48 protein-coding genes and 2 pseudogenes (1 of these 50 only partly in view) are annotated in these 57,671 nt (G+C 40.5%); 32 read left to right on the forward strand and 18 right to left on the reverse strand.

Going from position 1 to position 57,671, the window contains the following annotated elements:
• Positions 1-129: 129 nt before the first annotated feature.
• Both RMY63_RS04460 and RMY63_RS04465 read left to right on the forward strand, forming a co-directional pair.
• Positions 130-1,227, forward strand: a complete 1,098-nt coding sequence (locus RMY63_RS04460; RefSeq protein ID WP_322727624.1) for an iron-containing redox enzyme family protein — start codon at positions 130-132, stop codon at positions 1,225-1,227.
• Positions 1,228-1,444: 217 nt separating this feature from the next.
• Positions 1,445-2,140, forward strand: coding sequence for an SAM-dependent methyltransferase (locus tag RMY63_RS04465; protein ID WP_322727539.1), 696 nt, complete (start codon positions 1,445-1,447; stop codon positions 2,138-2,140).
• 220 nt (positions 2,141-2,360) lie between these two features.
• On the opposite strand, the gene RMY63_RS04470 is transcribed toward RMY63_RS04465, so the two are convergent.
• Positions 2,361-2,546 (reverse strand): DUF6887 family protein, encoded by a 186-nt coding sequence (locus RMY63_RS04470; protein WP_322727540.1) that lies wholly within the window; start codon positions 2,544-2,546, stop codon positions 2,361-2,363.
• 218 nt (positions 2,547-2,764) lie between these two features.
• Here RMY63_RS04470 and RMY63_RS04475 point away from each other — a divergent pair, with 218 nt between their 5' ends.
• The gene (locus RMY63_RS04475) at positions 2,765-4,483 is read left to right on the forward strand and encodes an NFACT family protein (RefSeq protein WP_322727541.1); all 1,719 of its coding nucleotides are present in this window, start codon (positions 2,765-2,767) and stop codon (positions 4,481-4,483) included.
• Positions 4,484-4,591: 108 nt separating this feature from the next.
• Here RMY63_RS04475 and RMY63_RS04480 read toward each other — a convergent pair whose 3' ends face one another.
• The 3 genes from RMY63_RS04480 to RMY63_RS04490 all read right to left on the reverse strand — a co-directional run bounded on the left by RMY63_RS04480 (position 4,592) and on the right by RMY63_RS04490 (position 8,004).
• On the reverse strand, positions 4,592-4,918 hold the full coding sequence (locus RMY63_RS04480) for a helix-turn-helix domain-containing protein (RefSeq protein WP_322727542.1): 327 nt from the start codon (positions 4,916-4,918) through the stop codon (positions 4,592-4,594).
• Entirely contained in the window at positions 4,915-5,289 is a 375-nt protein-coding gene (locus tag RMY63_RS04485; protein WP_322727543.1) for a type II toxin-antitoxin system RelE/ParE family toxin, read from the reverse strand. The genes RMY63_RS04480 and RMY63_RS04485 overlap by 4 nt, the downstream gene beginning before the upstream one ends.
• An 84-nt stretch (positions 5,290-5,373) precedes the next feature.
• Positions 5,374-8,004 carry a DNA polymerase III subunit alpha gene (locus tag RMY63_RS04490; RefSeq protein WP_322727544.1) on the reverse strand — a complete coding sequence of 877 codons (2,631 nt, stop codon included), beginning with the start codon at positions 8,002-8,004 and terminating at the stop codon, positions 5,374-5,376.
• A 193-nt stretch (positions 8,005-8,197) separates the two neighbouring features.
• Here RMY63_RS04490 and RMY63_RS04495 point away from each other — a divergent pair, with 193 nt between their 5' ends.
• Positions 8,198-9,490 (forward strand): dicarboxylate/amino acid:cation symporter, encoded by a 1,293-nt coding sequence (locus RMY63_RS04495; RefSeq protein ID WP_322727545.1) that lies wholly within the window; start codon positions 8,198-8,200, stop codon positions 9,488-9,490.
• A gap of 20 nt (positions 9,491-9,510) precedes the next feature.
• Here the strand turns inward: RMY63_RS04495 and RMY63_RS04500 are convergent, their stop codons facing one another.
• Complete coding sequence (locus tag RMY63_RS04500) at positions 9,511-9,690, reverse strand: hypothetical protein (RefSeq protein WP_292785777.1); 180 nt, start codon at positions 9,688-9,690, stop codon at positions 9,511-9,513.
• Positions 9,691-10,340: 650 nt separating this feature from the next.
• Here RMY63_RS04500 and RMY63_RS04505 point away from each other — a divergent pair.
• The 6 genes and pseudogenes from RMY63_RS04505 to RMY63_RS04530 form a co-directional block, all read left to right on the forward strand.
• Positions 10,341-10,853 (forward strand): annotated as a pseudogene (locus tag RMY63_RS04505) (heme oxygenase (biliverdin-producing)); the annotation flags it as partial.
• Positions 10,854-10,970: 117 nt separating this feature from the next.
• Positions 10,971-12,353, forward strand: coding sequence for an oxygen-independent coproporphyrinogen III oxidase (hemN, locus tag RMY63_RS04510; protein WP_322727546.1), 1,383 nt, complete (start codon positions 10,971-10,973; stop codon positions 12,351-12,353).
• A gap of 841 nt (positions 12,354-13,194) precedes the next feature.
• Complete coding sequence (locus RMY63_RS04515) at positions 13,195-13,473, forward strand: GlsB/YeaQ/YmgE family stress response membrane protein (protein WP_322727547.1); 279 nt, start codon at positions 13,195-13,197, stop codon at positions 13,471-13,473.
• 172 nt (positions 13,474-13,645) lie between these two features.
• Entirely contained in the window at positions 13,646-14,338 is a 693-nt protein-coding gene (locus tag RMY63_RS04520) for a manganese catalase family protein (RefSeq protein WP_322727548.1), read from the forward strand.
• Positions 14,339-14,811: 473 nt separating this feature from the next.
• A complete protein-coding gene (locus RMY63_RS04525) occupies positions 14,812-15,552 on the forward strand; it encodes a DUF3891 family protein (RefSeq protein WP_322727549.1) in 741 nt (246 codons plus the stop codon).
• 390 nt (positions 15,553-15,942) lie between these two features.
• The gene (locus tag RMY63_RS04530) at positions 15,943-16,182 is read left to right on the forward strand and encodes a hypothetical protein (RefSeq protein WP_322727550.1); all 240 of its coding nucleotides are present in this window, start codon (positions 15,943-15,945) and stop codon (positions 16,180-16,182) included.
• 325 nt (positions 16,183-16,507) lie between these two features.
• On the opposite strand, the gene RMY63_RS04535 is transcribed toward RMY63_RS04530, so the two are convergent.
• The 3 genes from RMY63_RS04535 to era form a co-directional block, all read right to left on the reverse strand.
• Complete coding sequence (locus tag RMY63_RS04535) at positions 16,508-16,798, reverse strand: hypothetical protein (RefSeq protein ID WP_322727551.1); 291 nt, start codon at positions 16,796-16,798, stop codon at positions 16,508-16,510.
• Between the two features lie 265 nt (positions 16,799-17,063).
• Positions 17,064-17,741, reverse strand: coding sequence for a response regulator transcription factor (locus RMY63_RS04540; RefSeq protein ID WP_322727552.1), 678 nt, complete (start codon positions 17,739-17,741; stop codon positions 17,064-17,066).
• A gap of 244 nt (positions 17,742-17,985) precedes the next feature.
• Complete coding sequence (gene era / locus RMY63_RS04545; RefSeq protein ID WP_322727553.1) at positions 17,986-18,960, reverse strand: GTPase Era; 975 nt, start codon at positions 18,958-18,960, stop codon at positions 17,986-17,988.
• 415 nt (positions 18,961-19,375) lie between these two features.
• Between era and RMY63_RS04550 the strand changes: the two genes are divergently transcribed.
• Positions 19,376-20,458: an ATP-dependent 6-phosphofructokinase gene (locus tag RMY63_RS04550; protein ID WP_322727625.1), complete on the forward strand. Its 1,083-nt coding sequence runs from the start codon at positions 19,376-19,378 to the stop codon at positions 20,456-20,458.
• 369 nt (positions 20,459-20,827) lie between these two features.
• Here RMY63_RS04550 and RMY63_RS04555 read toward each other — a convergent pair whose 3' ends face one another.
• The 3 genes from RMY63_RS04555 to RMY63_RS04565 form a co-directional block, all read right to left on the reverse strand.
• Positions 20,828-22,234 carry an NAD(P)(+) transhydrogenase (Re/Si-specific) subunit beta gene (locus RMY63_RS04555; RefSeq protein ID WP_322727554.1) on the reverse strand — a complete coding sequence of 469 codons (1,407 nt, stop codon included), beginning with the start codon at positions 22,232-22,234 and terminating at the stop codon, positions 20,828-20,830.
• Positions 22,231-22,524, reverse strand: a complete 294-nt coding sequence (locus RMY63_RS04560) for an NAD(P) transhydrogenase subunit alpha (RefSeq protein ID WP_109009004.1) — start codon at positions 22,522-22,524, stop codon at positions 22,231-22,233. Before RMY63_RS04560 ends, RMY63_RS04555 begins: the two co-directional genes overlap by 4 nt.
• 156 nt (positions 22,525-22,680) lie before the next feature.
• The gene (locus RMY63_RS04565; RefSeq protein WP_322727555.1) at positions 22,681-23,853 is read right to left on the reverse strand and encodes a Re/Si-specific NAD(P)(+) transhydrogenase subunit alpha; all 1,173 of its coding nucleotides are present in this window, start codon (positions 23,851-23,853) and stop codon (positions 22,681-22,683) included.
• An 815-nt stretch (positions 23,854-24,668) separates the two neighbouring features.
• Between RMY63_RS04565 and RMY63_RS04570 the strand changes: the two genes are divergently transcribed.
• The 8 genes from RMY63_RS04570 to RMY63_RS04605 all read left to right on the forward strand — a co-directional run bounded on the left by RMY63_RS04570 (position 24,669) and on the right by RMY63_RS04605 (position 29,447).
• Positions 24,669-25,181, forward strand: coding sequence for a DUF2808 domain-containing protein (locus RMY63_RS04570; RefSeq protein ID WP_322727556.1), 513 nt, complete (start codon positions 24,669-24,671; stop codon positions 25,179-25,181).
• Between the two features lie 178 nt (positions 25,182-25,359).
• A complete protein-coding gene (gene rpmH / locus RMY63_RS04575) occupies positions 25,360-25,494 on the forward strand; it encodes a 50S ribosomal protein L34 (RefSeq protein ID WP_322727557.1) in 135 nt (44 codons plus the stop codon).
• A 26-nt stretch (positions 25,495-25,520) separates the two neighbouring features.
• The gene (rnpA, locus tag RMY63_RS04580) at positions 25,521-25,943 is read left to right on the forward strand and encodes a ribonuclease P protein component (protein WP_322727558.1); all 423 of its coding nucleotides are present in this window, start codon (positions 25,521-25,523) and stop codon (positions 25,941-25,943) included.
• The gene (locus tag RMY63_RS04585) at positions 25,930-26,322 is read left to right on the forward strand and encodes a PH domain-containing protein (protein ID WP_322727559.1); all 393 of its coding nucleotides are present in this window, start codon (positions 25,930-25,932) and stop codon (positions 26,320-26,322) included. Before rnpA ends, RMY63_RS04585 begins: the two co-directional genes overlap by 14 nt.
• A 245-nt stretch (positions 26,323-26,567) precedes the next feature.
• Entirely contained in the window at positions 26,568-27,719 is a 1,152-nt protein-coding gene (yidC, locus tag RMY63_RS04590; RefSeq protein WP_322727560.1) for a membrane protein insertase YidC, read from the forward strand.
• On the forward strand, positions 27,716-28,243 hold the full coding sequence (locus tag RMY63_RS04595) for a protein jag (RefSeq protein WP_322727561.1): 528 nt from the start codon (positions 27,716-27,718) through the stop codon (positions 28,241-28,243). Before yidC ends, RMY63_RS04595 begins: the two co-directional genes overlap by 4 nt.
• Positions 28,244-28,415: 172 nt before the next feature.
• A complete protein-coding gene (locus RMY63_RS04600; protein ID WP_322727562.1) occupies positions 28,416-28,946 on the forward strand; it encodes a DUF177 domain-containing protein in 531 nt (176 codons plus the stop codon).
• 246 nt (positions 28,947-29,192) lie between these two features.
• Positions 29,193-29,447, forward strand: coding sequence for a hypothetical protein (locus tag RMY63_RS04605; RefSeq protein WP_322727563.1), 255 nt, complete (start codon positions 29,193-29,195; stop codon positions 29,445-29,447).
• A 126-nt stretch (positions 29,448-29,573) separates the two neighbouring features.
• Here the strand turns inward: RMY63_RS04605 and RMY63_RS04610 are convergent, their stop codons facing one another.
• Complete coding sequence (locus RMY63_RS04610; protein WP_322727564.1) at positions 29,574-30,239, reverse strand: HEAT repeat domain-containing protein; 666 nt, start codon at positions 30,237-30,239, stop codon at positions 29,574-29,576.
• 64 nt (positions 30,240-30,303) lie between these two features.
• Here RMY63_RS04610 and RMY63_RS04615 point away from each other — a divergent pair, with 64 nt between their 5' ends.
• Positions 30,304-31,815, forward strand: a complete 1,512-nt coding sequence (locus RMY63_RS04615) for an AAA family ATPase (protein ID WP_322727565.1) — start codon at positions 30,304-30,306, stop codon at positions 31,813-31,815.
• 37 nt (positions 31,816-31,852) lie between these two features.
• On the opposite strand, the gene RMY63_RS04620 is transcribed toward RMY63_RS04615, so the two are convergent.
• The gene (locus RMY63_RS04620) at positions 31,853-32,068 is read right to left on the reverse strand and encodes a hypothetical protein (RefSeq protein ID WP_322727566.1); all 216 of its coding nucleotides are present in this window, start codon (positions 32,066-32,068) and stop codon (positions 31,853-31,855) included.
• A gap of 78 nt (positions 32,069-32,146) precedes the next feature.
• Here RMY63_RS04620 and RMY63_RS04625 point away from each other — a divergent pair, with 78 nt between their 5' ends.
• Positions 32,147-32,884, forward strand: coding sequence for a CHAT domain-containing protein (locus RMY63_RS04625; RefSeq protein WP_322727567.1), 738 nt, complete (start codon positions 32,147-32,149; stop codon positions 32,882-32,884).
• 35 nt (positions 32,885-32,919) lie between these two features.
• Here the strand turns inward: RMY63_RS04625 and RMY63_RS04630 are convergent, their stop codons facing one another.
• Positions 32,920-36,336 (reverse strand): LamG-like jellyroll fold domain-containing protein, encoded by a 3,417-nt coding sequence (locus RMY63_RS04630; RefSeq protein WP_322727568.1) that lies wholly within the window; start codon positions 36,334-36,336, stop codon positions 32,920-32,922.
• 646 nt (positions 36,337-36,982) lie between these two features.
• Between RMY63_RS04630 and RMY63_RS04635 the strand changes: the two genes are divergently transcribed.
• From RMY63_RS04635 to RMY63_RS04650, 4 genes are all read left to right on the forward strand, one after another.
• Positions 36,983-38,422, forward strand: coding sequence for a pentapeptide repeat-containing protein (locus RMY63_RS04635; RefSeq protein ID WP_322727569.1), 1,440 nt, complete (start codon positions 36,983-36,985; stop codon positions 38,420-38,422).
• Between the two features lie 39 nt (positions 38,423-38,461).
• Positions 38,462-38,602, forward strand: coding sequence for a hypothetical protein (locus RMY63_RS04640; RefSeq protein ID WP_322727570.1), 141 nt, complete (start codon positions 38,462-38,464; stop codon positions 38,600-38,602).
• A gap of 345 nt (positions 38,603-38,947) precedes the next feature.
• Positions 38,948-39,457 (forward strand): SH3 domain-containing protein, encoded by a 510-nt coding sequence (locus tag RMY63_RS04645; protein WP_322727626.1) that lies wholly within the window; start codon positions 38,948-38,950, stop codon positions 39,455-39,457.
• Between the two features lie 300 nt (positions 39,458-39,757).
• Positions 39,758-41,179, forward strand: a complete 1,422-nt coding sequence (locus tag RMY63_RS04650; protein WP_322727571.1) for a peptidoglycan-binding protein — start codon at positions 39,758-39,760, stop codon at positions 41,177-41,179.
• A gap of 55 nt (positions 41,180-41,234) precedes the next feature.
• Here the strand turns inward: RMY63_RS04650 and RMY63_RS04655 are convergent, their stop codons facing one another.
• A complete protein-coding gene (locus RMY63_RS04655) occupies positions 41,235-41,417 on the reverse strand; it encodes a type II toxin-antitoxin system VapC family toxin (RefSeq protein ID WP_322727572.1) in 183 nt (60 codons plus the stop codon).
• Between the two features lie 51 nt (positions 41,418-41,468).
• Positions 41,469-41,681, reverse strand: coding sequence for a hypothetical protein (locus RMY63_RS04660; RefSeq protein ID WP_322727573.1), 213 nt, complete (start codon positions 41,679-41,681; stop codon positions 41,469-41,471).
• Positions 41,682-42,046: 365 nt separating this feature from the next.
• On the opposite strand from RMY63_RS04660, the gene RMY63_RS04665 reads away from it, so the two are divergent.
• Together RMY63_RS04665 and RMY63_RS04670 are read left to right on the forward strand one after the other, a co-directional pair.
• Entirely contained in the window at positions 42,047-42,259 is a 213-nt protein-coding gene (locus tag RMY63_RS04665) for a linear amide C-N hydrolase (protein ID WP_322727574.1), read from the forward strand.
• A gap of 186 nt (positions 42,260-42,445) precedes the next feature.
• On the forward strand, positions 42,446-45,076 hold the full coding sequence (locus RMY63_RS04670) for a DUF4114 domain-containing protein (RefSeq protein ID WP_322727575.1): 2,631 nt from the start codon (positions 42,446-42,448) through the stop codon (positions 45,074-45,076).
• Positions 45,077-45,467: 391 nt separating this feature from the next.
• Here the strand turns inward: RMY63_RS04670 and RMY63_RS04675 are convergent, their stop codons facing one another.
• A complete protein-coding gene (locus RMY63_RS04675) occupies positions 45,468-48,494 on the reverse strand; it encodes an SMC family ATPase (protein WP_322727576.1) in 3,027 nt (1,008 codons plus the stop codon).
• Between the two features lie 330 nt (positions 48,495-48,824).
• Positions 48,825-49,022 (reverse strand): hypothetical protein, encoded by a 198-nt coding sequence (locus RMY63_RS04680; protein ID WP_322727577.1) that lies wholly within the window; start codon positions 49,020-49,022, stop codon positions 48,825-48,827.
• Between the two features lie 162 nt (positions 49,023-49,184).
• Between RMY63_RS04680 and RMY63_RS04685 the strand changes: the two genes are divergently transcribed.
• The 5 genes and pseudogenes from RMY63_RS04685 to RMY63_RS04705 all read left to right on the forward strand — a co-directional run.
• Positions 49,185-51,443 carry an NACHT domain-containing NTPase gene (locus tag RMY63_RS04685; RefSeq protein WP_322727578.1) on the forward strand — a complete coding sequence of 753 codons (2,259 nt, stop codon included), beginning with the start codon at positions 49,185-49,187 and terminating at the stop codon, positions 51,441-51,443.
• A 402-nt stretch (positions 51,444-51,845) separates the two neighbouring features.
• Positions 51,846-52,559: a conjugal transfer protein TrbI gene (locus RMY63_RS04690; protein ID WP_322727579.1), complete on the forward strand. Its 714-nt coding sequence runs from the start codon at positions 51,846-51,848 to the stop codon at positions 52,557-52,559.
• A 1,661-nt stretch (positions 52,560-54,220) separates the two neighbouring features.
• Positions 54,221-54,835 (forward strand): annotated as a pseudogene (locus RMY63_RS04695) (S-layer homology domain-containing protein); the annotation flags it as partial.
• Positions 54,836-55,254: 419 nt separating this feature from the next.
• Entirely contained in the window at positions 55,255-56,496 is a 1,242-nt protein-coding gene (locus RMY63_RS04700) for an S-layer homology domain-containing protein (RefSeq protein ID WP_322727580.1), read from the forward strand.
• A 541-nt stretch (positions 56,497-57,037) separates the two neighbouring features.
• Positions 57,038-57,671, forward strand: partial view of a hypothetical protein gene (locus RMY63_RS04705; protein ID WP_322727581.1) — the 5' portion only. Its footprint extends 113 nt past the window's final position; only the first 634 of its 747 coding nucleotides appear in the window; its start codon is at positions 57,038-57,040; its stop codon lies off the right edge, out of view.

Below are 57,671 nucleotides of genomic sequence, written 5' to 3' on the forward strand. Positions count from 1 at the left end.
CCCTTTCCTTAGAAACTTAATTTTTCTTTATAACCAGGGAAAGATGTACAGAAAGCTACTGGTGTGAAAACTTAAGTATTAGAGGTGAAAGTAATTTCTCACTTTTCTTCCAAAGCTACCAAAGATTCCATGCAAAGCAATTTAGTTATATTTCCTAAAGCTGAGGCTGCGAAAAATAGCACGCAAACTAAAGAAAGAACAATTACCCAGTACGACCGTGCCCAGGAGCAATTTATAGAACTGCTAGCAATGGAGGATTTGGACAATCAACTGGATGTAAAACCTGCAATAGCCAGTGAGTTTGAACAGGCGCTCTCTATGGCAATTGACGCTGCTTATGGAAACGATCGCTCTGATGAACAGGCTCACCGTTTTCTTCAACGGATACTTTATCGAATTAATCGGCTAAAGCTGTTTTGGTACGACGATTTGCGGCATTACACTAATGAGCGATCGCTGTATTTGTACTCCTGTCGTGACCAAATTGAAGCTGCTTGGCAACAGTGGGAAATAGCACAAATCGATGTGGCTGCACTGCAACAATTGGATGTAAAACAAGCTTTAATGGAGCGTGCATCTGCCGATTTAAATCCGCCTTTGTCGGAGAATAGCCGCTACATTCGTGAGGAAATGACTGAAGCTGGCTATCGTCACTTGCTAGCGATCGGCTCCTTTGATGGTTTGGTTGAAGGTAGCCGTCTTTGCTACGTATTAGGTGGTGCTGCTAATGAAGTGCAGTGTACGCTGGTGCGAGTACTATTAGAAGAATACGGCAATGGTCGTTTATCCCGCAAGCACTCGACATTTTTTGCTCAAATGCTGGCTGAGTTTGGGATGAACACCGAACCAGAAGGATACTTCGATTTAGTTCCTTGGGAAGTTTTAGCTTGTGGTAATCATAACTTTCTGACTACCGATCGCAAACGCTATTTCTTACGTTACAGTGGCGCGTTGACATATTTTGAGGTGGCTGGGCCTGCGGCTTACAAAAACTATTTGGCGGCGGCGCAACGACTGGAACTATCAGAGGCGGCGATGGGTTATTGGGAACTGCATATCAAGGAAGATGAACGCCACGGTCGTTGGATGTTAGATGATGTAGCTTTGTCTTTGGCAGAACGGTATCCCAATGATGGGTGGGAACTGCTGCTTGGCTATGACCAAGAGAAACGAATGGGCGATCGCGCTGCTGATGCTGTTGTGCGAGCGATACGCGAAGCCGAATAAGCCGCTTTACTCGGATGAGCAATCCCAAAAATTATCAATAGCAGGTTATTCTTAGCATTTTAATTTGACATTCTAAGTCATTTTATTGCTAATTTTCCTACAAACAAATTTCTTTAGCAAAGGGTTGCTAAAGGAACAGTTTTTTATTGCCTGAATACAAGGTAATAAATAACCTCTCATTAGATTGATTATACCATACACTTTGAAGTGCAGTCAAATGAAAGATATCTTTTTTTGCCCTGAAGAATCTAATTTCTACTCAAATTGCTTAGAAAGTTTTGTGATCAGAAATTGCCAAAATTCTGAATCTATTGTGGAGTTTGGTTCAGGAGATGGCAGCCCTGTAATTAATTCATTATTGAGAAACAAGTTTGATGGAGTCATCCAGGGATTTGAATTAAATACTTCTGCATGGAAAGTCGCAAATTCAACTATCGATGAATACAATCTCACTAATAAATACATCATTCACAATTCATCTTTATTTAATTCTTCTCAACCCGATGCCGAGTATCTTGTAGCCAATCCACCCTATCTCCCTGCACCAGATAACGATATTTATATGCCACTCTTATTTGGTGGTATAGATGGAGCCACTGTTACCAACGAGCTTTTATCGTTAGATTATGAAAATGTATTGGTTTTAATATCTAGCTTTTCTAATCCAATCAATACGTTGAACGTAGCAAAACAAAATGGTTATTATGTTCAAAACTTCATGATATTACCTTTGCAATTCGGCTACTATAGCTCTGACCCCAAGGTAAAAAAACATATCGAAGAACTCCAAAAAAATCAGATGGCATTTTATTCTGGCAATTATTATTTTTTAGCTGGAGTTTTATTTAAGAAATGCCAGGAGTCTGTAATTGATTTATCTAATCAATTAGCTCAGGTGATAACTAGTTTGTGAAAATCGAGAACAACTTAGTACAGCCCACCATAAAAGAGGTACGGAATTCGTTTTTTGAATCAAACGTGTCTAGTGGGATCACAATTTTTATTTCCGACCCCTTTTTGCGGTGACGTGTACTTAGTCAACCTCCGTGGACTAATACAAAATGAAGGGTTTTTAACCCACGGAGGTATCACCAGCTTTTATACTTGTGGTTTTTCGCTAATTTTAATTTACTTCAACTAGCTTGGCTAATACGCCGTTGTAACTCGGTTTCAAATTCCTCTTCAGTCCGAGTGATAACCTTTGGTCGCTGGTCTAACCTGTCTATTAAAATATGGAATGCCTCTGTGTCATGTGGGTGATATCTGACCCAATCTCTTAATTCGTCATCTGACATGGCTTGATAATTAAGTTTAGTCATGGAAATGTCACCTCACCGTATCTCGTATTTACTGTATAAAAAAGTAACTTGTCACTTAAGCACAAAAGTCTATCTTAATGATAGACTTGTGCATTTTTTTATTCGCAGCTATCACCAAACCAAGTAACCGCTATGATAGTTGAGGTCTCTTATGCTTTGACTAAAGGAAGATAAAAGCATAGCGATCGCTACCATTTGAATGTTAACAACTAATCGCTTTGCAACCAGTTGACTTTACCACACTCACAGCTGCTTGTAGCGAAATCCGCGCTAACTGGCTACCATCACGCTTAGAACAAGTTTACCAGCGCGATCGCTACACGATTGCGATGGCATTACGCACCCTGAAACAGCGAGATTGGTTACAGATTTCATGGCATCCCCAAGCTGCACATATTTGTATCGGCGATCCGCCACCGCGATCGCCAGATACCTTTACCTTTAGCCAACAACTGATACACCAATTGGGTGGTTTAGCACTGGTGGCGATTGAAGCGATCGCTCCTTGGGAGCGTGTTATTGATTTGCAATTTGCCCGTCGTCCTGGAGAAAGCGCCCTATATCATGTCTATGCAGAAATTATGGGCAAGTATAGCAACGTCATTCTCACCGACGCTAACAATATAATTATCACTGCCGCTCATCAAGTCAGTCAGCAACAATCTAGTGTCCGTCCCATCCAAACCGGACAACTTTATGAAACACCACCAAAACTCACTGGAACTGTCCCCAGTTTGAGCGAATCCCAAGAACGTTGGCAAGAACGGGTAAGTTTAGTACCAGGAGCAATCAAGCGGCAATTACTCAAAAGTTATAGTGGTTTGAGTGCAGCGCTGTTGGAGTTAATGCTGCTAGAAGCAAATATCGCACCAGAAACATCCACCGATACTCTCAACCCCGACGACTGGCGACGGCTATTTGAGCGTTGGCAAGAATGGCTGCAAGCCTTGGATTCCAATAAATTTCAACCTGCTTGGACAAAAGATGGTTACACCGTAATGGGTTGGGGTGCAGTTGAAAAGGTCAAAAATATCCAGGAGTTGCTCAACCGCTACTACAGTAACCAGATCAACCAACAGTTATTTTCCCAATTGCGCCATCAGTTGAGTCAGAAATTGAATAATATTCTGGCGAAATTACACAATAAAGCTCAAACCTTTCAGACGCGCTTGCAGCAATCAGATCGAGCCGATGAGTATCGGCAAAAAGCTGATTTATTGATGGCTCACCTGCAAAACTGGGAACCGGGGATGAAAGAAATTATCATTGCTGATTTTGAGACAAATTTGCCAGTAGCGATCGCTCTCCAACTAGATAAAAACGCCGTCCAAAATGCTCAAAGTCTTTACAAACAGCACCAAAAGCTGAAACGCGCTCGTGCTGCTGTCGAACCGCTACTATTGGAAGTACAGACAGAAATTGAGTATTTAGAACAAGTAGAAGCTGCGATCGCTCAGATAGATAACTACCAAACAGCAGAAGATTTACGAGCTTTAGAAGAAATCCGCGAAGAGTTGATTGGGCAAAAGTATCTAGAAGATCCAGAATACCGCAGCCGCAGTGCCAATGAACCCCCCAGCACTAACTTTCATCGTTACCTTACCCCCAGTGGCTTTGAAGTATTAATCGGTCGTAACAATCGCCAAAATGACCAATTGACCTTTCGTGTAGCTGGGGATTATGACTTATGGTTCCACGCTCAAGAAATTCCCGGAAGTCATGTATTACTACGTCTAGAACCGGGTGCTGTTGCAGAAGAAGCTGATTTGCAATTTGTAGCTAATCTTGCCGCTTACTACAGTCGCGCCCGTCAGAGCGAGCAAGTGCCAGTAGTTTACACTCAGTTAAAACACGTCTACAAACCCAAAGGAGCAAAACCAGGAATTGCCATTTACAAGCAAGAGAGTATACTTTGGGGAAAACCGCAAATAGTCTAGTCATTGGTGGGCATTGGGCATTTCTCTCTGCTCCTCTCCTCCCTCATGCCCCTTATGCCTACTCCCCACTACTACTTTGTCAAGACCCGACATCGCTTCTATCCTGCCCTATAGCGATATCACAGTTTCAGCAGATTGTCCTGGCGCATGACGAGGGCGAAGATGCAAGCTGATTTCCATATCGAGGCGCTTGAGAAAAATGAGGAGTTTGCCCTCGCTAAACCTTTGAAACTCTCCTTTCATCAAATGAGATACTTCTAGCTGGGGAATGCCAAGAAGTTCGCTGATTTCGCACTGTTTCAGGTTGTGTTGAGAGAGGAGGCGCAATACCTGAATCCCTATCTTGCCTCGCGTAAAAAGTTCCGAAGCATCCGACAAACCGAGGTCAGCAAACACATTCCCACTGCTTTGTTCAAAAACGGGTTCCGGTGTCATTGTTGTTTCTCCCTTGCCACTGCGTCCTTATAGCGTTGTTTAATCAGATCAACATCAGCTTGTGGGGTTTTAATCCGCTGCTTTGATTTCTTCTGAAAAGCGTGCAGGACATAGATTTTCTCTGCAATCTTTACTGCATAGACTGCTCTGTAAGTATCGGTATCGTAGCGTTTGATAATTTCATACACGCCGCTTCCAACCCCTTTAAAAGGCTTGGCATCCATTGGTGTTTCCCCTGCTTGCACCAATTGCAGCGCATAGCCTACTGATGCACGCACCTCTTCAGGAAATAAGCGAATATTTTTGAGAGAGTCTCCCATCCAAACCAGAGGTCGTAAAGGAATTTCTGTAATATCCTCATCATCGTCCATTTTATATGAAAAGTCCTATAAAAAAAGTCAGACATCTCATTCATATAACAAGCCGAGAATGCATAATTCCCACTGCCCATCCTCTCAATTCGGTAAACTCTCAATCCGCATTAAATCCAATTCGCGTTCAAATATTTCATCAATTGGCAACATTTGACCATCAATAGTCATAAATTTATGGTCTTTTGTTGCCCGAATCAATGAACCATCTTCCAAGCAATACTCAAATACCTCTTGTTGTCCGCGATCGTGCCACTGTGCTACAGGTTGCGTGTAAATATTTCCATGATCATCAACGCTGTAGACAGTACATTCAATGCCTTTTTCGACAATTTTCCCAATCGGCATTAATCCATATTCTACTGTCAATATTTCCGTGTCATAGCTTAAACAATATTCAGCAAACTTCAACATTTGCTCAAATAACTCATCCGCAACTTTTTTCTGAACGCCATTTTTTGCAGCACCATCCACAAATTTTTCTCGCTGCTTTTGCATCTCAGAAACTTTCTTTTTACCCATCGCCCGACGCAGCAAGTCAGCTTGTCCTAAAGAATATCCCGCCATATCCTGAGCAATTTTCATGATTTGCTCTTGATAGACCATAATTCCATAAGTTTCGTCTAATACTGATTCTAGAATTTGGTGTTGATAATCAATCTGTTCTCGACCATGTTTGCGGTTAATAAATTTAGGAATCAGTCCCGCATCTAATGGCCCCGGTCGATAAAGTGCCAAAATTGAAGAAATATCTTCTATATTAGAAGGCTTCAAATCTCGCACGATCTGACGCATCCCAGAAGATTCTAATTGAAATATCCCTTCTAACTCACCTGCTTCTAATAACTCATAAGTTTTTTGGACATCTTTAGGTAGAGTACTATGTTCACCTTTCGCTAATATCCTCTGGGCTTTTCTTTCCTGGCGGGGAATTTCATCAGGATCAACCCGATATCCTCTCGTTTCTTGAATTAAATCAAGGGTTTTTTGAATCAGTGTTAGGTTCCGCAAACCCAAAAAATCCATTTTCAATAAACCCATTGATTCCAGGTCTTCCATGAAATACTGGGTAATTACAGAACCGTCATTATTTTTTTGTAGTGGGACAATTTCATCAAGGGGATCGGCAGAAATTACCACACCGGCTGCATGAACACCAAACGTTTTATTAGTTCCTTCAATTCGCATTGCCATATCAAGCCAATGGCGAATATGGGGTTCTCTATCATATTTCTCTTTAAACTCTGGTTCTGGAGTTTTATCAGAAACCATCACCTTGAGTTTAGTTGGTTTACCCCGCACCACAGGAATCAATTTCGCCATTTTGTCAGCTTCCCCGTAGGGAATATTTAATACTCTGGCGACATCTTTCAAAACTGCTTTAGAAGTTAGACGGTTAAAAGTAATAATTTGGGCAACTCTATCTGCACCATATTTCTCTGTTACATAATCAATCACTTTATCCCGTTGTTCAATACAGAAATCCGTATCAATATCAGGCATGGATTTCCGTTCTGGATTCAAGAAACGCTCGAATAGTAACCCATGATGCACGGGGTCAATATTAGTAATTCGCATTGCATAAGCAACTAATGAACCAGCCGCCGAACCCCGACCTGGGCCTACAGGAATGTTATTATCTCTAGCAAATTTGATGTAATCCCATACAACTAAAAAGTATTTGGAAAAACCCATCTGCTGAATCATTTTTAGTTCGTATTCCAATCTTTCTTTATAGACGGAATCGACTTCTTGGCGAGATTTGCGATTTAAGCGTTCTAAAAGTCCACTCCATGCAACATCTTCGGCGTAAGTGTCAGCAGTATGACCAGAGGGAATCGGAGGTGTAGGAATCTGAGGCTCACCCATAATATGGTAAGGCTCGACTTTATCGGCGACTTCTTCAGTAGTAGCAATCGCTTCTGCAATTAAATTATCCGGCAAATGGTCACGAAATAGCTGCTGCATCTCTTCACCAGATTTGAGATACTCTGTGCCGCTATAACGCATCCGCTTATCTTCAATAATTAGCTTGCCAGTTTGAATACATAGCAAAGCGTCGTGGGCTTCAACATCAAAACAAGAAATAAAATGTGAATCATTAGTAGCAACAAATTTAATCCCTAGCTCTCTCGCAATCTTGACAATCTCAACATTCACAATTCGGTCTTCTTGGGAGCCGTGATCTTGAATTTCTAAATAATAATCATCACCAAATACATCTTTATACCATTGAGCAACTTTCCGGGCTGCATCTGGTCTATGGCTGAGAATTGCTTGGGGAATTTCTCCACCTAAACAAGCACTGGTAACAATCAAGCCTTCATGATATTCTTTTAATAAATCTTTATTAATACAAGGACGAGAAAAAATTCCTTTTCCTTGAACACCCTTAAGGTGAGAAATTGTGGTTAATTTAACTAAATTTTTGTAACCTTTGGTATTTTTAGCTAAAACAACTTGATGATATTTAGGACGGCGTTCTTGTTTCTCAATATCGCCGTTAATTACATACATTTCATTGCCGATAATCGGCTTAATATTTTGACTACGGCAGATTTTGATCAGTTCAACGGCTCCATACATGACGCCATGATCGGTAAGGGCGATCGCTTTCATTCCCAGTGCGATCGCTCGATCCACCAACTCTGGAAGCTGACTTGCCCCATCAAGCAAACTATAGTCACTGTGAATATGTAAAGGCACAAAGGACATAAGCATCTCCAACCACAAGCCAAGACATCTCTAGGGGCCTACCTTGTGGTATACCCTTTCGAGCCAGATTTTGCAAAGCAACGGAATCTTAGATTAACAGTTTTTAACCAAAATTAAAGCTGTTCTTTTTCGGGAATTATCAATATCATTAGTGTTGTTTTAATAATTACAGCAGTTAACCAGTATCTAGCCAATGAGTCAAACAGAGAGAACTACTTCGCCTGAAACCAAAGCTAGCCCTTGGTGGCAGCGTATCCCTCTCACGTTGCAAATTCTCATCGCCTTAGTAGCGGCAGTCAGCGTCGGAATTGCCCTTGGTGCGGGGAATCCCAATCCCAGCAACGCCGCTTTAATCAACAATTTAGCAATTCCGGCAGAATTGGTGCTAAAGGCTCTCCGCGCCTTGGCTACACCCCTGATTCTGGTAGCAGTGCTACATACTTTGATGACTACCAATATCCCTGGTACAGCCGGACGGCGGCTGGCTGTGCTACTTTTAACCAACACTACCGTAGCTATTTTGGTGGGACTTTTAGTAGCAAACGTACTGCGTCCGGGGACTTGGGGCAATGTTAGCACCTCAACAAGTACGGCAATAACTGCTCAGAGTCTCGATCCTTGGGGAATACTCAAAGATGCTGTACCAGAAGCTGTTCTCAAGCCATTGGTTGATAATAACGTCATCCAGTTGATTGTGATTGCCTTGAGTTTTGGCATCGTCCTGCGGGGATTAAAATCTGAACAAATCGCCCAAGGCAAGAATGGATTCCAGCCAATTGAGGATGTCATCGGAATTTTATTTGAAGCGGTAGTCCGCATCCTCAATTGGGTAATTGCTTTAGTGCCGTTCGCAGTCTTTGGGATTGTGTCTAAAACTATTGCGATGCAGGGCTTTGCACCATTTAAATCTTTGGGTGCATTTATCGTGGCGGTGCTTTTAGCACTGGTATTGCAGGCGTGCTACTACCTCACCAGAGTAAAATTTGGTTCTTGGGTACACCCGCTAAAATTCCTAGCTGGCGGTTCTGATGCCTTTTTGACAGCTTTCTCAACTTCTTCCTCAGCGGCGGCAATGCCCGTAACCTTTGAAGTTTTGCAAACAAAAGTCGGTTTAAGGGAATCTTCTGCTGCCTTGGGGTCATTAGTCGGGGCAAATTTCAATAATGATGGCACTGCCCTCTATGAAGCAATGTCTGCGTTGTATATTTCCCAACTGATTGGGCAACATCTGAGTCTGACACAGCAGTTAATTGTCATCCTTACCTCGATTTTTGCATCTGTCGGTGCGGCAAATATTCCCAATGCTGGACTGGTAACTATGACACTGGTGTTCACTTCTGTAGGCTTACCTACCCAGTACATTGCTTTGCTAGTTACTGTAGACTGGTTTTTGGATCGTTGCCGTACCGCGATTAATGTTATGGGAGATATGACTGTCAGTGCTTTACTTGACGGCAAAAAGCCACGTTCTCTAGACGAAGCTTAGTTTGCCGACTTTTCAGATATCTAATGCTGTTGAGGCCCTTTGGCGTCACATTCTTTAGTCCAGCAACGTTCTAAAAGTTGCAGACGCCAGATCAATACAAAGCGTTGGGGATTCAATACTAATTTAGTGTCGCGACTAAATAAGGGCTGGTTCAGATACTGCCAAAGGGGAAATTTAATTTTGGTGTGTTTTGGAGTCATAAGAATAACAAATATTATAAAAGTTTAGTGGTCAGAGTTGGCATTTTGTCTAGCAATTGCCTGATAGTGTTATTTCTAGTTAAAGGCTACACTGCCTTTTTGTACTTGTCCTGGTGGCAATTGCGTAATTTCAGCAAGTGAATTTATGTTGTTTCCGCTTTAATACTGAGAATTGCACGCATCATTTTTCTGATTCCAAAAAATTTCGCATCTATAGGAAAGTTGATGCTAGGTTAATTGTTTTAGCCTAACTAAATTGAATCCCCAAAGAGTTACTGATCGTGCTTACCTTGATTTCGGATTAAATAAGCCTTGATTTCAGCCAGTTATAGCCTATTTTCACGCACCATTCCTTCAAGTTCATTGAAACCAAAGGTCATCGCCTCGGACATTTGTTTGTAATTACCCAAAAGATGATTAAAATCACGCCTCTCGTTAACTCCTTCAGTTGCAAGTGCTACAGCTGACTGGGTAGTTTTTTCTTGTTTCAGCTCTAATTTAGTAAATCACCAAGCTACCCAACCGGATAACGCGCCGACAAAAGCTAATAAAAAGCTGGCTAAACTAGCATCAAATTTCATTGGTAATTCTCAAACATTAGCTATCAACAAATTCCCATATTTTAAAAGTGCAATCTTGAAAGTATTAAAGTTTACTTCTCTGAACTTAATCACCAATCCTCACTCGAAAAAGATATGGTGTTCTATTATGGGGATAATTGGAGAGAGCAAGTTACAGCCTCACCTGCTGCCCAGAGCTACATTAACCGCATTCGGGAAATTTCTGCTAGTGAACCAGCCTTATTGCTAGGTCATGCCTACACTCGCTACATGGGCGATCATTCTGGAGGTCAAATGCTACAAAAAGTTGCTCAGTCAGCCCTGAAGCTTTCTGATTATGAAGGCACATCCTTTTACAACTTTAAGCAAATTTCTGACAAAAAGGCATTTAAGGATAAGTATCGTCAGGCATTAAATGCATTACCCGTTGATGATATAACAGCAGAACGGATTGTTGCAGAAGCCAATAATGCCTTTGGATTCAATTTAAAGATGGCTCAAGAGTTAGAAGGAAGTTTAATTAAAGCACTCGGTCAAGTTCTCTTTAATAGCCTCACTCGTTCTCAGAATTCAGGTAGCACTGAAATAGCTGCGGCTAATTAATTTTGTCATTTGTCATTTGTCATTTGTCATTGGTTATTTCCCAATCATCGCCTCACTCCCACAGACGCGATTAATCGCGTCTCTACCTACTCCCTTCATTCATTGGAAAGCAACTCAATGGTTTTTCTATTACCTAGTGTCAAGTTTGATCTGGATCTGATTCAAAAGTACGACACTCGCGCACCTAGATATACTAGTTACCCGCCCGCTACAGAGTTAAGTGAAATATTCACTGAAACTGATTTTAAGGCCGCGATCGCAGCATCTAATCAACGCAAAACCCCTCTTTCTTTATATTTCCATATCCCTTTTTGCCAAAGTGCTTGCTACTTCTGTGGCTGTAATACAGTAATTTCCAACAACAAGAATATTGCTAAACCTTATGTAGAATCGTTGGCTCAAGACATTAAAAACACCGCAGCTTTAATCGATTCAGATAGAAAAGTGCTGCAAATCCACTGGGGAGGCGGTACTCCTAATTATTTGGAGCGTCACCAAGTAGAATTTTTATGGAAAAACATCAATCGCTATTTCAACATCGATCCCCAAGCAGAAATCTCAATTGAGATTAATCCCCGCTATATCGATAAAAACTACGTTTTCTTTTTGAGACAGATTGGATTTAACCGCATTAGTTTTGGCATTCAGGATTTTAATCGCCAAGTTCAAGTAGCTGTCAATCGTGTCCAGCCAGAAGAAATGCTCTTTGATGTCATGAGTTGGATCAAAGAAGCTAAGTTTGAAAGTGTGAATGTAGACCTAATTTATGGTTTACCTTATCAAACACGTGAGACATTTCAAGAGACGCTGAAAAAAACTATTGAGTTAGATCCTGACCGAATTGTTGTCTTTAACTTTGCTTATGTCCCGTGGCTAAAACCGACGCAAAAAAATATTCCTCAAGAGGCGCTACCTCCAGCAGAGGAAAAGTTAGAGATTCTGAAAATGACCATTGAAGAATTGACGAATAACCAATATCTATTTATTGGGATGGATCATTTTGCTAAAACTAATGACGAATTAGCGATCGCTCAACGTCATGGCACCCTCAAACGCAATTTTCAGGGCTATACTACCCACGCCGAAACAGAATTATTTGGTTTTGGTGCAACATCCATCAGTATGTTAGAAGATGTTTATGCTCAAAACTACAAGGAGTTAAAGGATTATTATCAGATACTGGCAGCAGGTAGTTTACCTGTTAGTAAAGGTATCAAACTCACTGATAATGACATTATTAGACGGGATGTGATTATGGGTATTATGTCTCATTTCCAGCTTTCTAAGCAAGATATTGAAAACAAATATCATATCAATTTTGATGAATATTTCTCTGAGGAACTAGAGGCGTTAAAACCACTAGAAGCCGATGGTCTAGTCAGTTTATCAAAAAATCAGATCCAGATTACCGACATTGGTAGATTACTAGTAAGAAACATTGCCGTCATATTTGATACTCACACAAGAACGCGAGAGACAAAGTTCTCCCGCGCAATTTAATATTACTGCTGCAAATGTTTGCCACATATATATTATCTCCTCAATTTACTTTAAAAATAAAAGTTGAGGGGATATTATTAAAACTATAGTAATCCGATTTTATTTTTGAACTTATTTGCGTGGTGCGTAAAGCGCAGCACAAGCGTGATAGGCAGTCAGCCCCTTCCCTACGGGACGCTGCGCGAACGGGGAAGTCAAAAGTCAAAAGTCAAAAGGCAAAAGGCAATTGAAATAAACTTGTTAAATAAAAATGTGCAAACAGCTTGGTTAATTATTTATATAGATAATTAATGATCAATTATAACGAAAGCTCTCAATATATAGGACTCATATTTGATTGCGTGAAAAAAACTCAGTACACTTTTATTCCTTCTTCCCAGTCCCCATTACCCCTTATCCCCTTCAGGGGCCCCACCTTCTTCAGCGATGCACTGAGCTTGTCGAAGTGTCCCCAGTCTCTACGAGTAATTCACCGAATCAAATCGGATTGCTATATTTATGAAAAATTAATTTTTATACATCCTCAAAAAGTTAGATGCAAATTTTCTGCCTTAAGATAGAGATAAAATAAAATTTCTTGATTATTAAATTAACGTTTCGCTTTGCAAAAAAGAATTTTGTTTATATATAATTATATATTTTTAATGACTTCTAACTTAAATATGCAAAAAAAAGCGTTCAATATTAAGGTGTAAAAAGGTCAATTTTCCTCCAATCTAGATATAAATTATTTTGTATAACTTTTGGATTTAGCATTTACCCCACATTTACCCCATCTGGTAGAAAGAATTTGGAATTAGAGTTGATAACTTAGATATTAAGTGAGATTGTTGAGGCAATTATGAGTATTATTGCTTGGATAGTTTTAGGACTTTTGGCAGGTGCGATTGCTAAAGCTATTTATCCTGGCTATCAAGGTGGTGGAATTCTCTCCACAATGATTTTGGGTATCATTGGTGCTTTCGTCGGTGGAAGTCTGTTTACCTTGCTACGAACAGGAACTCTGCAAATTACTTCGGCTGGCGCTGGTTTAACTCTCCCTGGTATTTTAGTAGCTGTGCTTGGTGCAATTGTTGCTATTTATCTATGGGGATTAATCAGAAGAAGCAGGAATGCCTAATCGCTGATTGGCAGTTATCAACACTGACATTACTACTGTATTTTATTAGTCTTTTAGTTCAGCAATTTGAGAAGCTATTAAAGACTTAGATTAGCTTTTTCTGGGAAAAACTAAGAGACAATAAAATAGCCGATCCTTTTTGTAACATCATAATTTTGGGAAGTGTAAATCTATGTTTTTTCACAAGAAAGAGCCTATTCGTGCAGTTAACGTTAGTGAACCAAACCCTCGTTTTGCTCAGTTGCTTTTAGAGCAGTTTGGTGGAGCTACTGGAGAACTTAGTGCAGCACTGCAATATTGGGTTCAATCATTCCATGTCGAAAATGCTGGCATTAAAGACATGCTCCAAGACATTGCGATCGAGGAGTTCAGCCATTTAGAAATGGTTGGTAAACTCATTGAGGCTCATACTAAAAATGTAGATCAAACAGAGGCTTACAAGAGTACTCTTTTTGCAGTCCGAGGAATTGGGCCTCATTTTCTAGATAGCCAAGGTAATGCTTGGACTGCAAGTTACTTGAATGAGGGTGGAGATGTAGTACGCGATTTAAGAGCTAATGTTGCAGCTGAAGCTGGTGCTCGTCAGACTTACGAAGAATTGATTAAGTTGGCAACTGACAAAGGAACCCAAGAGACTTTAGTCCATCTGTTAACACGAGAAATTTCTCATACTCAGATGTTTATGAAAGCTCTAGATTCACTAGGTAAGTTGACAGATCCATTCTTTGGTAATATTAAGCCAGATGAAACTGTTGCTCTCTACTACAATCTATCTACAAACGGAAATGGTCAAGATGAACGTGGCCCTTGGAATTCAGAGCCAACATTCAAATATATTGCTAATCCGCTAGAAAGCCACTCTTAATTGCATAGGTTGCAGTTAAAGTATAGGTTGATTTTGAGCAAAGAGATTTGGGAGAATTCTGAAAAACTCCCAATCATCTTATGAGAAAACAGCCTACCTTATTTAGTAATTTTTGGGCTGTTTAGTTACATCTAGTAAGCAAAAAAATTCCCGATTTTTATAATAAGTCGGGAATTTTAGCTGAGTATTACACTCGATTGAAAATAAGCTAATGCGCCTATATATTGCACAAACTGCGTATAGACCGTCATTAGTCATTAGTCATTTGTGTTTTTAAGGACAAAGGACAAATGACAAAGGACAACCCTCACTGTTAATGTGCAATTTCAATGCGTAACAGCTTAACTATAGCTTTAAATATTCAGCCAGACTGAAAAAGTTAGAGCGATCGCCCTTCAATACGTAGATCAATATTTCTGACTTCAGAAATTAATTCAACTCAAAATCAAAACCCAGAATCAGGAGATTAACTTGTGATTGTCAACGCCACACCAAATGGTTGGGAAGTCATTTATCATCGTGCCCATGCTTTGTTAGCAGCTGAACTGGCGGGACAATGGCAACGTAAAGATGCTCCAGTAAGGTTATATGAAACGATAGCTGCAATTTCTCATCATGATGACCTAGAAAAAGAGTGGGAAGAAGATATTCTGACTGAAGCAGGTGCACCAAAGGACTTTACCCTTTCCACAAATGCCGATGTAGATGCAGGTGTCGATAAATTGGCTAATTTGGCAAAGAATGCCCTTTACCGTGGACGATGGGTGGCTCTATTAATTTCCATGCACATCAGTCGTTTAAATGAGCCAAGCCGGGGTAAGTCTTCTAAATTGGACAAACTTTTAGATGAGCAACTTCAAAACCAGCAACGTTGGCGTAAACAATTGGGTATAAAAAAGGAAGAAGTTGATGCAGCCTATGCATTTATGCAATGGTGCGATCGCCTTTCGCTTATTCTCTGTCAGCAAGAACTACCTGACGATGAACGGTTTTTAGAAATTAGCAAGGGCCCTGAAGGTGAGCGCTATGACATCATGCAGCGTAGTGATAAGTTAGTTGTTGTTAAACCCTGGCCCTTCCAAAACGATAAATTCACGGTCAACGTCGAAGCCTGCGACCTCTCCCAGGTTAAATTTGAGAGTAGCACTGAATTAACTCAAGCACTACAAGAAGCCCCGATCAAGGTACTAGAGTGGACACTCGTTAAGAGTTAGATGCATAAAGCTATTTAGCTGAAAACAGCTGTAAGAAAACTAGGTTATGCGATCGCACTTTTCTATCAGTTCCCTGCTTATTCTTGCAATGGCAATCTCAGTAACGAAGATTGCAGGGGGTCATGCTGTAGTAAGACATAAAAAGTAGCGATCGCATTTATAGCGGTTCTCAGTTGAGTGAAGTACAAGAACCCCACCCCCAACCCCCTCCCCGCTTTTCGAGAGGGGGCTATAATCTATCTCATTTGATTAGGAAAAGCTATAGTGCTAAGGGCGTTTAACTTTTATCTAAAGATGTAGCGTTAAGACAGATTATTATTACTTATGATAGTTCCTTTAAATCATTCCCATCAGTGAAAGTAAATATACTTAACAACTGAGGTTCAAAGCATGGACTCAACAGGTAAGGTTCAAACTGTGGACTTGTCCTGGTCTCTTCCACTGCCGTTGAAAGAGTATGCAATGAGCCGAGTAACTGTCTACTTTTATAGCGACAGATGGGTTCCAATTAAATATTGTTCTTTGGAAAAGGCAATTTTGCTTCACCAGAAAGCAAATTTAGAAGGCAAGGAAATTTTGTTATTTCCTACTAATACAGACCCTAATCAATTCTCAAACTCTTTTAACTAAAATGCATTGAGGTAGACTATCTTTCAAAAATCTTGGCAACAAATTAATCGGCTATAAAGGCGTACTTATGTACGCTTTTACTTGTAAATGTGAGACAATTTTGGATTTTGGATTTTGGATTTATTCTCGCATTTAAATTCGGGGCTTCAAATCAATTTAAATTCTAAATTTTGAATTTTCAATCCAAAATTTAGAATTTAGAATTTAAAATTCGGTGATTGAAATATTTAGTTATATTGTTTACCTCAAAAGACATGTTGTCAAAGAATCGTGTAGGCTGTTATCGCACCAATGGGTTTATTTTGTATTTTGCTGCATTGGTCGGTTACTGCTTAGTGCTACGATTGCTAAGTCCAAATATATACGCAATAAAAGTTGTTTGAGCTACTAAGATTCCCAGCGCTGTACCTCCAAGTGCTACTTGAGCTTGGAAACTTCCAAGCTCATCAAGCTTTTGGGTTTCAATATATACTCTGGGTTGCAGATGGTATTGCCATCTTGCTGCTTCTGAATTGGCGAGTAAACTCAGAGGTAGACTTAGAATATAGCCAAGAACCGTAAATACTAAAGCTGTAGGAATAGTAAGCTTCAAATTTTGAAATATTAATGAGCGCATGGAAAAAAATTAGCTAACTTTAAAGCTGTTACAACTATTATGACAGTTGTAAATACTATAGCAATCCGATTTGATTTGTGAAAATTCTCGGTGTCCAGATCCCCGACTTCGTAAAAGTTGTCGGGGATCTAACTTTTCACGAATGATTTAGGATTGCTATACCATAAAATTTCAATTTAGTATTTTGAAAGTTGCAGATACTGTAGGGAGCGCTACGCCCAGTGATCCAGATATTCGGTAATAAAGATTTGAATTTATTCTGACATCAAACCAAACCAGAACGCAATGCAACGACTGCTGCTTGCACGCGATCGTCCACTGCTAATTTGTTCATAATTCCCCGGACGTGAGTTTTGATCGTGTTGGGACTGAGATAGAGTTTTTCGGCAATCTCTGGGTTACTCAACCCGTCTACCATCAGCTTTAACACTTCTAACTCGCGCCCAGATAAGTTGGCGGTGTTGGTGGTGGGTGAAGGCGGTTTGAGATTATCAATTACTCGCCGTGCAATTTGGGGATCGAGATAGGCTGCACCATCGACTGCGGCTGCGATCGCACTTAACAATCGTTCCACACTTGCACCTTTGATACAATATGCATCTGCACCGCTAGACAGTGCCGCAATAATTTCTGTTTCTGTTTGATGAGATGTCAACATCACTACATGAATTGCTGGCAGCGCCGCCTTAATTTGCTGTGTTGCAGCAATACCATCCAATCGCGGCAATCCAATATCCATAACCACCAAATCAGGTTTCAGTTGCAGTGCAGCTTGAACTCCCAAATAACCATCTTCAGCTTGTCCAACAATCTCCAACTGAGGATGAGCCATTAACGATTGTTCTAATCCCAGCTGCATCATTGGATCGTCTTCGACAATTAACACGCGCAACGGCGGAGCATTGATCGGTAAATTTAAGGGATAGCCAGTATCTAAAGACATTTTTATTAATTATTTGTCATTTGTCATTTGTCATTTGTCATTTGTCATTTGTCCTTTGTCCTTTGTCATTAGTTATTAGTCTTTTGGCTTTTGTTCTTTGCTTTTTTCACCTGCCAATAACCAATGACAATACTTCTCTACGAGAGGCTGCGCCAACGGCTTACCTCAACTTCGCTCGGTACAAGTCGCTCAGTACAAGTGACCAATGACCAATGACTAATGACTAATGACTAATGACCAATTATTATTCTTCCACACGATAGCCTAACTCTGCTAAACTAATCCGCGACTGTCGCCATTTTGGCTGGACTTTCACAAACAATTCTAGATAAACTTTACCAGCGATTAATTTTTGGATTTGTTCGCGGGCTTCACTACCAATTGCTTTGAGCATTGCTCCACCTTTGCCAATGAGTATGCCTTTTTGAGAATCACGCTCGACGTTGATGGTAGCAAGTACACGGGTAATGCTGGGAGTTTCTTCTACTAGGTCAATGGCGATCGCTACTGAATGGGGTACTTCTTCACGAGTCAATAATAAAATTTGTTCTCGGATTAATTCACCCATAATAAAGCGTTCTGGCTGGTCAGTTACCAAGTCTGGAGGATAATATAATGGCCCAATTTCTAAATGTTCAATTAATAATTCTTGAAGTTGCGGTAATCCGGTACTAGTCTTAGCAGAAAACTTCACAATTTTCCATTCATGGGACTGGGCCATCTGAGCGTAGCTATTATCTAGAAACTGCGAGTCAGTGGGTTGTTGGTCGGTTTTGTTCATACCCAGAATTACTGGTGTTTTGCTGCGACTGAGCAATTCGGCAATGTAGCGATCGCCTGCTCCACAAGCTACAGATCCATCTACCACAAATAACACTACATCTACCGATTCAATGGCAATTTTAGCATTTTGCACCAATACTTCGCCCAATTGATGATGGGGCTTATGAATTCCTGGCGTATCTACAAATATTAACTGCGCTTCTGGTGTAGTTAATACACCGCGCAAACGGTTACGTGTAGTTTGTGCTACTGGTGATGTAATGGCAATTTTTTGTCCTACTAACTGATTCATCAAAGTAGATTTACCGACATTTGGACGACCAACAATGCCGATAAAACCTGATTTGAATTCAGGAGGAGCCTGGGGAATTGTTACTTCTCCTGAAAAAGAGAAAGTGTAATTTTCAATACTAGTCACCTTTGGCTCCACCCTCATATTTTATAGCTGGGATAACTTGGTTTTTTCTTAGATATAAAACAGGCATAAAATTACCCTGGCATTTTTAGGGATCGCTTTTGCCGAGGTTTAATCTACTACTGGCTCTACACTTATATTTTACAGCTGAGATAACCTTAGTTGTAGAATTCAGTAGTCAGAATATTAAAAAAATTAAACTCCAAGTTTACCTCATTTCATCAGTAATCATACCAAACCCACATAAATTCTGACTTCTGGCTCAAGAGTTGCTGAATTTTTAGACTTTGTTTTGTTTTTAGATACAAAAGAAACATAAAATTACTTTGGCATTAACAGGAAGGACTTTTGCTTAAGTTTAATCTGCTGCTAACTTTGGCTTAAGTTTCATCGACGACTTAACATATACATTTGGATCAAAATGTCAATAAAAAATGTGGGACAACCCAAACGCATAGGAATTCTTACGAGTGGAGGTGATTGTTCTGGCTTAAATGCTGTAATTAGGGCTGTAGTAAATTGTGCTGTAAATACTTACGGCTGGGAGGTTTTGGGAATTCGTCAAGCGACTCTAGGATTAATGGCGCGTCCGCCACAATTCACCAAGCTGGAAGTCGATCGAGTTGACTCATTGTTAACTGCGGGTGGCACAATGTTGGGGACAACTAATAAAGGCGACCCTTTTGCCTTTCCAATGGCGGATGGAAGTTTGTGCGATCGCTCCGAAGAAATTATTGCAGGTTATCATCAACTAGGTTTAGACGCTTTGATTGGTATCGGCGGCGATGGTAGCTTGGCAATTTTGCGTCGCCTTGCTCAACAAGGTGGGATTAATTTAGTAGGTATTCCCAAAACCATTGATAACGATATTGGCGTTACCGAACACGCCATCGGTTTTGATACAGCAGTAAATATTGCCACAGAAGCACTAGATCGGTTACATTTTACTGCTGCAAGTCATAGCCGAGTCATGATTTTGGAAGTAATGGGGCGTGATGCTGGACACATAGCAATAGCTGCGGGAATTGCGGGGGGAGCAAATGTAATTTTAATTCCCGAAATACCTTATACAGTTGAGCATATTTGCCACAAAATCAAAGAACGCCAAGATAAAGGCAAAAACTATTGTTTGATTATTGTTTCTGAAGCAGTTCGTACCCAAGGCGGCGAAAATGTGACGATTACCAATCGCTTAGGTCAATCTCGATACGGGGGAATTGGCGAATACTTAGCCGATGAAATTATTCAACACATCGGTGTAGAAACGCGAGTCACAGTTTTAGGACACATTCAACGGGGTGGGACTGCTTCACCACTAGATAGATTAGTTGCAACAGCCTTTGGCGTAGCAGCAGTTAATCTGATTGCCGAAGAGCGATACGATCGCATGGTGACATGGCAAAATCGCCAAGTATTAAGTGTACCAATTACAGAAGCGATCGCTCAATATAGCGCCGTCGATCCCAATGGTACTTTAGTTAAAACCGCTCGTGGTATGAGTATTTATTTGGGAGACTGAAGTCAGTGCTGAGTGCTGAGTGCTGAGTGCTGAGTGAGGAGTGAGGAGTTAAAAAACTCTAAACTCCCAATGACAAATGACCAATGACAAAAAACTGTATCCCTTAATGACATAAGTATTTTTTGATTAACTAAAAAAATTGCCCTGGAAATATTACACCCCCAAGGCAAGCTAACTCTCTAAATTCTTTACTTTGCGCTCTCTGCGCCTCTGCGGTTCGTTAACAAAGTGTAGGGGTTTAAATCCCCGGCTTCTATCAATCTGCAAGTGTTGTGGCTCTTTCTAAATTCCCGTTACAACACGTAATTGCGAATTGCGTTAGCGCAGCGTTAGCGAGTCCGCGAGCGTCATTGCGAATTGCGAATTGGTTTAAAGTTGCTTCACTTCCGAAACCAACTTCGCCACCATATCCTTCGCACTACCAAAAAGCATTGTAGTTTTATCCTTGTAGAATAACTCATTATCTACACCGGCAAAACCCGTACTCATCCCGCGCTTAATTACAATTGTCTGCTTCGCCCGATCTACTTCCAAAATCGGCATACCATAAATTGGGCTATTTGCATCACTCCGCGCCGCCGGATTTACCACATCATTTGCCCCAATTACCAAAGCCACATCCGCTTGTTCAAACTGGGGATTGATATCATCCATGTCGTACAACTGGGTATAAGCCACATTTGCCTCTGCTAGCAACACATTCATGTGTCCCGGCATTCTCCCAGCAACAGGGTGAATGGCATACTTGACATCAACGCCCATTTTTTCTAACTGATCTGACAATTCCCGGACGCTATGTTGCGCTTGGGCAACTGCCATCCCATAACCGGGCACAATTACCACAGAACGGGCATAACCCAACATCATCGCCCCTTCTTCGGGATCGATACTGCGGACAGTTTGATCGGTTGCACCACCACCAGCAGCAGCACCACCAGAAGTAGATCCTGTACCAAAAGCACTGAACAGCACACTGAAGAGAGAGCGGTTCATTGCCTTACACATAATTTCGGTGAGGATTAAGCCAGATGCTCCTACCAAAGCCCCAGCGATGATTAACATATTGTTCATCACCACGAAACCAGCTGCTGCCGCCGCCACACCCGACAACGAGTTCAACAGCGAGATTACCACTGGCATATCGCCGCCACCAATGGGGATGACGAACATCACACCCAGCACTAAGGAAACAGCTACCACTCCCAAGAATATAGGTAAGCTATCTGGTGTGATGATTAAATAGGCACTGCCTACCAAATAAGCACCCAGAAGCAACAGGTTAAATGGTTGCTGGAAAGGAAATGTAATCGGGGAACCGCTGATTAAACCTTGTAATTTAGCAAAGGCTAAAAAACTACCTGTGAAGGTAACGCCACCGATTAACACGTCCAATAGCATGGAAATGTTCACATCTAGGGGTACAGGTGCGCCAGAATCCAATAATCGCCAAAATTCGGCAACGGCGACTAATGCTGAAGCCGCACCACCTAAACCGTTGAGTAAACCCACCATTTGGGGCATTTCCGTCATTTGGACTTTATAAGCAACGATCGCACCAATTCCTGATCCAATCGCCAAGCCCAACAATATCATCTCGTAGTTCAACACATGCTGATCCAGCATTGTCGCCACAATTGCCAGCAGCATTCCCACAGATGCAATCACATTACCGTTTCGCGCTGTAGCTGGTGAACCCAGCTTTTTCAAACCAAAAATGAATAAGGATGCAGCGACTAAATATGTCAGCTGAATGCCAGTTGGTAAAAAGTCGCTCACGCCTTAATCTCCTTCTTTTTGAACATTTGCAGCATTCTATCTGTGACGAGAAAGCCACCTACAACGTTGACTGTAGCTAGTACTACAGCAATTAAACCGAGAATTACTGACACACTTGTTTCTCTAGCACCTGAAGCCACTATTGCCCCAAGTACCGAAATGCCAGAAATCGCATTTGAACCTGACATTAGGGGCGTGTGGAGAGTCGGTGGTATTTTGTTGATAACTTCAAAGCCGATAAAAGATGCCAAAACAAATACAAACAAAGCAGCAAGTAATGCCTCTGTCATGAAATCAAAACTCCTCTTGGGAATGGGTACTGGGTACTGGGGACTGGGTACTGGGGATTGGGTATTGGGTATTGGGTACTAAATACTGAGAAAATACTGCTAAGTACTAAGTATTTATTTCCTAGTCCCTAATCCCCAGTCCCTAGTCCCCAGTCCCTAATTAACCGCCGGTTGTTGAGTATTCAAAGCTTGTAGCTCATCCCGCACTCGTTGATTGCGAATTTCACCAGCGTGGGTAACGCAAGCTGCATCAACGATGTCGTCGCCAAAGTCTACCTGTAAAGCTTTGTCTTTAATTAGCAATTGCATCAACGATGTTACGTTCTTGGCATACAATTGGCTGGCGTGAATTGGCATCGATGACGGGAGATTGATAGGGCCGATAATTGTTACACCGTTCCACACAATATCTTTACCTGGTTCGGTACAGGCGCAGTTACCACCCTGTTCAGCAGCCAAATCTACAATTACTGAACCGGGTTTCATTTGTGCCACCATTTCTTCTGTAACCAGCCGTGGTGCTTGTCTTCCAGGTACTTGAGCTGTAGTAATCACCACATCAGAATTTTTAATGTGTTCGGCGATAACTTCTTGGGTACGTTGTTTGCTAGCCTCGGAAATTTCCTTGGCGTAACCGCCAGCAGCGACGGTTTCTTCGTCTAATTTGACTTCAACGAATTTTGCCCCTAAGCTTTGCACTTCTTCTTTGACGGCGGGACGGATATCAAAGGCTTCTACTACTGCTCCCAAACGTCTAGCGGTGGCGATCGCTTGCAATCCAGCGACACCAGCGCCCATAATAAATACTTTCGCTGGAGCGATCGTGCCTGCGGCTGTGGTTAACATCGGGAAATATTTCGGTAACGCTGCGGCGGCAATTAATACTGCTTTGTAACCAGCTAATGAAGCTTGCGACGACAAAGCATCCATACTTTGCGCCCTGGTAGTACGGGGGATCATCTCCATACTCAAAGCTGTGACTTTCCGATTTGCCAGTTGCTGCGCTACAACCGGATTTCCCAAAGGATTCAGGAAACTGACTAAAACAGCCCCTTCCTTTAACAAATCAATTTCTGAGCGTCCATCTTCTCGTTCTTGCGGTGGACTGACTTTCAGTAGAATATCTGTTTCACCCCATAATTTGGCAGTATCGCTGATTATTGTGGCTCCTGCTGCTTCATAGTCAGGATCACCAAAAAATGAGCGTTCTCCTGCACCCGCTTCTACCCACACTTCCAAACCTTGTTTTACCAATCGGGCAACGGTGTCAGGAATTAATGCCACACGACGTTCACAAACTTCAATTTCTTTAGCAACTGCTATTCTCATGAAATCTCCTGAAGATAAATACCTAATCTCTGCTAAGTAAGCGATTGTCCAGACGAGGGGTGTTCCGCGCTCATAGTAATTAGACAGGAACATCAGCCATGAATTTTACTTGTAGATTGAACCTTGAATCTTTCCTCTCCCACTTTTAGCTCTCCAGACAAAGCCTCATTTTTTTGTAAAGTTCTGAGCGAAAGGAACCTCCGCTCGGACTTTCCGCTTTGCCGCTCGCAGATGTCATATTTTCAGATAGTTGCAAACAGGGTTACGTATTGCACATCCTAAATTGATTCCCAAATTTTGCATCTTTATCTTTAGCTTGTTTTCGGGATTGAGAAATTTTGGTATTCCTTTCTTATAGAGTAATATTGACCGAATTTTGAAAGCTTTATAATTTCCCAATCAAATTTTAATAATTACGACTTCGATTCCAATTCAACTTATTTTAATCAATTTAGCCCAAGTTAACTGGCGATCGCAGATGACATGGATCAAATTTTATAACAAAATTCTCAATTTTAGATACATTTATACATATTTGTCAACACAATCCAACCCCAACTGTGTTTATCTTTAGTGCAAATTTGACCAACTTGGTAATCAAATCAGGGCTACATAAGGGTAATGAAGTAAATTTAATATATATGTTCATTTTGCTACTAAGTAATTTTGCTGTTGCCTAAACTTCAGCTATGATGGCACTTTTTTTGGAAATTAAACGTCCATTGTCAGGAAGCCAGTAGTAAAGTTTAGTAAAGAATACTAACACACAGTTATTTTAGATAACAGATTTATATTTTGGTAGAGGAAGCCCAATTATGCGACGTTTACTTTCTGCTTTAGCCGTGACTAGCTTTTTGGTTACTGGATTACCAGCCTTAACTTTGGCGCAAAGCTTACCTGGATTTACGCTGTTTAGCGGCATCAAACAAGAAAATCAGCTGCCCTTTAGGTTAGATTTTGGTGGACAAGCTAATGGTTGGGATCGATACATATTAAAGATTCCAGCCAAAAGAATGAAATTGGCAGTTGGTCAATTTGCCATTACCTACCCTGATTATTACAAAGGAACTTTTGACCAGAAAAAAATTGAAGTCCGAGTCAAAGGCAAAGCAGTTCCGCTTTCTGAGGTGAAGTGGGACAAAGAAGGTAAACTGATTAATATTTTTCCTCAAGATCCAGTGCCAGCAGGTAGTGGAGTTGAGGTAGTGTTATCTAACGTGAAAAACCCATCCTTCGGCGGAGTTTACTATTTTAACTGTCAAGTGCTCTCCCCTGGGGACGTACCATTACTGCGCTACATGGGAACATGGATTTTGAGCATTACTTAAGAGTGGGGAGTGGTGAGTAAGGGAATGAGGGGAATGAGGGGGATAAGGGGCAAAGCGGAGAATTCCTAACTTCTAACTCAGCACTCCCAATGCCCTACTCCCCACTCCCTATTTCCTGTTAAAGTGATACAATTAGAGATTGTGAGTTTTTATAAAAATCACCTAAGAGGAGAACAGTATGAAAAGAACACTGGGCGGCACTAGCCGTAAGAGAAAAAGAACCTCTGGTTTTCGCGCCAGGATGCGGACACCAGACGGCAGAAACGTGATTAACGCTAGAAGAAAAAAGGGACGTCACCGTCTGAGCGTTTAAGACAGATCGAGCTATAAAGAGCATCTGTGGTTTTGCCCAAAGCAAATCGGCTAAAATCCCGAAAGGATTTCCAGGCAGTTTTCCGAGAAGGAATTCGGCGTCATGGCTCTTATTTAACATTGAGAGCATTAAAGCCCTTATGTTCAACGAAACCTTCTTTGGACACTGCCACCCAGACTACACAAGTAACTGACTCAGCACATCTTGGTAGCACGCGGATTGGCATTTCGATTAGCACAAAAGTCAGCAAAAGGGCAGTGGTTCGCAACCGAATCAAACGGCAAATGACTGCTGTTTTACATAACTTGCTACCAAAATTATCACCAGGATGGCGACTAGTATTCATTGTCAAACCCACAGCAGCAGAATCTAAGTGCGTAAGCCCACAATTTCTGCAAGAATTAGAGCAGTTGTTGGCACAAGCTGAGGTGTTCGATGGGAATTCGTGAAGATGTTTATTATGAAGGTGGGCCCCATGTTGGGGATTTAATTGTTAACCTGCTGATTGGGCTAACCATTGTCGGGCTACCATTAACAGTCGGGGCAATTGTCAGGGCATTGTGGTTGCGTTTCCGCATCACCGATCGCCGAATTACTGTTACCGGGGGTTGGCAGGGGCGCGATCGCACTGACGTAATTTACTCAGAAATTGTCAAAATCGTCAAAGTTCCCCGTGGCATTGGCTTTTGGGGAGATATGGCGATTACCCTAAAAAACGGCAGTCGTCTCGAATTGCGTGCAATTCCCAAGTTTCGGGAAGTCTATGACTACATTAATGAAAGAATTGCTGCGAAAAATCCCGAATTTAGTGGCACTGCCAATAAGTGATGAGAGCAGGGAGTAGGGAGTAGGGAGTAGGGAATAGGGAATAGTGAATGCAAAATTTACTCACATAAAATCCAAAATTCAGAACTTCCCACTTACCAAAAACTACATACCACTCGCCACTCCCCACTCCCTACTCCCCATGTTTGTAGAATGTGCGGCTATCCGTAGCGAAAGATAGTCGCCGATAGATCGTGATTTAGATAAATTAGATTCAGTTTACAGTACCTCAGGTTGAATTCAAAATAATGGATTTTGGTATCGGCTTTCTCTCGAACAACGTGATGCTGCCAATCATAGATTTTTTCTATGGGATTTTTCCTAGCTATGGATTGGCGATCGTTGCTTTGACACTGATAGTCCGCTTTGCGCTCTATCCCCTGAGTGCTGGCTCAATTCGCAACATGCGGAAAATGCGAATTGTACAACCTTTGATGCAAAAGCGGATGGCAGAAATCAAAGAGCGCTATAAGGATGATCCGCAAAAGCAGCAGGAGGAAATGGTTAATGTCCAAAAGGAATTTGGCAACCCTTTGGCAGGCTGTTTTCCATTACTAGTGCAAATGCCAGTCTTGTTAGCGCTGTTTGCCACTTTGCGGGGTTCCCCTTTTGCAAGTGCGAACTACAGCGTTAACCTGCAAATTCTTCCCGCAGAACAAATCGAACAAATTCAACCGCAAGCCTTTGCCACTGCTCCTCAAAATATTTACATTGCAGATGGGGAACACGTTAAAGTAGCTGCCATTATTCCTAGCGGAAATAAATTAGCGGTGGGAGAACAAACCAAGATACAGTATCAGACTGTTGAAGGTAAGCCGTTTCAGGTGCTTTTAGTAGAACACCCAGAAAATAAACTGATTCCTGATTGGAAAATTACCAAGGGTGAAGATAGGATAAAAATTGATGCTCAGGGCAATGTAGAAGCCTTGCAACCAGGAGAAGTTACTATTCAAGGAACAATTCCTGGACTAGCAGCAGAAAAAGGCTTTTTATTCATTGATGCTTTAGGCAGGGTTGGCGCACAAGATGCAGATGGCACAATCCACTGGGATATCGTCGCCATGATCGTCTTCTTTGGAATCAGCCTTTATGTTAGCCAAATGCTTTCCGGGCAAAATTCTAGCGGTGGTAATCCGCAGCAGGATACGGTTAACAAAATCACCCCCGTTATCTTTTCTGGGATGTTTTTGTTCTTTCCCCTACCAGCTGGGGTACTGATGTATATGGTGATTGGTAATATTTTCCAGACTGCACAAACTTATCTTCTCTCCCGCGAACCTCTACCAGAAGAACTGCAAAAAATTGTAGAAACCCAGGAGAAAGAAGCAGCAGTCACAGAACAAAAAGCATTACCGTTTGAACCAAAAAGTCCTAAGAAAAAGGCTACAGGGGGATCATGAGCGACATTCCAATGCAGCGAGGTCAGCAGTGGTTAAAAACCCTGCTGGAACTCACTGGAATAACTGCTGAGATTCAGGGTCATTTAGAAACTGCTCAATCCCAAGACGGCGATTCTCCAGAACCAGATAACTACTGGTTGACTATTGACCAAACCAATTTGACATCAGAACAAATCCAGCTATTAATCGGTGCTGATGGTTCTGTGTTAGATGCGATTCAGTATCTAGCAAATTCGGTTCTAAACCTTAGCCAACCCCCGGAAGAACAAGCCTCTTACACCATTGAGTTAAATGGCTACCGGGTGAAAAGAGAAGCTGAAATTCGCGCATTAGCAGAAGCAGCAGCTGATGAAGTGCGCTTTTCTGGTAGAGAAGTGGAAATCAAATCTCTTAGTTCTGCTGAACGGCGTCAAGTTCATACCTTCTTGAAGGAATTTGGAGATTTAGAAACCTTCAGTCGCGGTAAAGAGCCACATCGTCATCTGGTTGTCTGTCCAGCTTCGTTGGAAGGAGTTAGGAGTTAGCAGTAGAGACGCGATTAATCGCGTCTGTACAGGAGTTTGGAGTTAATTGAAAACTCATAACCATATATAATTTCAAAACTTCTCTTGTTTTTCAGGAATAAAATAAAAATTCAATACCAGTATAATTACTGGTAATCAAGATAAATTTTAGTGAGGATGTCTCACAAATCCTATGGACGCAATTTATATTCCGCAGCTAATTAGAGCATCGGAGCGAACAGAGGAAGTTCAAGTTAAAGAATTCCTGCCTGGTCTAGAAACATTAACACCAGTTCGCGGTCATGTACGCGTGCAACATCATGGGAATTACTTAGAAGTGTCCGGTCAGGCAGAAACAATTATTACTTGTACCTGCAACCGTTGCTTGCAGCAATACAATCGCCGTTTAGGGCTTGATACGAAGGAAATCATCTGGTTAGATGAAACTGCAAATCAGGCAAATGACTTGCCCCTAGAGCGGGAAGTGACTATGGAGGATTTGCTGGAAACTCTACCGCCCGATGGTTATTTTTATCCCAACGAATGGCTGTATGAGCAGATGTGTTTGGCAATACCTCAGCGCCAGTTATGCGATCGCAATTGTCCAGGTATTCCTGTAAGTATTACTGTGGATAGTTCTGATAGTTCCGATAGTCGTGAAACTCCAGTTGATAACCGTTGGGCTTCTCTGGAAGCTTTGAAAAAGCAACTTCCAGGGCAATAATTTAGTAATTCCGTCAGACTTAAGTCTGCGGCTACACGAACTAAGCCTGTGTATACAGGCTTATTGTTTTATATTTTATTAAATACTTCCAATATGAGTTTAATGAGCAATCTTATATTCGTGTAGAACATCTACACTCGACTTTATCCATTTTTTTCGCAACGCGATCGCTTAAGCTGAAACCTTTGTGGGACAGTAGTTTTACTTTTTTAACTTCATCCATAATCTGTGAGATGGAAAAAGTATTTGCCAAAAAGCCAGGGTTTTTGCCGGATAAAGAAAACCGAGTTCTTAATTTTGGATAAAGTCGAGCTACAAACGTGTCTGGAAATTAGTACTGAGGAATATTTTATGATTTTTTTACTTAATCCTCAAGTTATTACAAGTGATGGTGAGTGTGAAGCTTGGTTCTTTGATTCTAAATATGGAGATGCACAAAGATATCCATCTTTTGGTCAAATGATGGAAGAAATATTAAACGATCCAGAATTTTTAGGATAAACGTACCTATTATTTTGACTTTTCAGATCGTATGGAATAACCACGCAAAACCCAACCTCTAACCTACAAGGGGAGAGGTTTTTCAGATACCGTGAAAAGTCAGACCTATTATTCAGGTTGGTTAATTTATTCTTTAATTTTTTCTAAAAATGGACGAAATGAAGAATACGAAGTATAGCCTCTTTTTTTTAACATCCGATTCATTTTAAAACGAGTATAAAATTCTGCTGTTTGGTTTATATGAATTAAAGCGTCAATTATATCTTTATTCCACTCACCAAGATTTGTAAAAGCGTCAACGCATAAGTTGTGAGTATATTCATTGGAACTTTTATAGATTAAATCAATTAGAGTATTAACAACCTCTCTATTACCTTTTGCAATAAATCCTAAACTATAAGCAACATACTGGCGAGTATGTTCTTCTTCAGTTATTTGTGCCAAACTTATTAGAATAGTAATTGCATATTGATTACCAACAGCAATTTTTGCCAAATTCTGAGCTGTTATCCTGCGGGTAGGTACACGAGCAGTGTTAAGTTGCTCAATCAAAGTTTGGATAACATCATTATTATCAGTACCAATTTCGCTCAAACTTTGAATTACTGTCCAGCGTGTTGGTTCATCAATTGTGGTGCGTACTACATGAATCAAGGCAGCTATGACATCCGGGTTATTAGCACCAAGAAACCCCAAATGTTTAGCAGTCTGTTTAAGAACAGCGTTATCTTGACTTGTGCGTAGTTGCTGAACGAGAAAATCAATATTGTATTGTTCTTGCTGGTTACTCATTAGCTTTCTGAACCAAGAAAGTTGTACATTGCGTTCAAGATAAACTAACCAATAACAGCTATATATGAACTTCCGTGAAGAGTTTAAACTGCTGCTACGCGCCCGCTACCCCTTGATTTATATTCCCACATACGAAGAGGAGCGGGTAGAAGCAGCTATCCGAGAAGAAGCCACTAACCAGGGTAATCGCCCAGTGTATACTTGGGATTTTGTCGATGGCTACCAGGGAAACCCCAATGATGTGGGGTTTGGGCGGCGTAACCCGTTGCAAGCTTTAGAATTTATCGAAAAATTACCAGCTTCCGCACCTGCGGTATTGATCCTACGAGATTATCATCGCTTTTTAGATGATGTTGCGATCGCTCGCAAACTCCGCAATCTGTCCAGACTCCTCAAGTCGCAACCAAAAAATATTGTCCTACTGTCGCCACGCATCGCCATCCCTGACGATTTAACGGAAGTGCTGACAGTCGTTGAATTTCCCTTACCTGCCGCTTTAGAAATTAAAACTGAGGTGGAACGCTTGCTACAAAGTACTGGTAACTCCCTTTCTGGAAAAGTTTTAGATGATTTGGTGCGCTCTTGTCAAGGACTTTCGATGGAACGGATTCGCCGGGTTTTGGCAAAAGCGATCGCTACCCACGGAGAATTACAGCCAGAAGACGTGGATCTGGTTTTGGAAGAAAAGCGCCAAACTATCCGTCAAACCCAAATCCTGGACTTCTACCCCGCCACTGAACAAATTTCTGATATTGGCGGACTGGATAACTTGAAAGACTGGCTGATTCGTCGGGGAGGTTCATTTACTGATAAGGCGCGACAGTACGGATTACCGCACCCCCGTGGTTTAATGTTGGTGGGTATTCAGGGGACTGGTAAATCGTTAACGGCAAAAGCGATCGCTCATCACTGGCATTTACCCCTGCTACGTCTGGATGTGGGCAGGTTATTTGGTGGTTTGGTAGGTGAATCAGAATCTCGGACTCGCCAAATGATCCAAGTAGCTGAAGCCCTAGCGCCCTGTATTTTGTGGATTGATGAAATAGATAAAGCCTTTGCCGGACTTGGTAGCAAAGGTGATGCAGGAACAGCCAGCCGTGTGTTTGGTACTTTTATTAACTGGCTAGCCGAAAAAACCTCACCCGTCTTTGTCGTTGCCACCGCCAACGACATCCAAGCTTTACCGCCGGAAATGCTCCGTAAGGGGCGATTTGATGAAATTTTCTTTGTGGGTTTGCCCACCCAAGAAGAGAGAAAAGCAATTTATGATGTTCATTTATCCCGATTGCGCCTCCATAACTTAAAAAGTTATGACATTGAAAGGTTAGCTTATGAAACACCCGATTTTTCTGGGGCCGAGATTGAGCAAACTTTAATTGAAGCGATGCATATTGGATTTAGCCAAAACCGCGACTTTGCTACCGACGACATTTTAGAAGCAGCTAGTCAAATCATCCCCTTGGCACGAACTGCCGTAGAGCAAATTCAGCAACTCCAAGAATGGGCTGCTGCTGGGAGAGCGCGTTTAGCATCGAAACACAGTCCTTTGAGCGAACGCCTCCGGCGGACTACGTGAACCAAAAAAAATGTAGAGATGTAGCACTCCTACGTCTCTACAAAGGTTTTGACACTTGTTCATTATCTTGAAGATCAAAACGTTCAACTTTAATCAGTGACATCGAACGTGTCGCCGCTTTACGGAAATGCAGATTTTTCCACAGGCTAACCCGTACCCGTTTTAGTTTCGGATCATCTACCTCGAAGACAGATGTTGCTTGCCGAATTAATGAAGCTTGCACATTGGCGGTGAAAGACGTGTTTGGCAGCAATGGTGTCAGAGGTGTGTTAGTGCTAAGTAGCGTCTAAGTATGTACCAAAATTATATTTAAAGTTATTTTCTAGTATTTATGTCTCAATCAGATCCGTCTTTAACACAGAACACTTTCAACATTTCAGGCAGTTCGATTACAAATCTAACTGGCTCTGGTTCCATTCATTACAACGAAGCAATTCTCAAACTAGAGAATCAAAATTCTCAAGCTCATGCTCACCAACTAGCCACTGAATCAGATTCAACTAAAGCGGCGGTGGTCAGAACCATCTTATTTTTAGCTGCTAATCCTCAAGGTACATCCCAACTTCGCTTACAGGAAGAGGCACGAGATATTGAGGATGGATTGCATAGAGCAAAACGTCGTGAGCAATTTCAACTACAGCAGAGATGGGCTGTACGTACCAGAGATATTCAACGAGCGATGCTAGATTTTAAACCCCAAATTGTCCATTTCTCTGGACATGGGGGAGGAGAAGAAGGTTTGGTACTAGAGGATCAAAATGGAAACATTAAGTTTGTAGACACAGAGGCGTTGGCAGGATTATTTGAATTGTTTTGTGAAAAGATGGAATGCGTGATTCTCAACGCTTGTTATAGTGAAGTTCAAGCAGAAGCGATCGCTCGTCACATCCCTTACGTAATTGGTATGAATCAAGCGATCGGCGATCGAGCCGCTATTGAGTTTGCGGTAGGATTTTATGATGCTTTAGGTGCAGGAGAGTCTGTTGAGTTTGCTTACAAGTTTGGTTGTAGCAGTATCCGCATGGCTGGAATACCCGAACATTTAACACCCGTGCTGAAGAAGAAGTGATTAGTAGGTTTGCGTATTTGCGTTTCTATCAAAACTTAATCTAGCTGGGGAACCCAGGTTGGGTCTACTGCACAGGATATATACTCGTTGTCACTTCCGTTTTCTTTAACAGGTACAAGATTTCGTACACTCTTAATGTCACCTTCATCCAGTCGCCAGTAACCAATTAGCCCATTTTTAATTTCTTCATCAACCTTCACCCGCCGAAACAGATTTGTTTTAATTTGATCTTGAGTACGAGCTACTTTCCAAAGTCGAACATCAGTTATAGAGATGTTGAATAAATTAGAATTATCTTTAGTAGAAGACGTTTTCCCACTACCAATATGTAAAGTTTCATCAGGTTTGCCAATTGGTGCTGTGAAAATACCCCAAGTTTTATGCTGCCCTCCAGCCAACATACTCTTATAATCTCCTGTGATAACTACACAATTTTGTCGTTTTCCATCTATATATATTTCTATTTCTTGTCCTCCCTGTGAGTTATCATCATCTCTTAATTTGCCCCACGTAAATGCAATATGATGCCAAGATTTATCATTAGGGGCAAGCTCTTGAGTCTCAACGCATGAATAAGGTTTAGAATTGTCATTATTGCCTAACTCTACCCGGATTCTTCCATTAAGCCATGAAAGAGAATAACCATTTTCATGTCTTTTATCATCAATTTTTCTACAGCCTCGACTCACAATTAACGCATTTCCATAAAAATGTTTAATCCATGCTTCAACTGTAATTCCATCAGTAATATCTAAACCTGAATCATTGCCACAATCAACACGGTTATCTTCACAATTGAAATTTAATGCAGAAGGCAAAGGTGGAGTAGGAAAGTTAGATTGACGTAACCATGTTGCGCCTCTAACTTCACTCTTATCTTTTTTGGATACTAGGTTACATACTTGATTGCCTTCACCTTCTTCAAATCTCCAATAACCAATCAATCCTTCTTCTTGCTGACTGCTTAAACGCCGCAATCTATCTTGTTTAATATTTTTTTCCTCACGAACTATATTCCACAAACGTACTTCAGCAATAGCTCCTTTGAAAAAACTCCCCAAGTTGCCTTCAGGCGGAAAAGACGGAATGGCAAAATTTTTATTAGAGTAAGCACCAATGAAAAGAGGACTACATTGAGTGAGATCAACATTTTTCTGAGCAGATATACTTTTTGTAAGTTGTGATGATTTTTCTGAAGACCAAGCTGAGCATAATTGGAGATTGGAATCTTTGCCATTAATATATATTTTTAATTCTTGACCTATATTGCAAGTTATAGCAATATGATTAAATTGGTCAAACTGAACCTTTTCATTTGTCATGTATTCATAGGATTGAATTTGAGCGATCATTTTTTGAGTTAACGGACCAGCAACACCATCCGGCTTGAGTCCATAATATTTTTGAAACTGTTTAACAGCTTCTCTCGTTTTTTGATCGAAATAACCATTTGAATCACCTTGATAGTAATCCAAGCTTTTTAAAATATTTTGAAGTGCTTTTACTATTTCTCCTCTACTTGGATTTTCAAGTGCAGGTATTTTAAATCTATTATCGTCACTAGATTTTTCTATCTTCTCATAATCCAGTTCATACAATCCAAAAAAAGTAATTTTTGAATTTAAAGCATCTAATATTCTCGGAGCTATTTTATGTATATCACTACTTTTATCAAAAGAAATAGTCTGTTCTTGCTTATCTTGGTTTTCATTAAAATCAGATACAAATTCTTCTAATGCTTGCTTAGTAGCATCATCATATTCGCCACTGGGTTCATACCTATAGTAAGCATGATTAGGATTCTTACTAATATACAGGCTCTTCAGAATACTTTGCAGATTACAGATAACTTCTTTCTGCTTATCTTTTTCTTCAGGTATCTCAAGAGGTAGAGTAGGAAGCATATACATTTTTCGGGAAAAAACGATTTTACCTTTTGTTGTTAGATAAATTCGTATACTGTCATAACCAAGCGTTGCAATCCCATCAACAGATGAACCTTGAAAAAATTTGCTGAATATTGTACTTTCTACTTCATTAGAATAGGGGCATATTAAAGCTTCAATGCTAAATTCATCAATAGGTTTTTCTTGTTGCCAATCTCTTAAAAGTATGTAATCATTCAATCCATCTAATTCAAGCGCAGATGGTAAGGGTGGGTAGTTAAGCTGCTCAGAAGTGATTACAAAATCTTGGATAAAGCTTCTCAGCTTAGGATTGCTCAGACTTTTTTTCTTTAAATCTTCAACAATTCGACAAATTCGGATGCCTTGTTCAGCAATTATCTGAGTTTTTTGAGGAGTAGGACTTGTTATAATTTCCTCTTGATTAAGATTATTAGGTATAGCTGCATGATTTAGTGCAACTAATTCTAATTTAGTATTCAAAACTGGACTTCCAGAAGAACCGTAATCAGAATCAGCTTCATATCTCAAAAAATATTTCTTTAAACCATTAACCTGATTATTATATAAAATAATCTGTTTGCGTCTACCTTTCGGATGTTGAATAATAATGACTGGTTCTCCAGCTATATTTGGATTTTCATAAGTCCAGCCTAAAGATGTTAAGTCTTGTTCATTAAAGCCATTGTTTATTAGAAGATTTACACCATTCCTATCTAAAGCTGGAGTTATATTATTATTATCTTCATTTAAAGTAATCCACCCAAACTGGTATCCAGTTTGTTTACCTGATGAGTAATCCTTTAGTTGGATTATTACATAATCCATTCTGAATTCATCATTGTAAACAAATAATTCTTGTGGGGCCAGTTCATATTCTATAATAGATTGTGAAATATCTGATGGTTCATCAGTGTAGTTAAACTGTGCTATACACTGACAAGCAACTTCTGGAGATGGAATTACGTGGAAGTTTGTCATTAAATGAGTACCTCCCACTAGAAAACCAGTTCCAATTGGTAAAGGATTTAGCTTTGCAAGCTGACTAACAGTAATATTTTTTAAAACTTCTAATGGTCTTACCTCTGAATTCCTAAAAATCTCCTCAGCTAATGATTGAGAAATTGAGAATATTTCTTTAACTTTATCTTGGGTATCAAAATTATTGCTATTTAGACTGAGAGCATATTCAACAATTTTGATAAAATCTTCATGCGAAAAATTTCTAACTATTCGACAAACAGACAGACTTATTTGGTTTGCTCTTGATAAAAAAGATGAAGGTAAAAAATTTGGAATTCCTATTACAGAAGTAACTAGAGCATTCTGTTGTGAATACTTAGCATATTCAACACGCTTTTTAAAAGTCTCTAGAATTTTATCCAGTTCCTCCTCTTCAGGATGAAGCAAATCTTTACGTGTCAACCAAATTGTGTCTGGTTCTTGCGTAGAAAAATTTGATGTCTTTATAGTTCCGAACCAGTTGTTTAAAATCCAAAATGAAGAATCTATAGTTATTTGACTGGTATGACTATCCTTAGCTTCCATATAATTTTTAATTTTTATTAATAAAAATTAACTTTAATCAACTGCCATTTTATGAATATACAATGTAGTCTTATTTTTAAGAGTATAAAGACTACTGTTTAATTTTATGTATGATCAAGCAACAAATGTTAGAAGTAAGCGTTTTAGCCAAAAATCTTTACAATCGAATTTAAATAATATTGTTGCTGGACAAAGTTTAATTAATTTCAGTAAAGCAATTATAATAACTATTTTATTATTTTTAATAGCAGGTTTTTTAGCAGGTTTTTTAGGTGCGCTTGCCAGTTTGCAAATAGGTATAGGAACGGATGGTAAATTACAATATCTATTAATGATATTAGTTGTATCTATTGTTTTGATAAATGCAATTTACCAAAGTTTGAATAGAATTACCTTGATAGGAATATTATCTATCATACTAGCGGTAGTAGTTCCAGTGCTAATGTACTACTTCTTCTACTATTTAGGTATTTTGCAAAATCCAAAATTATTCTCGCCTAATTTATTCTTGCCAGAAGCTTTATTTATAATTTTGTTTGGCTTATTAATTAGCATTATAAGTTTTTTAGTGTTCTGCTTTGCTCTTGCTTGCAGCGATATTTTAATTAATTGGTTTCAATCGTTAAAAATATTTGGAATTTTGATTATGATTATAATTGCAAGCGTGCTAGGTTCTCTCATAGAGATATCTTTAGAGCTTCAGTACACAAAATTTCAGGAAAATTTGTCATACTTTAATTTACAAATAGCAATTATTTCAGGAGGAATTGCATTTGGATCTTACATAGCAGGAAGTGCATGGTTAAGCAACCGCTTTAGGAATATACCTTTAAATCGCCAGAATTTATTAAGCGTATGGGCACTAGCTTTTGGTTCATGGGGTGGTACATCTTTCTACAATCTAGACCTTAGTAGAGTTAACTTTAGAAATGCTAAATTAGCTAACACTGACTTACGGGCAAGAAAACTTTACCGCACTTGCTTTCAACATGTAACTGGACTCGAAAGATCAAGAGTCGATAGTCGCTATATGGATTTAGAAATACCCAAGGTACAAAAACTTTTGACTCAGGGGTATTCTGAAGATCCAGACTTTGGTGGCTTGAATTTGCGAGGTGCTTATCTGCAAGGTGCAGACTTGCGCCGCATGAATTTCATTGACACAAATCTTACTGGTGCAGATTTGCGAAGTGCAGACATGCGTGGTAGTATCCTAGCAAATACTCAAGTTATCGACGTTGACTTTACAGATGCTAACTTAACCGGAATCTGTATTCTAAATTGGAACGTTAATAGCCAAACGTGCTTTACAAATGTCGAGTGTGACTACATCTACCGCAGATTAGATGATAAAGGAGAACCAAGCGATCGCTTTCCAGCAGATCGCAATTTTAATCCCAGAGAATTTGAATCTCTTTATCAAGAAGTTGGTAATGTCGTTGAATTAGTGTTTAGAGAAGGAGTTAATTGGCGTGCTTTTGCATTCACCATGCAAAAACTCCAGTTAGAAGACGAAGGTTTAGGGCTAGAAATCAAAGGAGTTGAGAAACGAGGGGATCTTTGGGTTGTCAAGGTAACTCATAACGAAAATGTTTCCACCCACGAGGTTGAGACACGCCTCAATAGTGCCTATGAACAGTTACAGCAACTGCTGGCGACTAAAGAACAGCAAATTAATAGGTTACTAGGAATTGTCGAAAACCAAACAGAGGCATTTAGGGAAATTAGTAACCGTTTTGGGAATAATTTCTGGATTACTGGCAGTAGCATTACTAACTTAGCTGGTTCTGGACAAATTGAGTATGATGAAGCGGCGGCTCAAGTACGCAATATTGTTGCTAGTAGTGCTGATTCTGGACAAGCCACAGCGATATTGCAGAATTTTTTAGCAAAACTTCAACGTCAGAGTGTTGCAGCCACAGAGGAAACGCAAGCAGAGTTGATGCAGCAGATGATTTTAGCCGAAGCAGAAAAAGATTTAGTTTTGAAGCAATTTTTGATCCAACAGGAACAGCAAATTATAGCTGCTTTTCCACAAGGTATATTGGCAACAGCTATTCAAAATGCGATCGCGCAACTCAGGTAGGGCTGAAATCTCAACCCAGGCAATCGCGCTTTGTTTGGCATGTGCCTTTATGCTGCCTGCCGAATCAACGAAGCCTGCACTTTGGCGCTTCTAGATGTGTTTGGCAGCAACGGTGTCAAAGGGGTGTTAGTGTTACGTAGCATCAACACCAAAGGCAAGCGGGACACCAGGGAAATTTGAGTGCATCCGAAGCTCAGGCAGTATTTATACCTTGCGTAAGTCCTAATACAAATGACTAATGACCAATGACCAATGACAACTCTCACGATTAAATATACAAATTAAATGCGTAACAGCTTATTTTCACCAGATGTCTATTCAGCATAGCTACAATAATGAGTTAGTCAAAAGTCAATAGTTAATGATGAATTATTATAGACAATTGATTCTTATAATGATGGGTTACTTGCTTCTCTACTTGTAATCCGTGAGAGCCAGTTCAACATCACTCCCTTCAATGCGGGGGAAAATACGCAGATGATTGGCTCACCTTCGCTCTTGACTCTTGATAATCAGGTTTTAATTATGTTGTCTGGCTTAACAAAGTTTATACTGGGGTTTTTCTTAGCGATCGCTGTGCTAATAGGTGGCGGTGCTGCAATTGCACTCTATTTTATGAATCGCACCGGCATACCTCCCGCCAAACCCGTTTTTTCCAATGATAGTCCTTCGGTGAAAGCCCAAGCTCCTAAAAGAACTGAGCCTGGAGGAGGTAAATCTGCCCTTACACCTGGGACATCTACTCAATCGTCTCCAAGCTCAACCTCTACTCCGACAGAATCACCAAAGGCTACCCCATCATCAAAACCATTACCAGCGGGAGCTTACCGAGGACGTGTTAGTTGGGCTGAAGGCTTGAGTTTGCGATCGCAACCAAATCAAGAAGCTGAAAAGATTGGTGGGGTTGGTTTTAATCAAAAAATTATTATTTTGTCAGAAAGCGAGGATAAAGCTTGGCAAAAGATCCGTTTGGAAGGTAGCGAACAAGAAGGTTGGGTGAAAGCAGGTAATACTGAAAAAGTTGATGAGCAATAGGTATGGGGCATTGGGCGTTAGGAGTGCTGAGTTAAGAGTTAAGAGTTAAGAGTTAGGAGTTTTGTTTATCTCCTTGTCCCCTTGTCCCCTCATCTCCCTCATCCCCCTCATCTCCCTCATCCCCCTCATCTCCCTCATCCCCCTCATCCCCCTCATCCCCCTCATCCCCCTCATCCCCCCACTCTCTGCTCCCTACTCCCTACTCCCCAGAACACTTACTTGTAAAGAATCATACGAAAAGTAATTATTACACATAGTAAGTGGTATAGTTTTTTATAGCCGTTAACTCGAAAAAAGCAAGTGAAAACAGGGGTAGCTAGCCATTTAATCAAGCTTGCCTCAGTCTACGAGGCATCCGAAAGCATCAAGGTTGTTCCTATCGTAGTTAATTTTAAATTTTTAAATTGGAAAAAGTTATCGACTGGTGCTGCAATGCGTCTTTTGTCTGTGGCTCTGATTACGGGGCTTCTGAGTATTGCTGGACAAGCTTTAGCACTTCAGAAAATAGGAAGTAATGGGCCTGGAGTTAGCAGTACCCAGAGATGTTTAAAAAAGTTAGGCTATTTTAACGGCCCGGTGACAGGTAAGTTTGCTAGCTTGACTCAAAATGCTACGATCAAATTCCAGCAAGCAAATAGAATATCGGCTGATGGAGTTGTGGGTATTAGTACTCAACGAGCCTTGCAACGAGCCTGTCAAAGTAGAAGTTCTAATAGAAATATCGGTGGTGGATCGCGTTCGCCAGTTGGTCAATATCCTACTCTTTCTCAAGGCAAAACTGGTGCAGCCGTCACAAGATTACAACAGCGTCTACGGCAGTTAGGCTACTTTAATACTAATCCGACTGGGAATTTTGGACGAATTACTAAAGATGCTGTAATTGCATTCCAGCGAAGTTATCGCATAACTGCTAACGGGATTGTGAATCGACAAACTTGGAACGCACTAATGGGTTCCTCTCCGACTCCAGGAAGATCGAGTCTTTCCACTCAACAAGTCAGAGAACTCCAAGTGCGTTTGCGGCAGTTAGGTTATTTAAATGCTGATGCTACTGGGAATGTTGGCCCAATGACTAGAGAAGCTGTAATTGCATTCCAGCGAAATAATGGACTACCTGTTGATGGCATTGCTAATGCCCAAGTTTTAGACTCAGTGCGTAGAGTCTCCACAGGTGGTATTCAACAATCAGGTAGAAATTATCTAACTGTAGGCGATCGCGGAGAAAATGTCAGATTAGTTCAACAGCGTTTGGCGCAGTTGGGTTTCTCTAATACCAATCCTGATGGACTTTTCAACGATTACACCAGACAATCTGTGATTGCATTCCAGCAATATTCTCGAATTAATTCTACTGGAAATGTAGATTGGCAAACTTGGGAAGCATTAGGGTTGAATGGTTCAACTGAAGGCAATTATACTCCAAATAATGATTATGTATTAGCTAACACTAATCCCTATGCATTACCTCCTGCCAATGACTATGTAGTACCTGTTACCAATGGCAATACATTAGTTGCTAATAATCCTTACAGAGTAATAATTCCCATTTCCAGTAATGATACTCTAAGTAAAGTGCAACAATATATACCCAATGCTATCGCGGAGCAATCCAATCTAGGGGATTATATAAATGCTGGAGCATTTAGCGATCGCGCCCAAGCAGAAACGCTAACGAAAAAGCTCCGCTCATTAGGTCTGGATGCACGGGTAAAATACAATTGAAGAAGAAGTCAGAAATCAGAATTCAGAATTCAGAATCACCTAGTTATGATGTTGACTACGGGCTACGCCTACTGCTCTCAATAATTTCCCGTTGTTTAGTACCCAGAACTATGGAAGCCTCAACATAGCTCGGAGCAGAAAGTAGGCAATCATCGCTTTCGTCAATTAGTTGAATAAATATCAATTCTTCAGGTTCAGCATAAATAATTGCGAGGATAACTGAAGTATCAATAACCATTACTCTGGTATTCCAAACTCGTTATAGCCAATAATTTCATCGGGTGTTCTGCTATCTATCAAGAGTTGGTAAATTTATAATTTTATGACAGATACTGCGAACAACATTAATATCAATCTTTTTCGCTTTTATATTTTGGAAGGAAATAGGATGAAGTTGATACAATAGGTTTCCTTTTATTTCCATACCTGCAAGACTTGGAGGCATTTTTAGGTAGAGAAAACCATTCTTATCTACACGGGCATCAACGTTGATTTCCTGCATTGTCTTATGCTCTAAATTGAATTACCTTATTTATTTTAGTCTTTCGCCTGTAGCTACATAATGTCAGTAAATCGCAAATATACGTGATTTATCGTGTTAAACAATACTAATGACTAATGACTAAGACGGCGAGCGGCAATCGTTGCCATCTCTAGAAGAAATGGGCTTTCTCGCCGTCTTTGCGTAATTTCAGAAATCAAATCGGATGGCTATAAGTAAAATTTATAGCAATTTGCCGCACCAACAGTTATTTCACCTCAGTTAACCGAACAGTTACGTATTAATACGTAATATTATTTGTTGTCATTTTAAAATAACTATGTTTAAATTGAATCGCCTTTAAAGTACCTTTACATAAATACATCATGTGCACATCACTTTCTATTTTAGATGCGCTAGGTAGCACCTATATAGGTCGGACACTGGAATTCGCCGGAGCCTTTCCTTGGCAACTGAGTTACTTTCCCAAAGGATTAAAGTTTACTTCAGCCATTACCAATAACGAAAATGGGATTTCTTACCAAACAAGTCAAACATTTATTGGCATTACTTTAACGACAGATACCTCTGCTAATTAATCTAACTATCAAGATTTAAAAGTTATTCATGGTTTGAATGAAGCGGGCTTAAACTTCGGTGCAAATGCTTTTCCTTTGACTCAAGGACTAACCATAGAAGAAGATAAAATCCCAACATCCTTGGCATCTTAATAATTTAGTCAATTATCTTCCCTTAAGTATCCCTAATTCAAGGACTTTAAAACAATGCTAACTGTCATAACCCCTGTGAGTGCTCAGGTTATTGAAGGAGAGGTATTAAGTGACGTTGTACAAGTTTATTCAGACTCACCAGAACCTATTACTATTGAGCTGATTTCTGATGATTTTACCACAGACCCAAATCCTTTGATTGCTTCGGCTCTTGAACCGGATACTCCAATTTTTGTCTCAATCACTTCCAAGGATGATTTTGTTGCTCAAGGCGATCGCAACGACCTCATAGTTCAGTTTAAAATATCATCAAGCACTGAGATTTATGTGGTGGGTGTTGAAGTTACTATCAAAGACAATGATACGGCAGGAGTAACAATCACTGAAACCCTTGGTAACACGGCTGTCACCGAAGGGGGAGCCACCGATAGTTATTCTGTGGTGTTAACGTCCCAACCCACCGCTAATGTAACGGTGAACCTGAACGGGGAAGAGCAACTCAGCTTCAACACCACCACTCTGACCTTTACTCCCCAGAACTGGAATGTGGCGCAAGCAGTGACTGTAACCGCAGTCGATGATGGTCTTATAGAAGGAAATCATACTCAAACCATTAGTCATACGGCTACGAGTGCTGATGCTAGCTATGGTGGGATTAGCATTAGTTCTGTCAATGTGAATATTACCGATAATGACAAGAACTATGCTCCCAGCTTTACAGCAGGGATAAATCAAACAGCTGCGGAGGACAGTGGCGCACAAACTGTTGCTAATTGGGCAACCAACATTTCTCCAGGTTCGGCTGATGAAGCCAGCCAGACTGTGAACTTCCAAATAACTAATGATCGAAATGAGTTGTTTAGCGTTCAGCCTGCTATCGATGCTTCTGGCAACCTGACCTATACTCCTGCGGCAAATGCCAACGGTTCAGCCGTTGTGACAGCAATTCTGCAAGATGATGGAGGAACAGTCGATGGAGGGGTGGATACTTCTGCCGCCCAGACCTTCACTATTACGATTAATCCCGTAAACGACACCGCTACTATCAGTGGTATCGCCACAGGTGCTATTACCGAAGACTTGAATGTTGTTAATGGCAACCTCAGTGCCACGGACAACCTCAGCGTCAACGATATAGATACCGACGAGAACAAATTCAACACCACCGTTACCTCAGCCAGCGATAACCTGGGTAGCCTCTCTATCACCGAAGCCGGAGTCTGGAACTACAGCGTTGCCAACAGTGCAGTGCAATTTCTGGGTGCAGGTATTACCAAAACCGAAGTTTTCGGCGTGAAATCTCTTGACAGTACAGCTTTTCAAGATATTGCCATTATCATCAACGGTAGCAACGATGCACCCACAGATTTGTTTTTAAGCAAGTCAGATATTGATGAAGACAGTGCAGCACTTAGTACTATTGGTTTATTCTCCACCATTGACACTGATGTTAATGATAGCTCTACCTACAGTTTAGTGGATGGAGATGGCGCTAATGATAATGATGCCTTCATGATTGATGGCAATCAACTCAAAATTAAAGCTTCCCCAAACTTTGAAACCAAACAGAGTTACAAAATTCGGGTAAAAACAACTGACCCTGGTGGACTATCTTACCAAAAGGCATTGGCGATCGCTGTCAATGACCTCGACATCCCCAACAGACTGACCACAAACGATGATGATATCTTTAATATTACAGGTAATGATACCAAAGCTACACTCCAAGTCACTCTTTTAGGACGCAATTCTAATCTAGGCAATGAATTGGGAGTATTTATTGTTGATGATGCTACAGGCACAATTAATGGTATTGCCCCTGGTGCAGACGGTTACGCTCAAGCTGCTTTAGAACGCGCTCAAGTAATTTTCTTTGCTATTACCAATGTTCCTAATGGGTTTAATACTAGCAATTTAACACGGTCAGTGGAACTAGATTCCGGCGCTAATTTGAGATTTTATTTAGTTAAAAATAACAGTACAACAGATGCCATTCTTGCCGGAATTAACCCGATTACAGATGTATCGTTTACCAGCACCACAACCCTAAAAGTCAGCAATTTGGGCAATGACGAGTTTCGTATAGCTTGGGAAGATGGTACTGGTAATAGCACTAATGATTTTCAAGATTTGGTGGTGAAAATTAAAAGTAGCAATCAAAGTGTACCTCTAGGTGCAAAATTGCAAGGTAACTCACAAGCAGAAATAATCGATTTAAAGGGTGTAATGACACCAGTAACAGCTAATTTTAGTGTCTACCGAGAAGCTGCTTTTAATAACTTTGTGGGATTTTATCAGATTGCTGATGAAAATGGTGGAATTGATACCAATGGTGATAGCAAAGCAGATATTTTTCCTGGACAGTCTGGTTATACTCAAGCGGCTGTACGTGGACGTGTGGCAGGTATTGATTTAACAGTTATTAACCAAAGTACAGCTACTTATACTGGTAGTTTTGTAGCTGATGGCATCTTTGCACCATTTCTGATTGTTAATGGGAAACCTGATGCTATTTTAGATAATAATTCCAATGCTCCGGCAGTTTATTTCCCCTTTATAGGAGCTAACTCCGACAAACACGATCACATTCGCTTGCTGGGTGATAATATCTTTGGTTTTGAAGATTTACTTGCTGGTGGCGATCGTGATTTCAACGATATCATTGTGCAATTTAATCCGATCTAGATGGAGATTCCTGGGTGATTAATTACCTATTGGGATAAAGTGCCGCAGCTACGCCCGTCGTAGACATCGCTCTGAAAAGAAAAACATCAGGTGCGATCGCTCCTAACAATGCTGCACCTCAAGCATTTTTATCAGAAGAATTCAGAACTCAGGAGTCATAATGAGCGTATGAATTCTGTACGAGTGGGTGATAGCGTAGCGGTAGCGAGTCTGCAAGTGTCTGAATATTGGTTAAAACCGAATGGAATGGTGGGTGAGACTAGTATTAAATATTCTCGCCTTAAAACTCTATCCCTTTATGGGTAGAGTATTCACCAATTCTGAATTCTGTATTCTGACTCTTTTTTTATTTTTCCATCTGCAAGATGTGAGAATACTTGAGAGTGAATTGTTAAATTGACAAGCTCAACTGTGAACCTTCTTGAGTTTTATTTACTTCAATCCTGGCTTGGAAAGCTTCTTTGAGGTGAGGCATGTGGGTAACGGTGAGGATGCAGGCGAAATCGGAGGCGATCGCATTAATCGCGGCAATCAAGCGATCGCATCCTTCAGCATCCTGTGTACCAAAACCTTCATCTACAATCAACAATTGCAACGCTGCCCCCGCCCGTTGCGCTAATAATTTTGCCAAAGCCAAACGGATGGCAAAGTTAATTCTAAAAGCTTCTCCACCTGAGTAAGTTTCATAAGCTCGTGTTCCTCTAGAATCAGCGATTAAAATATCTAAGGTGTCTATCAGCTTGGCATTTTTCTTGGTTGATTTAGCACTGCGCCCAGCTTTTTGAGTAATAAATTGTACATGAAACTGATTTCCACTCAACCGCGAAAGTAGTTGATTTGTTTCGGCTTCCAGTTGCGGCAACACATTCTCAATCATCAGTGTTTGGATACCATTTTTACCAAATGCTTGCGCTAATTCCTGATAAACACGATATTCCTGCTTGCAAGATCGTAGTTGCTGCTGCTGTTGTTCATACTGAATTTGCAGTGTTTCTAGTTGATGCGCCAGTTGTTCTAAACGCCCCAACTTAGCTATCTGCTCATCAAGTTGCCGTCTGCGGATTGCTAGCTGCTGCTCTAAAGCTTGAATTTGGGCAGATGGATTAGCTGTAGCTTGTAGTTGCTGAATAATACTTTCGATTTGGCTGCCGAGTTTTTGGCGCTCCGTTACTCTGGTGCTTCTGGAGTCCCCTAACTCTTGCAATCTCGTCTGGAGTTGCGGATACTGTTGTTGGGCTGACAGCAGTTGTTGATAGCGCAAATGCCAAGATTGAGCTTTCTTTGCAGCCATCCGCAGATTGTTGTGCTGCTCGGAACTGTAGCCAATTTCAGTAATGTGACGCTCAAGGGCCGCGATTTGTTTAGCACATTCAGAATCAATCCGATCCTGCTGGATTTTGGCTTGTAATTGAGCAATTTGGGATTGAAGTTCTGGTTTTCGGGCTAATAGTTGCGCTTGTCGTTTAGTTGCATCTTTAATTTGCCCTTGTTTAATTTCTGCCCATCGCCACCGTTCAACTTCGCTCCGGGCGAGGGCGTGGTCTTGTTCATTATAATTAACTTGTTGCAGATATTGGTCTAGCTGCTGGAGTTCGGCTTGTTTATCGGGAGCGTAATCACCAGCTTGGAGCGATCGCTCTAAATGCTGTTTTTCAGCAGCAATTTGTTGTAACTGTTGTTGGACATCAGTTGTCGCTTCCAACTGTGCTGCTAACTGTCCCCGCTGTTCGCGTAAACCATCATAGCCGGCCAATTGTTGGGATATATCGCGATATTCCTGCCGGAGTGTCTGAATTTCTTTGTCAGACACAGCCAATTGTTCCCGCACTACCCAAAACTGCCCTTGAGTATCCTCTAACTCACTTTGGGTTTTTTCCACTACCCGACTCCAGTGATGTTCGTCTAAAGGACGCTCACATAACGGACAAAGTGCTTCAGGATTTTGCAGCATTTGCAATTTTTGCTCTAATTCTCCCAGCAGTTTTTCATAATCCCGTTGATGAGCTTGTAGACGTTCGATAAAATGCCGCCTTTCTTGCCCTTTTTCTTGCACTCGTTGCAGATAAACCCGCTTTTTCTCCAGTTCCTCGATCTGGATTGCCACATCCATCACCGCTTGTTGCAGTTGCGGTTGACGGCGGTGCTGGTGTTGCAATTGGTTCTCAGTGCTTTGCAGTTGTTCGAGTCGCGCTACTAAACCAGCATGAGTGCGATCGAGTTGGCTTTGTAAAGTTGCTCGTTGTTGCAACAAGGGAGTCACTTGCATTTGCAATTCATCTAAACGAGTAACATGATGGCGGGCTGCGGCTAGTTGTGATAAAGCAGCTTCGACTTCACCTGATTTAGTTAAAGTTTGTTGAATATCTCGCTCTTGTTGCTGCAAAGCTTCTAGCTGCGCTTGGGCTTGTTGCAGTTGCCGTTCGATTTCGTGAATTTCTTTGGTAAGCTGTTGTTGCTTTTGTTGGCGAGTCTGCCCAGCGCGGGTGTACTCTTCAAATTTGACAGCAAAAGCTTCTTCTTGAGATTGTAGACTTTGATATTGGGCGTATCCAGCTTTAATTTCAGCTTCTTGGTATAATATTTTTTCTAAATCTGCTAGCTGAGAGCCAATAGCTGATTGTTCTTGTTGGAGGCGATCGCAATCTTGGGTAAGATTTTGGTATTGCTGCTTTATAAAATTGAGTTGTTGTTCCCAATTTTGGCGCTGGTGCTGGATAACTTGCAAATTTTGTAATTTAATATTATCAAAAGCTTGTACCTGTTGCAGTTGGTTGAGTTCGGCTTCTAACTCTACTCTTTGCGCTTGGGTGATCTCGCGTTGTTGCAGCTGAATTTTTATCGACTCCAAAGAACGCTCTAACTCTACTGCCTGGGCTTTGAATTGACGAGAAGATTCCTTTGCCCGTTCTTCCAAGTCATCATACTGATTGAGTTTCAACAACTCCGCTAAAATTTCTTTGCGTTCTGTGGGACGCTTGAGCATGAATTCATCTGCACGACCTTGACGTAAGTAGGCAGAATTAATAAATGTATCGTAATCGAGCTTGATGTGTTCTAAAATCAAATCCTGTGTTGCTCTTACCCCTTTGCCAGTCAGTGAGCGAAACCCAGATGGTATTTCTATTTGAAATTCCAGGACGCTAGTACCTCCCCGAATTCGGGTACGAATCACCCGATATTTTTGCTGGTTACTTTGGAAAGTAAAATCAACCCGAACTTCTTTTGCACCAGAATAGATGACATCATCTTCAACCGTGGCACGGCTTTCACCCCAAATTGCCCAAGTGATTGCTTCTAAAAGAGAAGATTTACCCGCACCATTGGAACCAGAAATACAAGCCGTGTGCAAACCGCGAAAATCTAAAGTTGCATCACGGTAACTAAGGAAGTTTTTGAGGATAAGTTGTACTGGGATCATTCACGCTATGGCGCCACATCTACTTTTAATCATTAAGAGTACAGATGCACTGTTTGTTAGTTTAGCTATCTAGATATCAGGTTTCTAGTCTTGAAGACATCAAATTTACAAAAAGTTACAATACTATCAGTCAATTTTTCTTATTGCATGAAAAAGTTTTACTGTCTTCGGAGAAAAATGAAACTCTCCAGGAGGCTTTTGTTATTTCTTTCTGTTATCTGAGAAGAAAACATTCTTTTTTGATTTGTGAGAATTGAAAGTTACAGATCCCTGACTTTTCAAAGAAGTCGGGGATCTTGTCTCTTACGAATTATTTAGGATTGTCATTGGCTAGTTGCGATCGCGATCGCTTGACCTTGACCGAGGTATCAACAATCCAATGTATGTACCGACAGCAAATTTTGTTAAATCGAGAAATGGAGGGCGACTTTTTTCATCTATAACTGCAAGAGTTAGAGAACCAATCACCATAATCAGCGTTACAACAGCCAGCACTTCATCTCTTGAAGGAAACTTCTTGGATAACATCGACTCCCTCCCAAATTGTTTGAATCACTACATCCATACTTTGACAGGTGAGTGTTTGTTCTAGGCTTAAATACAGGTTTGAGATATGAGTGAGTTGTGTATGCGATGAGGATAAATTGCCAAATTGGTAGTTAGAATCAGCAAAAGTGTAATGGTTAGCTTATGACGGGGCGATCGCTTTCTTGTTCTCCAGAAGGAATCCAAAAAGCAAAAAGAGCTTTAATTCGGTGTTCCTTAACTCAAAAAGCATTAGCTGAAGAGTTAGAAGTAACTCGCCAGCCGATCGGAAAATTCTTTACAGGTAAACCTGTTGACCGCAATCTCTTTGTCCAGATTTGCGACAGGCTAGACCTAGAGTGGGAAGAAATAGTTGCTGAACCAACCAGTGAACCAGAGGTAAATCAAGATAACAGCATTGATATTGATGCGATCGTACAAGGGGTACGCGAAAAGATAAAACCTCTCATTCAAGAACGCTGCGGCACAATGCGGGTGCTAGATATGACTCAGCCCATTGGGTTGAATGACATCTATACCAGCGTTAATATTTTGGATAAAATCACTGGACAGCGGCGGTTAGACATTGATGAATTATTACAACAGTGTAAAAGCCAGGATTTTGACCTCTTTGGACTCAACAGAATTACTGAAAAACGATTGCCAGGACTGGAAGCGGTTGAAAAATATTCTAAGCTGATGATTTTGGGTAAACCAGGTGCAGGCAAAACCACGTTTTTAAAGTATTTAGCAATTCAGTGTCTTGGAGGTGAGTTTCAGGCTGAACGTGTACCGATTTTTGTTACCCTCAAAAACTTTGCGGAAGCTGCAAACAAGCCTGGATTATTGCAATACATTACTGAAGAGATAATAAATCCTATCTCTTCTATCCAAGATGTACTAACCTATGGCAAGGCATTAGTTTTACTCGATGGGTTGGATGAGGTTAGAGAAGAGGATAGCGATCGCATCTTAAAGGAAATTCGGGAGTTTTCTGATCGTTTCCCAAAAAATCAGTTTGTGATCACTTGTCGTATTGCAGCACGGGAGTATATCTTTGAGAAGTTCACAGAGGTAGAAGTTGCTGATTTTGACGATAACCAAATTTCCAACTTTGCCAATAACTGGTTTAAGGATAAAGCTGTAAAATCAGAGACTTTTATCAAACATCTCAAAGAGAATAGCCGAATCAAACAACTTGCAGCAAGTCCTCTGCTGCTGACGTTGCTTTGTTTAGCATTTGAAGAGTCAGGAGATTTCCCTGCTAATCGTTCTGAGTTATATAAAGAAGGACTGGATGCGTTATTAAAAAAATGGGATGCCAAGCGGGGAATTCAACGCGATCAGATTTACAAAAAGCTATCAGTCCAACGCAAAGAAGATTTACTCAGCAAAATTGCATTGACTACTTTTGAGGGGAGTGAATATTTCTTTAAGCAGAAAGTAGCAGAACAATACATTACAGAATACATCCGCAATTTACCCGGTGCTAATATCGATGAAGAAGCATTGCAACTTGACAGTGAGCAAGTTTTGCGTTCGATTGAGCATCATCATGGGCTAGTTGTCGCAAGAGCGAAAAGGATTTATTCATTTTCTCACCTGACATTTCATGAGTATTTCACAGCGAGAGAATTTGTGGTTGTGAGACAGTCATCAGAGGAAGCACTGCAAAATCTTGTTAGCCATATTACTGAGAAACGCTGGCGGGAAGTCTTTTTACTGGCGGTTGGAATGTCTCCAAGTGCAGATCAGTTATTACTGTTGATCAAAGACAAAATTGATTTTATATTGACTGATGATCCGAAATTGCAGCAGTTTCTTCTGTGGGTAAGAGAAAAATCTTTTTCCGTTAAGTTTTCTTCCAAACCAGCAGGAGTTAGGGCCTTTTACCTCGACCTCGACCGATCCCTCGATCTCTCCCGATCCCGATTCCTCGACCTCTCTTTCTTCCTCTCTCGATCCCTCAATCTCGACCTCGACCTCTCCCTCGACCGATTGCTCTCCCAATCCCTCTCTCGATCCCTCAACCTCGACCTCAACCTCGACCTCGACCTCTACTTCAACCTCTCCCTCTCCCCCTCCTTGTCCCTCGACCCAGAATTCAAGAATTTGCAGCAAAAACTTCGAGAACAACTACCAAACAGACAAAATCGGCAAGAATCTCAGAAATGGTGGTTAGCTAATGGCAAGGCTTGGTGTGAAGAATTAAGAGAAATAATGATTAAATATCGTAATATCGGTCATGATTGGCAGTTCAGTAACGAGCAAAAGGAATTGCTTGAGCAGTATTATGATGCCAATCAATTACTGGTAGATTGCCTAAATAGCGATTGTTATATCAGCCGGGAAGTACGACAGCAAATAGAAGATACTTTGCTATTACCGATCGCAGAGATTAAACACCGTCAGCAGCAATCTTAAATATCCATATAGCAAATACTAAATTATTCGTTAAAAAAGCAAAAATATTTCTCCAGTCCTAGCAAATAAATTTATAATAAAAGTAATAGTTCGCAGTTAGCCTATTCGCCTCTATTTGATGGCTTAAGATATGTGGACATAAGTAATAAAAAGCATTCTGGAACAAAATAATACTCATTTTGCGTCCTATGAGTGTCTCACCTTTGATTTTAGTAACGCACATTAGCACGATACAAATTCTGAACAGCGATGTCTACAACGTGCTATACCTGCGCGTTCGCTCCAACTTCCCATCATAATAAGTACTTGTATACGCCTATAAACAGGTTTAAAAACAGTCAGAAACAAACTCAGTGAATCCTCGTCATTAAATACATCACATATACAAAGGATAACCCTTTTATGACTCGCCTACATCAATGGAAATCTGGTACTGCTGCACTTATGGCAATGGCGGTTACTACAACCGTCATTAGCCCCCTATTGAGCTTGGCTCCTGCTAATGCACAATATAGAATTGGGCAAGACAGAATTGGGCAATACGGAAACGTTACCATTCCTTCTGGAGTTGCTTTTCCTGTCACCTACGATAAAGAGACAATTACTATTGCTCCTGGGGAAAGTAAATCTCTAACGTTGAGAATAGCGAACGACATTATCGATAGGAATAGAAATGTCTTAATTCCTGCTGGTACTAAAATAAATGGCCGGTTAGAACCTGTTGACTTAGATGGTTATTCCAGAGATAGAGATGATAACGAAGGAAAAGGCGTAAGGTTTGTCGCTCAAGAATTAGAATTTTCTAATGGTCAGCGTCAGTCAATTAACGCAACTTCTCGGACATACACTACAACTCAAAGAGTTAAACAGGGGCCCAACACCAGTCAGGTTTTAACTGATGCAGCTATTGGTGGAGGTGCTGGTCTTTTAGGTTCACTAATTACTGGCAATAACAGAATTGACGATTTAAAACCTGTTATTGGTGCGGCTGCGGGTGCGGGTGCTAGCGTGCTGTTGCGGAAAAAAGAAAGAAACGCCTTTGTCATCAGACCTGCACAAGATTTGAGACTTACACTGAATTCTAACTTGAATTTAGTACCACAATCCCGCTACTAGATTTAACTTCATTCAAGTTGTGAATTTAATCATCCCTTATACGCGATCGCCACTTTAACTAGAGTGTGCGATCGCCTTTATTTTTAACCCTAAAAAATTCTATTGAACAGCAACTATTCCACCTCTATATCGTCTTAATCAGTATGAATATTTATTGGAATACTTATTTAAAATTTGGCTCTATTATATTCTGTATCCAAAAGAGTATTCAAAATTATGCAATATCCTGATACTTTTGTTAAGTAGTAGCGATAAAGGAGCCTTTTCTTGTGGTAATTCAAGGTTTCGGTTTAAGCACATATCTTGCAATTCCCCTGGTATTAAGTCTTTTGGCTCAGGGAGAAAGGATAAAAGTATCTTTAGTTGAAAACGTCCATCAGGCATCCACTAACAAGGAAATGAGCCTATCTAACCACAACAACCTAATCAGCCAGAATTCGACACCGAAAACATACTATGTTAGTGGTAATGGAAATGACAATAATAGCGGACTCTCTACTTCATCCGCCTTTAAGACAATTCAAAAGGCAGCAGACATTACCAACCCTGGCGATACAGTATTGATTATGAACGGAGTATACACAAATACAGGCAAAGCTGGGAGTGTAGTAAATATTAAACGTTCTGGAGCTGCAAATGCATGGATTAAGTATAAAGCATATCCTGGGCATTCCCCAAAAATTCAGCACAATACATGGAATGGGATCACGATTTCAAATAAAGCTTCATATATCGAGATCAACGGGCTAGAGGTTATAGGAAACAATGCCAATATAACCCTTGATTATGCGATGAGTCAGAAGACTAACAAACAAAACCCACTGACAAATGGAAACTGTATCAACGTTGATGGACGAACCAATGGTCATGTTCATCACATCCGTATTTTGAACAACAAAGTGCATGACTGTGGAGGAGCAGGTATTTCAGCGATTCAAACAGACTATGTGACAATAGATAATAATGTGGTATTTAATAATGCCTGGTATAGTGTTTATGGTAATAGTGGTATTTCAATGTTGAATAATTGGAATTCTGACAACAACCAGGGATACAAGATGTTTGTTACCAACAACAAGACCTACAACAATCGTATGTACATCCCTTGGATTGCAGTCGGAAGGATTACAGACGGTAATGGCATTATTATCGATAGTACAAGAAATCAAGACAGCTCCAAATTGGGTGCATATAAAGGACGTACTTTAGTTAAAAACAATCTTGCATATAAAAATGGTGGTTCGGGTATTCATGCATTTTTTAGCGACCATGTTGATATTGTAAATAACACAGCTGCTTTAAATAATCAGAGTCCAGAACTTAATGGTGGGCAAATATTTGCTCATACGTCATCCGATGTCAGAATTCTCAGGAACATTCTCTATGCTTATCCTGAAAAAAATATTAATAACAACACTAGAAACAAAAACGTTGTTTATGATTACAATATCTATCTCAACGGTTCTAAGATAAGTGTTAAGGGGCCTCATGATATTGTTGCAGACTCACAGTTTTTAAGTAAGCATCCCACTATTGAAAAAATATCTGACGATTGGAAATCACAGACAGAGAAACAAAATCCGTCAACGCGGACTTCTATACAGGCTAAGTCGGCAGGTTTTGTTTGCGATCCAGTGAATTATCCTTCGCAAGGCAAACCCATCACAGTGGGATGCTCGCCGCTATCTTCAACTCAAACTGCTTTTTCTGATGTTTCATCTAACTATTGGGCGGCACAATTTATTCAACAATTGTCTCAGCAAGGTGTAATTGCCGGATTTCCCGATGGTAGCTTCCGCCCAGAAGAACCGGTGACACGCGCTCAATTTGCCGCGATGATCGACAAAGCTTTCCAAAAAGCCCAGCAACGGCAGGCAATCAATTTTACTGATGTACCAAGCAACTATTGGGCATCCAGTGCGATTGGGCAAGCTTATAGTATTGGTTTCTTATCTGGTTATCCCGGTAATCGCTTTGAGCCTAATCAGGCTATTCCCCGCGAGCAGGTTTTGGTTGCCCTTGCTAACGGTCTGAAATATAGTCCCAGTGGCAATACCGAAAGCACTCTGCAATACTTCAACGATGCCTCTAACATCGGTAGCTATGCCCGTAGCCCGATCGCAGCAGCAACCCAAAAGCAAATTGTGGTGAACTATCCAAATGTGAAGTTACTCAATCCAACTGCAACTGCCACTCGCGCCCAAGTAGCAGCTTTTATCTACCAAGCATTGGTTAGTTCTAATCAAGCCTCAGCAATTAATTCACCCTATATTGTGTTAAAACTTAGCAATTAACTTGCCTTATGTTGTAGTTGTCGGGTCTACTACTTCAACACCTGTATTAGTCACAATTAGAATCTGTTGACTTAGATAGTTATTTAATAGGCGATCGCTACTTTAATTATAGTGTGCGATCGCCTTCACTTTTAAGCATAAAATTTTCTATTTAACAGCAACTATTATATCTCTACATCGTCTCACTCAGTACCTATATTTTGGGTAATTTGCTAAGAGATAATAGTGTGATTATATTACTTCTATTAACTACTTCTTTTAGTATAGATTTTTTTAATTATGACTGTATGACTAAAGTAATGGTTTTGACAAAAACTAGAAAAATTAGGAACCTTGTACTTTAGTAAATGTCTAACTAATTAACAGTAAAAAAATAATATAACTGGAGCAAAAAAGTTATAATGTTTAACTTAAATCGTTGGCAATCTAGAACAGCTGCACTCATGGCTTTTAGCGTCACAGTCGGTACTGTAGCGCCTTTCATTACAGCTTCATCATCTTTAGCTCAAACGACTTTTTCTGATGTTTCATCTAACTATTGGGCGGCACAATTTATTCAACAATTGTCTCAGCGAGGTGTAATCGCCGGATTTCCTGATGGTAGTTTCCGCCCAGAAGAACCGGTGACACGCGCTCAATTTGCCGCGATGGTTAACAAAGCTTTCCAAAAAGCCCAGCAACGGCAGCCAATCAGTTTTACTGATGTACCTAGCAGCTATTGGGCATCCAGTGCGATTGGGCAAGCTTATACCATTGGTTTCTTATCTGGTTATCCCGGTAATCGCTTTGAGCCTAACCAAGCTATTCCCCGCGAGCAGGTTTTGGTTGCCCTCGCTAACGGTCTGGCATATACTCCTAGCGGTAATACCGAAAGCACTCTGCAATACTTCAACGATGCTTCTAACATCGCTAGCTATGCCCGTAGCCCGATCGCCGCAGCAACCCAAAAGCAAATTGTAGTCAACTATCCGAATGTGAACTTCCTGAATCCAACTGCAACCGCCACTCGCGCCCAGGTAGCAGCTTTTATCTACCAAGCATTAGTTAGTTCTAATCAAGCCTCAGCAATTAACTCGCCTTATGTTGTAGCTGTCGGGTCTACTACCCCAACACCTGCATCAGTGACAATTGCCCAAGGGACTACTATTCCTGTGAAGTATGACAAGGCGGAAAAAATTCTAGTTACAAAGGATGAAACATCGCCCTTGACATTGACAGTATCCCAAAACGTAGTGACGCAAGACGGATCTGTAGTGATTCCTGCTGGTAGTCAAGTTGTTGGTCAACTCAAACCTGCTACAGGCGGTTCTCAATTTGTTGCCGAGAAACTAGTTTTGACCAGTGGTCAAGAGTATCAGCTGAACGCTACTTCTGACGTTATTACCAAAACTGAAACCGTCAAGAAAGGTACTAGTGTTGGTTCAATCATCAAGAATACTGTATTGGGCGCAGGTGCGGCAACTGCGATATCTGTTGTCACAGGCGATCGCGCCATTGCCACAGAAGAAGTCTTGGGTGGTGCTGGTATCGGTGCGTTGGTTGGTTTGTTCTTTGGTAAAAATAGTGTTGACTTAATCGCAATTGACCCAGATACCGATTTACAAATGACCATCAATCAAAACTTGTTGGTTTCACTTAAGTAGTCATTAGTACGTCTAAAACCGAATTGTAAGAATAGCGTAAATGCTGTATATTGTATATATGCAACACTTACGCTAGTTTTTTCATCAAACTCAAAATTTTTAGAAAATTGCTGAAACTAAATTTAAGTTAAGCAAGTTTTGTACGTCGTTTTTTATTTATTTATGAGAGTGATAATAGCGCTTCAGAGGTAAGACAAGACTAATTTTATCGGTTTTATTAAAAAAAAATAATTTCAATAATTGGTATTTTCAGTAGACTGAAAAGTTTTGAAAGTTGAGGAAAGAATAAGGATTTCAGGCGACTTTATTGGAGCTTTCTATCACGACCATAAGCGTAACGCTGCTCGGCTTGTCGTAGACATCGCTCTATTCGTCCATCCAGAACAGAAGTACTTGAAAGCTTGATGATAAGCTGATTTCAATAGATGGTGTTCCCAAGTAAAAATGAAAGGCTGATAAGGCTTGTGGAAAACTTTTCGACCTACTGACTTTCGCTCAAAGGCTCAAATTAATCAGCTGGTAAAGAAAGAAGATAATGCTTATGAATCAAGATTTATTAGATATTATTAAATTACTTCAAGGATTTGTCCCTGGAGTTAAGTTTACAGGTATAAATATCGAGAAACTGGATACAAAACTGACAGAAAATATCAATATATCTGTTAATTTTAATTTTGGTACAATAGGTAATCAAAATAAGCCTATAGCTATAATTAATCCCAAAAATTCTAAAAATCAAAGTTTAGAAACTTCAGTAGATAATGTAAATGAATCCATTGCTTTTCTTCCAACTAATACGCCAGAAACACAAAAAATAGAAGCAGGAAACAACATTAAATTAAATATTCAAAGTGTTCCTTTCAGTAGTGGATTACATTTAATTATTAATCAAAGAAATTGGTGGAGGAAAAAAGGAAAACCAGAAGATAAATCAGTGCTAATTGACAATATTAAATTAATTCCTATACAGGAAGAGGAGTGGGCATTGATTAAAACAATCGAAAATGCAGAACAATTTGCATTATGTATTTATATAAATGGGATTATAGATTTAGAATTTCCCAGAAATAGTTCCAAACGAGTTATAGATATAAAGAATTTATCACCAGAGTTCTCGGAAAATTTCAAATTTACAGAATATCAAGCTGGTGAAATTATAAAGTTTGAATCAATTC

It is taken from the genome of Nostoc sp. ChiQUE01b (genome assembly GCF_034531255.1).
Taxonomy (GTDB): Bacteria; Cyanobacteriota; Cyanobacteriia; order Cyanobacteriales; family Nostocaceae; genus Nostoc.

Excerpts from the sequence above, each read along its gene's own strand:
- RMY63_RS04460 (WP_322727624.1), top strand. The coding sequence starts at position 130 with ATGCAAAGCAATTTAGTTATATTTCCTAAAGCTGAGGCTGCGAAAAAT.
- RMY63_RS04465 (WP_322727539.1), top strand. The coding sequence starts at position 1,445 with ATGAAAGATATCTTTTTTTGCCCTGAAGAATCTAATTTCTACTCAAAT.
- RMY63_RS04470 (WP_322727540.1), bottom strand. The coding sequence starts at position 2,546 with ATGACTAAACTTAATTATCAAGCCATGTCAGATGACGAATTAAGAGAT.
- RMY63_RS04480 (WP_322727542.1), bottom strand. The coding sequence starts at position 4,918 with ATGACACCGGAACCCGTTTTTGAACAAAGCAGTGGGAATGTGTTTGCT.
- RMY63_RS04485 (WP_322727543.1), bottom strand. The coding sequence starts at position 5,289 with ATGGACGATGATGAGGATATTACAGAAATTCCTTTACGACCTCTGGTT.
- RMY63_RS04490 (WP_322727544.1), bottom strand. The coding sequence starts at position 8,004 with ATGTCCTTTGTGCCTTTACATATTCACAGTGACTATAGTTTGCTTGAT.
- RMY63_RS04495 (WP_322727545.1), top strand. The coding sequence starts at position 8,198 with ATGAGTCAAACAGAGAGAACTACTTCGCCTGAAACCAAAGCTAGCCCT.
- RMY63_RS04500 (WP_292785777.1), bottom strand. The coding sequence starts at position 9,690 with ATGACTCCAAAACACACCAAAATTAAATTTCCCCTTTGGCAGTATCTG.
- hemN (WP_322727546.1), top strand. The coding sequence starts at position 10,971 with ATGGTTTTTCTATTACCTAGTGTCAAGTTTGATCTGGATCTGATTCAA.
- RMY63_RS04515 (WP_322727547.1), top strand. The coding sequence starts at position 13,195 with ATGAGTATTATTGCTTGGATAGTTTTAGGACTTTTGGCAGGTGCGATT.
- RMY63_RS04520 (WP_322727548.1), top strand. The coding sequence starts at position 13,646 with ATGTTTTTTCACAAGAAAGAGCCTATTCGTGCAGTTAACGTTAGTGAA.
- RMY63_RS04530 (WP_322727550.1), top strand. The coding sequence starts at position 15,943 with ATGGACTCAACAGGTAAGGTTCAAACTGTGGACTTGTCCTGGTCTCTT.
- RMY63_RS04535 (WP_322727551.1), bottom strand. The coding sequence starts at position 16,798 with ATGCGCTCATTAATATTTCAAAATTTGAAGCTTACTATTCCTACAGCT.
- RMY63_RS04540 (WP_322727552.1), bottom strand. The coding sequence starts at position 17,741 with ATGTCTTTAGATACTGGCTATCCCTTAAATTTACCGATCAATGCTCCG.
- era (WP_322727553.1), bottom strand. The coding sequence starts at position 18,960 with ATGAGGGTGGAGCCAAAGGTGACTAGTATTGAAAATTACACTTTCTCT.
- RMY63_RS04560 (WP_109009004.1), bottom strand. The coding sequence starts at position 22,524 with ATGACAGAGGCATTACTTGCTGCTTTGTTTGTATTTGTTTTGGCATCT.
- RMY63_RS04565 (WP_322727555.1), bottom strand. The coding sequence starts at position 23,853 with ATGAGAATAGCAGTTGCTAAAGAAATTGAAGTTTGTGAACGTCGTGTG.
- RMY63_RS04570 (WP_322727556.1), top strand. The coding sequence starts at position 24,669 with ATGCGACGTTTACTTTCTGCTTTAGCCGTGACTAGCTTTTTGGTTACT.
- rpmH (WP_322727557.1), top strand. The coding sequence starts at position 25,360 with ATGAAAAGAACACTGGGCGGCACTAGCCGTAAGAGAAAAAGAACCTCT.
- RMY63_RS04585 (WP_322727559.1), top strand. The coding sequence starts at position 25,930 with ATGGGAATTCGTGAAGATGTTTATTATGAAGGTGGGCCCCATGTTGGG.
- yidC (WP_322727560.1), top strand. The coding sequence starts at position 26,568 with ATGGATTTTGGTATCGGCTTTCTCTCGAACAACGTGATGCTGCCAATC.
- RMY63_RS04595 (WP_322727561.1), top strand. The coding sequence starts at position 27,716 with ATGAGCGACATTCCAATGCAGCGAGGTCAGCAGTGGTTAAAAACCCTG.
- RMY63_RS04600 (WP_322727562.1), top strand. The coding sequence starts at position 28,416 with ATGGACGCAATTTATATTCCGCAGCTAATTAGAGCATCGGAGCGAACA.
- RMY63_RS04610 (WP_322727564.1), bottom strand. The coding sequence starts at position 30,239 with ATGAGTAACCAGCAAGAACAATACAATATTGATTTTCTCGTTCAGCAA.
- RMY63_RS04615 (WP_322727565.1), top strand. The coding sequence starts at position 30,304 with ATGAACTTCCGTGAAGAGTTTAAACTGCTGCTACGCGCCCGCTACCCC.
- RMY63_RS04625 (WP_322727567.1), top strand. The coding sequence starts at position 32,147 with ATGTCTCAATCAGATCCGTCTTTAACACAGAACACTTTCAACATTTCA.
- RMY63_RS04630 (WP_322727568.1), bottom strand. The coding sequence starts at position 36,336 with ATGGAAGCTAAGGATAGTCATACCAGTCAAATAACTATAGATTCTTCA.
- RMY63_RS04635 (WP_322727569.1), top strand. The coding sequence starts at position 36,983 with ATGATTATAATTGCAAGCGTGCTAGGTTCTCTCATAGAGATATCTTTA.
- RMY63_RS04640 (WP_322727570.1), top strand. The coding sequence starts at position 38,462 with ATGTGCCTTTATGCTGCCTGCCGAATCAACGAAGCCTGCACTTTGGCG.
- RMY63_RS04645 (WP_322727626.1), top strand. The coding sequence starts at position 38,948 with ATGTTGTCTGGCTTAACAAAGTTTATACTGGGGTTTTTCTTAGCGATC.
- RMY63_RS04655 (WP_322727572.1), bottom strand. The coding sequence starts at position 41,417 with ATGGTTATTGATACTTCAGTTATCCTCGCAATTATTTATGCTGAACCT.
- RMY63_RS04660 (WP_322727573.1), bottom strand. The coding sequence starts at position 41,681 with ATGCAGGAAATCAACGTTGATGCCCGTGTAGATAAGAATGGTTTTCTC.
- RMY63_RS04665 (WP_322727574.1), top strand. The coding sequence starts at position 42,047 with ATGTGCACATCACTTTCTATTTTAGATGCGCTAGGTAGCACCTATATA.
- RMY63_RS04670 (WP_322727575.1), top strand. The coding sequence starts at position 42,446 with ATGCTAACTGTCATAACCCCTGTGAGTGCTCAGGTTATTGAAGGAGAG.
- RMY63_RS04675 (WP_322727576.1), bottom strand. The coding sequence starts at position 48,494 with ATGATCCCAGTACAACTTATCCTCAAAAACTTCCTTAGTTACCGTGAT.
- RMY63_RS04680 (WP_322727577.1), bottom strand. The coding sequence starts at position 49,022 with ATGTTATCCAAGAAGTTTCCTTCAAGAGATGAAGTGCTGGCTGTTGTA.
- RMY63_RS04685 (WP_322727578.1), top strand. The coding sequence starts at position 49,185 with ATGACGGGGCGATCGCTTTCTTGTTCTCCAGAAGGAATCCAAAAAGCA.
- RMY63_RS04690 (WP_322727579.1), top strand. The coding sequence starts at position 51,846 with ATGACTCGCCTACATCAATGGAAATCTGGTACTGCTGCACTTATGGCA.
- RMY63_RS04700 (WP_322727580.1), top strand. The coding sequence starts at position 55,255 with ATGTTTAACTTAAATCGTTGGCAATCTAGAACAGCTGCACTCATGGCT.